The organism is Vallicoccus soli (assembly GCF_003594885.1).
Lineage (GTDB): Bacteria > Actinomycetota > Actinomycetes > Motilibacterales > Motilibacteraceae > Vallicoccus > Vallicoccus soli.
Genome location: NZ_QZEZ01000003.1, coordinates 285,386 through 342,862, shown reverse-complemented (window position 1 = coordinate 342,862; position 57,477 = coordinate 285,386). Strand labels below are relative to the sequence as shown.

Below are 57,477 nucleotides of genomic sequence, written 5' to 3'. Positions count from 1 at the left end.
CGCCGCTCGCCGTCAGCTCGTCGAGCAGGGCCGGGGTGTATCCGCGCACCCGCGAGGGGAGCACGAGGCGCTCCAGGGCCGAGGCCGGCACCTGGGCGCCCTGCAGCTGCTCGACGACGCGCAGCACCCCGTCGGCGCCGCGCAGGTCCGACCCGACGTGCTGCCAGCCCGGGAGGAACCGCGCCAGCGCCGTCGGCGGGACCGGCTCGACCTCCTTGCGCAGCACCGCGAGGGACCTGCGGCGCAGCATCCGCAGCACCTCGGCGTCGCACCACTCGGTGCCCCCCGCACCCCCCGTGCCGCCCGAGCGCCCGGGCCCGTCCGGGCCCTCGAGCAGCGCGAGCGGGCGGAACTCGCCCTCGACGACGCGCCGGGTCGCGGCGAGGCGCGTCAGCGCGCCCTGCACGACGGCCACGCCCAGGCCCAGCCGGCGCGCCACGTCGTCCGCGGTGAACGGCCCGTGGGTGCGCGCGTAGCGGGCCACGAGGTCGCCCAGCGGGTCGCGCACGGGCTCGAGGAACACCTCGGGCACCCCGACCGGCAGGGGCGAGCCCAGCGCGTCGCGCAGTCGGCCGGCGTCCTCGACGGCCGCGAACCGCTCCTCGCCGGCGACGCGCACCCGCACCGCCCGGCGGGCCCGCTCGAGGTCCTCGAGCCAGCCGGCCGCCGAGGCGGGCTCGTCCACGCGCTGCGCGGCCTCCTCGGGGGTCAGCGGCCCGAGCAGGCGCAGGAGGTCGGCGACGCCCTCGACGCCGCGGGCCCGCCGGTCGGGGGCGAGGCGCTGCAGCTCGGACTCGGTGCGCACGAGCGCGTCGGCGTCGAGCAGCTCGCGCAGCTCCGCCTGCCCGAGCAGCTCGGCGAGGAGCGTGGCGTCGAGCGAGAGCGCCTGGGCGCGCCGCTCCGCGAGGGGGGAGTCGCCCTCGTACATGAAGGCCGCGACGTAGCCGAAGAGCAGCGAGCGGGCGAACGGTGACGGCGACGGCGTCTCCACCTCGACCAGGCGCACCCGCCGCGCCTCCACGTCCCGCATGAGCTCGACGAGGCCCGGCACGTCGAAGACGTCCTGCAGGCACTCGCGCATCGCCTCGAGCACCACCGGGAACGAGCCGTAGCCGCTCGCCACGGACAGCAGCTGGGCCGAGCGCTGGCGCTGCTGCCACAGCGGCGTGCGCCGGGTCGGGTCGCGCCGCGGCAGCAGCAGCGCGCGCGCCGCGCACTCGCGGAAGCGGGAGGCGAAGAGCGCGCTGCCCCCGACCTCGGCCGTCACGGCGGCCTCGACGTCGTCGGGCCCGAGGACCGCGAGGTCGCCCGGCGGCTCGTCGTCGGTGTCGGGCAGGCGCAGCACGATGCCGTCGTCGGAGTGCATCGCCTGCACGTCCATGCCGAACCGCTCGCGCAGGCGGGCCCCCACGGCCAGCGCCCAGGGGGCGTGCACCTGGGCGCCGAACGGCGAGTGGATCGCGACGCGCCAGTCGCCGAGCTCGTCGCGGAACCGCTCGACGACGATGGTCCGGTCGTCGGGCACGTGCCCCGTCGCCTCGCGCTGCTCCTCGAGGTACGCCACGAGGTTGTCCGCCGCCCAGGCGTCCAGGCCGGCGGCCCGCACCCGCTCCAGGGCCGCGTCGTGGTCGAGGCGCCCGAGCTCGCGCACGAAGCCGCCGAGGGCGCGTCCCAGCTCCAGCGGGCGGCCCAGCGCGTCGCCGTGCCAGAACGGCAGCTTGCCGGGCTGGCCGGGGGCGGGGGAGACGAGGACCCGGTCGTGCGTGATCTCCTCGATCCGCCACGACGTCGACCCCAGCGTGAACACGTCGCCGGCGCGGGACTCGTACACCATCTCCTCGTCGAGCTCGCCGACCCGCGAGGCCCGCTCGCCCACGAGGAACACGCCGAAGAGCCCGCGGTCGGGGATCGTGCCGCCGCTGGTGACGGCGAGGCGCTGCGCGCCGGGGCGCCCGCTGAGGGTGCCGGTGACGCGGTCCCACACCAGGCGCGGGCGCAGCTCGGCGAACTCGTCGGAGGGGTAGCGGCCCGCGAGCATGTCCAGCACGCTCTCCAGCGCGGACTGCGGCAGCGCGGCGAAGCTCGCGGCGCGGCGCACCAGCGCTCCGAGCTCCTCGACGTCCCAGTCCTCCATCGCCACCATGGCGACGACCTGCTGCGCGAGCACGTCGAGCGGGTTGCGGGGGTAGCGCATCGCCTCGATGCGCCCGTCGCGCATCCGCTCGGCCACCACGGCGGTCTGGACGAGGTCGCCGCGGTACTTCGGGAACATCACCCCGCGCGAGACGGCGCCCACCTGGTGCCCGGCCCGGCCCACCCGCTGGAGCCCGCTCGCCACCGACGGCGGCGACTCCACCTGCACCACGAGGTCGACCGCGCCCATGTCGATGCCGAGCTCGAGCGAGCTCGTGGCGACGACGGCGGGCAGGCGCCCGCCCTTGAGCGCGTCCTCGATCTGCGCCCGCTGCTCCTTGGACACCGAGCCGTGGTGGGCCCGCGCGACCTCGACCCAGCCGCCGTCGTCGCGGGCCCCGCGGCTCGCCCCCGCCTGGGCCATGACCTGCGCCGGCGCCCCCGGGTCGGGCAGCGCCTCGCCGTACGCCCGCTCGGTCGCGATCTCGTTGAGGCGGGTGGTGAGCCGCTCGGCGAGCCGGCGGGAGTTGGCGAAGACGATCGTCGAGCGGTGGGCGTCGACGAGGTCGACGATGCGCTCCTCGACGTGCGGCCAGATCGACTGCCGCTGCTCGTCGCCCGCGGCCGACCCGCTCACCTCGCCGCCCGGCTGCCCCAGCTCGCGCATGTCCTCGACGGGCACGACGACCTCGAGCTCGACCGTCTTCTGCGCCGGCGGCTGCACCACCCGCACGTCGTGCGCCCCGCCGAGGAACCGCGCCACCTCCTCGACCGGGCGGACCGTCGCGGACAGCCCGATGCGCTGGGCGCGCCGCTCGAGCAGCGCGTCGAGCCGCTCCAGGCTCAGCGCCAGGTGCGCCCCCCGCTTGGTGGGGGCCACCGCGTGCACCTCGTCGACGATGACGGTCTCGACCCCGCGCAGCGACTCGCGCGCCTGCGACGTGAGCAGGAGGAAGAGCGACTCGGGCGTGGTGATGAGGATGTCGGGCGGGCGGGTGCCGAAGCGGCGCCGCTCGTCGGCCGGGGTGTCGCCGGAGCGCGTGCCCACGAGCACCTCCGGCTCGGGCAGGCCGAGGCGCACCGCCGCGTGCCGGATGCCGACGAGGGGCGCGCGCAGGTTCCGCTCCACGTCGACGGCGAGGGCCTTGAGCGGCGACACGTAGAGCACGCGGCAGCGCCGCCGCGGGTCCTCCGGCAGCGGCGAGGAGGCGAGCCGGTCGAGCGACCAGAGGAACGCCGCCAGCGTCTTGCCGGACCCCGTGGGCGCCACGACGAGCGCGTCGTCGCCGTCGGCGACCGCCTCCCACGCCCCGAGCTGGGCCGCCGTGGCGCCGGCGAACGCCCCCTCGAACCAGGCGCGGGTGGCGGGGGAGAAGCGCTCGAGGACGGCGGTACCGGGCACGGGGCCATCCTGGACCCGACCACCGACAGGACGCGCGCGGGAGCCGGGGCGGGCCGTGGCACGCTGGTCGGGTGCGCCTCACCGTCTTCTGGGAGCGGATGCGCGAGCACTTCGGCCCGCTCACCGACCCCTTCGCCCGCGACCACGTCCTCGCCGCCCTCGGCCAGCGCACCGTCGAGCAGGCCCTCGCCGACGGCGAGCCGGCCAAGGACGTGTGGCGGGCGGTGTGCGCGGAGATGGACGTGCCGGCCCGGCTGCGCTGACCCGGGCTCGCCCCGCTCCGCCGACCCCGGCTCCGCCGACCGGGGCCGCGGGGCGGCCGCGCGCCCCTAGGCTCGCCCCGGGACCGGCGGAGGGAGCGGCAGCGGTGGTCGAGGCGGGACGGGACGCGGACGAGCGCCGGGGGCGCATCGTCGAGGTGCTGACGGGGTGCTTCAGCGAGCTCATGGCGGGCTCGCCGCTGGCCTTCCGCACGAAGTTCCGCAAGATGGCGGCCGACCCCTTCGCCTTCTACCGGGGCAGCGCCTGCCTGTTCTACGAGGACGTGGCCGGGCTCGACGACCCGTGGCTCGACGAGCGCACCTCGCGGGTGTGGGTCCAGGGCGACCTGCACGCGGAGAACTTCGGCACGTACATGGACGGGCAGGGCGTCCTCATCTTCGACGTCAACGACTTCGACGAGGCGTACCTCGGGCCGTTCACCTGGGACCTGCGGCGGCTCGCGGCGAGCCTGGGGCTGCTGGGGTGGTCCAAGGCGCTGCCCGACGACGTCATCGCCGAGCTCGTCCGGACCTACGCGCGGGCGTACGTCGACCAGGTGCGCTGGTTCGTCGAGAGCGACCGCGACCACGAGTGGGCGCTGCGCCTGGACACCGCCCGCGGCCCCCTGCTCGACGTCCTGCAGCGCGCCCGCCTGTCGACCCGCGACGACCTGCTCTCTCGGACCACGTACGTCGACGGGCACGAGCGCCGCTTCCGCGAGGGCGCCGGGGTGCGCCGGCTCGACGAGGACGAGCGCGCCGAGGTGGTGGCCGCCTTCGAGGCGTACGTGGGCACGGTGCCGGCCCAGCAGGGCGGGGTGCCGGCCAGCGTCAGCTTCGCCGTGAAGGACGTGGTGGGGCGCAGCGGCTTCGGCATCGGCAGCGCGGGCCTGCCGGCGTACAACGTGCTCGTGGAGGGCCGCAGCCAGGCCCTGGAGAACGACGTCGTGCTCTCGATGAAGCAGGGGGCCACCTCGGCGCTGTCCCGGCACGTCGAGGACGAGCGGGTCCGCGGCTACTTCCGGCACAACGGGCACCGCACCGCCGTGTCGCAGCGCGCCCTCCAGGCGCACGCCGACCCGTGGCTCGGCTGGACCGAGGTGCGCGGGACGGGCTTCGTGGTGAGCGAGCTGTCGCCGTACGTCGAGGACCTCGACTGGGGCGACCTCGCCGACCCCGAGCAGCTGCTGCCGGTCGTCGAGCAGCTCGGGCGGGCCACGGCGAAGGTCCACAGCGTGTCCGACGAGGACTCCGACCAGTCGCTGGTGCCGTTCCAGACCGAGGACGCCATCGCCGCGGCGGTGGGGGACCGGGGCGAGGACCTCGCGGAGGACCTGGTGGGGTTCGGGCTGGACTACTCGCGGCGCGTGCGGCGCGACCACGGGCTGTTCGTGGAGGCGTTCCGCAACGACGAGATCGCCGGTGTCACCGCCCACGGCTGAGGCCGCCGGCGTCGCGGCCGTCCAGCGCCGGACGGTGCGCGTCCTCGCCGCGTCCCAGGTGCTCGGCGGCGTGGGCGTCGCCAGCGGGATCGCCGCGAACGGCCTGCTGGCCGAGGAGGTGTCCGGCTCCGCGGGGCTGTCGGGCCTGGCGACCACGGGCACCGTGCTGGGCGCCGCCCTGGCCGCGGTGCCGCTGGCCCGCCTGACCGCGGCCTCGGGGCGGCGCGCCGGGCTGGCGGCCGGCTGGCTGGTCGGCGGCGCCGGCGCGGTGGTGCTCCTCGTGGCCGCCGCCGTCGACGGCTTCGCGCTGCTGCTCCTCGGGTGCGTCCTGTTCGGCGCGGCCAGCGCGGCGAACCTGCAGGCGCGGTACGCCGCGACCGACCTCGCCGACGACCGCACCCGCGGGCGGGCGCTCGGCCTCGTCGTGTGGGCCACGACGGTGGGTGCCGTGCTGGGGCCGAACCTCGCCGGGCCGGGGGAGGCGGTCGCCGGGCGGCTGGGCCTGCCCGGGCTCGCCGGTCCCGTCGTGTTCTCCGTCGCCTCGTTCGCCGCCGGCGCGGCCGTGGTGGGGGCGCTGCTGCGGCCCGACCCGCTCGTGCTGGCGCGCCGGGTCGCGGGGGCGCCGGCGGGGCCCGGGCCGCGCCCGCGCCTCGGGGCCTCGCTGGCGGTGGTGCGCGCCTCGCCGGCGGCGACCCTCGCCCTGGCGGGCGTCGCCGTGGCGCACCTCGTCATGGTCGCCGTCATGGCCATGACGCCCGTGCACATGGCCTCCGACGGGCACGGCGCGTCGATCGAGGTGGTGGGCCTGGTCATCAGCGGCCACATCGCCGGCATGTACGCCTTCTCGCCCCTGGTGGGGTGGCTCGTCGACCGCTCGGGGGCGCCGCGGGTGCTGCTGCTCGGCATGCTCGTGCTGCTCGCCGCCACGGCGGTGGCCGCCGCCGGGTCCGGCGGCGGGGCCGGCCGCGGCGCGCACGCCGGTGCGTGGGCGCCGCTGGGGCTCGGGCTCCTGCTGCTCGGCCTGGGCTGGTCGTGCGCGCTCGTGGCGGGCTCGGCGCTGCTGGCGGCCTCGGTGCCGGTGCCCGAGCGCCCGGGGGTGCAGGGCGCCGCGGACCTCGTCATGAACCTGGCGGGGGCGGTGGGCGGGGCGGGGGCCGGGGCGCTGCTGGGGCTCGTCGGCTACCCGGGCCTCAACGCGGTGGCCGCCCTCGCGGTGCTGCCCGTGCTCGCGCTGGGGCTGACCGGCGTGTCGCGGCGGCGGTCGAACACGCGTTCGGGCTAGTCTCGGTGGTGCCGCGGCGACGAGCGCCCGCCGGGCGTCCCGCACGGGTCGTCCACAGGGTGCGCCGCGGCCCCTCGTCCACAGGCCGGGGGCGGTGGCGCGAAGCTGTCGGACGGCGGCCCTAGCGTCCTCGACGTGGCGAAGACGACGACCCGATCCGGGACGGTGCACATGGCAGCAGCAGGAGCGGACCGCGGCAAGGCGCTCGACAGCGCCCTGGCGCAGATCGAGCGGCAGTTCGGCAAGGGCTCGGTGATGCGCCTCGGCGACGAGGGGCGCGCCCCGGTCGAGGTGATCCCGACCGGGTCCATCGCCCTCGACGTGGCGCTGGGCATCGGCGGGCTCCCGCGCGGGCGCGTGGTCGAGATCTACGGCCCGGAGTCCTCCGGCAAGACGACGGTCGCCCTGCACGCGGTGGCCAACGCCCAGCGCGCCGGCGGCATCGCGGCGTTCATCGACGCCGAGCACGCGCTCGACCCGGAGTACGCGAAGAAGCTCGGCGTCGACACCGACGCCCTGCTGGTGTCCCAGCCCGACACCGGTGAGCAGGCGCTGGAGATCGCCGACATGCTCATCCGCTCCGGCGCGATCGACATCATCGTCATCGACTCGGTGGCCGCGCTCGTGCCGCGCGCCGAGATCGAGGGCGAGATGGGCGACAGCCACGTGGGCCTGCAGGCCCGGCTCATGAGCCAGGCCCTGCGCAAGATCACCGGTGCGATGAACCAGACCGGCACCACGGCGATCTTCATCAACCAGCTCCGCGAGAAGATCGGCGTCTTCTTCGGCTCGCCCGAGACGACGACCGGTGGCAAGGCGCTGAAGTTCTACGCCTCGATCCGCATGGACGTGCGCCGCATCGAGACGCTCAAGGACGGCACCGACCCGGTGGGCAACCGCACCCGGATCAAGGTCGTCAAGAACAAGATGTCCCCGCCCTTCAAGCAGGCGGAGTTCGACATCCTCTACGGCGTCGGCATCTCGCGCGAGGGCGGGCTCATCGACATGGGCGTGGAGCACGGCTTCGTGCGCAAGTCCGGCGCTTGGTACACGTACGAGGGCGACCAGCTCGGCCAGGGCAAGGAGAACGCGCGCGCCTTCCTGCGCGACAACCCCGACCTCGCCGACGAGATCGAGAAGAAGATCAAGGAGAAGCTGGGGGTCGGCCCGCGCATCGACGCCCCGGCCGACGACCTGCCGGCGCCGGTCGACTTCTAGCCGGTGGCGCCCCGAGCCCGTCGCGGGGGCCAGGGGCACCGGGGGCACCGGGGCGCCGATGCCCCGGTCCCCGGCACCCCCGCCGACCTGACGCCCGACGCGGACCCCGAGTCCGTTGCGCGGTCGATCTGCCTGCGCCAGCTGACCATGGGCCCGCGCAGCCGCGGGCAGCTCGCCGAGGCGCTCACCCGGCGCGACGTCCCCGAGGACGTGGCCGAGCGGGTGCTCGACCGCCTCACCGAGGTCGGCCTCGTCGACGACGCGGCGTTCGCCGAGGGCTGGGTCCGCTCGCGGCACGGCGTGCGCGGGCTCGGGCGACGGGCGCTGGGGCACGAGCTGCGCCGGCGCGGCGTCGACGACCAGGTGGCCGCCGAGGCCCTCGACGGGCTCGACCCGGACGAGGAGCGCGCGACCGCGCTGCGCCTGGCGCAGCGCAAGCTCGCGGCGACGCGCGGGCTCGACCGCGACGCCCGGGTGCGGCGCACCGCGGGGATGCTGGCCCGCAAGGGCTACCCCGGGGGGCTCGCCGCGGCCGTCGTGCGCGAGGCGCTCGACGCGGAGCACGCCGAGGGACTCCTCGGCGGGAGCGGGGAGGGCGCTGACGACCCGTTCGGGGACGTCGCGCCGGAGGCCCTCGACACGCCCTGAGCGGCGCGCGGCCGGCGCGAGCGCGCAGTCCCGCGCCGGCCGCGCAGTCCTTGACCGGCTCACGGGCCGCGCCTAGCGTGCGGCCAGGACGGCGCGCCGGAGCCCCGCCCGCCCGCGGTGCCCCAGCAGGGGCGGCGGCCCCGAGCCCTGCCACCGGCGCAGCCGGCCCGGGGGAGCGGGAGGAGCGGTGGAGGGGCTGTCCGTCGCCGGGGGCGGTGCGCTGCTGCTGCTCGCCGTCCTCGTCGGGGCACTGCTCGGTGCGCTCGTGGGGGCGGCCCTGCTGCGGCGCAGTGCCCGCCACGGGGCGGCGGAGGTGCTGCGCCGGGCCGAGGACGAGGCCCGTGCCGTGCGCGAGCGGGCCCTCGCGGACGAGCGCCGCGCGGCGTCGGCGGCCGACGAGCTCCGGCTGGCCCGCGAGCTGCTCGCGGGGCAGCGCGCGGAGCTCGAGCGCCGCGAGGAGCGCCTCGCCGGTCGGGAGGAGCGCCTCGGCGCCGAGACCGCCTCGGCCGCACGTGCCGCGGCGCGGGCGGCGCAGGACCTACGGGCCGAGCGCGCCGACCTGCAGGCGCGCCTCGACGCCCTCGACGCGCGCGAGCGGGCGCTGGGGGCCGCCGAGCGCGAGCAGCGTGCGCTGCTCGAGCGCACCGCCGGTCTCACCGCGGCCCAGGCGCGCACCGAGGTGGTCGCGCAGGCCGCCCCCGCGGCGCGGCGCGAAGCCGAGGCCGCGGCCCGGTCCCTGGAGCGGCGGCTGCTCGCCGAGGCGCAGGACCGCGCCCGCGAGGTCGTCGTGCAGGCGGTGCAGCGCGTCGTCCCGGCAGCCGCCGTCCCGGCGGTCACCGCGCAGGTGGTCCTGCCCGCCGAGGAGGTCAAGGGCCGGGTCATCGGCCGCGACGGGCGCAACGTGCGGGCGTTCGAGGCGGCGACGGGCGTCGACGTCGTCATCGACGACACCCCGCGCCGGGTGCTGGTGTCCTGCTTCGACCCGGTGCGGCGCGAGGTGGCCCGGCACGCCCTGGCCGCCCTCGTCGCGGACGGGCGCATCCACCCGCAGCGGATCGAGGAGCAGGTCGAGCGCACCCGCGCCGCGGTCGACGAGGACTGCCGGCGCGCCGCCGACGAGGCGCTGCTCGCCGTCGGGGTGGGCGACCTGCACCCCGAGCTCGTGGGTCTGCTCGCCCGGCTGCACCTGCGCACGTCGTACGGGCAGAACGTGCTCGGGCACCTCGTCGAGACGGCGCGGCTCGCCACGGTGCTCGCCGCCGAGGTCGGGCTGGACCCCGCGCCGGTGGCGCGGGGCGCCTTCCTGCACGACCTCGGCAAGGCGCTGACCGCGACGCCGGGGACGCCCACCGGTCACGCCGCCGCCGGGGCGGAGGCGGCCCGCCGCTGCGGCGAGCACCCCGACGTCGTGCACGCGATCGAGGCGCACCACGGGGAGGTCGAGCCGCGCACCGCCGAGGCGGTGCTCGTGCAGGCCGCGGACGCCCTGAGCGCCGGCCGGCCCGGCGCGCGGCGCGAGGGGCACGAGGTGCACGCCGAGCGGCTGCACCGGCTCGAGGGCATCGCGCTGGCGCACCCGGGCGTCGAGCGCGCCTACGCCGTCCAGGGCGGGCACGAGGTGCGCGTCATGGTGCTGCCCGACGTGGTCGACGACGACGCCGCCCGGGTCCTCGCCCGCGACGTGGCGCGCGAGGTCGAGGACGGGCTCAGCTACCCCGGGCAGGTGCGGGTGGTCGTGGTGCGCGAGTCCCGGGCCACCGCTGTCGCGCGCTGACCCCCTGCCTCGGTCCGCGCCCTCAGCCCTGGCCCGGCCCCGGGCCGAGGCCCACCGTGCTGGGCGCGCGGTCGCCGCCGGGCGCGGGGGCGGGCGCCGCGGCCGAGGGACCGCCGCCGCGGCCACGCCGCTGCCGGCCCTCGACGTACGTCGCGAGCCGGGACAGCAGCGCGTTGATCGTGATGTAGATCGCGGCGAGGACCACCGACATCTGCACCGGGTTGTCGAAGAACTGGATGAGCTGCTGGCCGATCCGCAGCAGCTCCCCGTAGACGATGATGAAGCCGAGCGAGGTGTCCTTGAGCAGCACGACGAGCTGGCTGATGAGGGCCGGCAGCATGGTGCGGAACGCCTGCGGCAGCAGGATCGTGCGCATGACCTGCCCGTCGGACATGCCGATCGCGACGCCGGCCTCGCGCTGGCCCCGCGGCAGGGACAGCACCCCGGCCCGGATGATCTCCGCGATGACCGCGCCGTTGTAGAGCGTGAGGCCGAAGACCAGCGCCCACAGCGAGGGCAGGTTGATGCCGAAGGCGCGCGGGAAGCCGAGGTAGAAGAAGAAGATCAGCAGCAGCAGCGGGACGCCGCGGAAGAACTCCACGACGAGCCGCGACGGCACCCGCAGCAGCGGCGTCGACGACAGCCGCCCCGCGGCGAGCACGGTGCCGAGCACCAGGGCGAGGACGAGCGCGTACCCCGCCGCCTCCAGCGTGCCGAGGATGCCGGTGAGCAGCCGGTCGTAGAGCTGGGGCTCCTGGAAGAACGGCTCGTACAGCTCGGGGTCGAACTGGTCGTTGGCCGCGAGCCGCTGCACCGCGAGCGCCACGAGCACGGCCAGCAGCGCGGTGCCGACGAGGCTGCCGACGAGGATGCGCCGGCGGGTCCGCGGCCCGGCGACGTCGTAGAGGGTGCTGGTGCTCATCGCGCGATCGCCACCCGTCGCTCGACCCAGGAGAAGACCGCGCTCGACACCAGCGCGAGGACGAGGTAGATCACCGCGGTCGTCGCGAGGATCCACAGCACCGCCGAGCCGAAGTCGTTGACGAGGCGGTACGACGCCTGCATCGCCTCGAAGACGCCGAACGCGTACGCGATCGAGGTGTTCTTCAGCAGCGCGATGAAGATGCTGCTCAGCGGGGGGATCACCGCCCGCACGGCTTGCGGCAGGACGACCAGCCCCAGGGTCTGGGAGAACGTCATCCCGAGCGAGCGGGACGCCTCCGCCTGCCCGACCGGCACCGAGTTGATCCCCGAGCGCAGCGCCTCCGCCACGAACGCCCCGGTGTAGACGCTCAGCGCCACCACGGCGAACTGGTAGAAGCTCAGGATGACGTCGACCTCGGGCAGGCCGAAGACGCAGAAGAAGAAGACGAGCGTCAGCGGGGTGTTCCGGACGACCTGGACGTAGGCGGCCCCGGCCCACCGCAGGGGTGGGACGGGGCCGACCCGCATCGCGGCCACGATGGTGCCGAGGACGAGCGCGCCGAGCGCCGACAGCAGCGTCAGCGAGACCGTCGTCCGGAACCCGTCGACGAAGACGTCGAGGTTGTCGAGCACGACGTTCACGGGACGCGTCCTCCTCGGGTGCTAGGGGAGGGTCAGGAGGCGGGGGTCTCGGCCGGGGTGGCCGCGCCGCCGCCGCAGTCGTTCAGCGTCGGGGGCTCGGGGGTCTCCTCGATGACCTCGCCGACGGTCGACTCGAAGATCTCCGCCCAGGTGCCGTCGTCGTACGCCTCCTGCAGCGTCTCGTTGATGAACTCGCAGAAGGCGGTGTCGCCCTGGGGGATGCCGATGCCGTACGGCTCCTCGGTGAACGGGGCGTCGACGAGGTCGAACTCGTCCTCGGCCTGGGAGACGTACCCGGAGAGGATGACGTTGTCCGTCGTGACGGCGTCGACCTGCCCGTTCTGCAGCGCGTCGCGGCAGTCGGTGTAGGCGTCGAAGAGCGTGAGCTCGGCCTCGGGGTAGTTCTCCTGGATGTTGCTCGCGGGCGTCGAGCCGCTGACCGAGCAGACGTTGAGACCCGCGAGGTCCTCGGGGCCCTGGACGCCCTCCGGGTTGCCCTCGGGCACGAGGATGTCCTGGCCGGCGACGTAGTACGGCCCGGCGAAGTCGATGACCTGGTCGCGCTCGTCGTTGATCGTGTAGGTGGCGACGACCATGTCGACGCGGCCCTGCTGCAGGAACGGCTCGCGGTTGGCCGAGACCGACTCGACCCACTCGATGCCGTCCTCGCCGATGCCCAGCTTGCTGGCGATGAGCTTGGCGATCTCGACGTCGAAGCCCTCGGGCTCGCCCTCGAGGTTGGCCAGGCCGAACAGCGGCTGGTCGAACTTGGTGCCCACGGTGATGGAGCCGGCCTCGTTGAGCTCGGCCATCGTCGTGCCGGCCTCGAAGGAGACGTCCTCCTCGGGTGCCGGGGCGGCGGTGCCGCCGTCGCCCTCGTCGTCGCCGCCGCAGGCGGACAGGGCGAGGGCGAGCGCCGCAGCGGCGGCCAGGGCGGGGGTCGTACGTCGGAGCATGGTGCTGCCTCTCGTCGACGGTCAGTGGCTGAGGATCTTGCTGAGGAAGTCCTTCGCCCGGTCGCTGCGGGGGTTGGTGAAGAACTCCTCGGGGGTCGCCTGCTCGACGACCTGGCCCGCGTCCATGAAGACGACGCGGTGCGCCGCGCGGCGCGCGAAGCCCATCTCGTGGGTGACGACGACCATGGTCATGCCGTCGCGGGCCAGGCCCGTCATGACGTCCAGGACCTCGTTGATCATCTCCGGGTCGAGCGCGGAGGTCGGCTCGTCGAAGAGCATGACCTTGGGCTGCATCGCCAGCGCGCGGGCGATGGCGACGCGCTGCTGCTGCCCGCCGGAGAGCTGGGCGGGGTACTTGTCGGCCTGGTTGCCGATGCCGACGCGGTCGAGCAGGGCCCGGGCCCGCTGCTCCGCCTCGGCCTTGGGCACCTTGCGCACCTTGACCGGGCCGAGCGTGACGTTCTCCAGCACGGTCTTGTGCGCGAAGAGGTTGAAGGACTGGAAGACCATCCCCACGTCCGAGCGCAGCCGGGCCAGGTCCTTGCCCTCCGCGGGGAGCGGCTCCCCGTCGAGGGTGATGCGCCCGCCGTCGATCGGCTCGAGCCGGTTGATGGTCCGGCACAGCGTCGACTTGCCCGAGCCGGACGGCCCGATGACGACGACGACCTCGCCCTCGTGGACGGTGAGGTCGATGTCGCGCAGCACGTGCAGGGCGCCGAAGTGCTTGTCCACGCCCTCGAGCACGACGAGCGGGCGCCCCGGGGTCGAGCGGACGGTGCTGCCGGCCGGCGCGCTGTCGGTCATGGCCCGGAACGTACCGGCACCGGCAGGGCCAGTCACGCAGGCACTCGTCACGGTCTCGTCACGGCCGGCTGCCACCCGCGGCACGTACCATCGTCGGTCGTGTCGCGTACGTACGAGGTGCGCACCTACGGGTGCCAGATGAACGTCCACGACTCCGAGCGGCTCGCGGGCCTGCTGGAGGACGCGGGCTACGAGCGCGCGCCCGCGGGCGGCGCGCCCGACGTCGTGGTCTTCAACACCTGCGCGGTGCGCGAGAACGCGGACAACAAGCTCTACGGCAACCTCGGGCACCTCGCCCCGGTCAAGGCCGCGCGGCCCGGCATGCAGATCGCCGTGGGCGGCTGCCTGGCGCAGAAGGACCGCGACACGATCACCCGGCGGGCGCCGTGGGTCGACGTCGTGTTCGGCACGCACAACATCGGGTCGCTGCCCGCGCTGCTCGAGCGGGCGCGGCACAACGAGGAGGCCCAGGTCGAGATCCTCGACGCGCTCGAGGTCTTCCCGTCGACGCTGCCGACCCGCCGCGACTCCGCGTACAGCGCCTGGGTGTCGATCAGCGTCGGCTGCAACAACACCTGCACCTTCTGCATCGTGCCGAGCCTGCGCGGGACCGAGCGCGACCGGCGCCCTGGCGACGTGCTCGCCGAGGTCGAGGCGCTCGTCGCCGACGGCGTCCTCGAGGTCACGCTGCTCGGGCAGAACGTCAACTCCTACGGCGCGGAGTTCGGCGACCGCCTCGCCTTCGGCAAGCTGCTGCGGGCCTGCGGGCAGGTCGAGGGCCTGGAGCGGGTCCGGTTCACCAGCCCGCACCCGCGCGACTTCACCGACGACGTCATCGCGGCGATGGCGGAGACCCCCAACGTCATGCCGCAGCTGCACATGCCGCTGCAGTCCGGCTCGGACCGGGTGCTGCGCGCGATGCGCCGCTCGTACCGGCGCGAGCGCTACCTCGGGATCATCGACCGGGTGCGCGCCGCCATGCCCGACGCGGCGATCACGACCGACGTCATCGTCGGCTTCCCCGGGGAGACCGACGAGGACTTCGAGCAGACCCTCGAGGTCGTCGCCGAGGCCCGCTTCGCGAGCGCCTTCACCTTCCAGTACTCCCCGCGCCCCGGGACCCCCGCCGCCACGCTGCCCGACCAGGTCCCCGCCGACGTGGTCAAGGAGCGGTACGCCCGCCTCGCCGCCCTGCAGGAGGAGGTGTCCTGGGCCGAGGGGCGCGCGCAGGTGGGGCGCACGCTCGAGGTCCTCGTGAGCGAGGGCGACGGGCGCAAGGACGGCGCGACCGCCCGGCGCTCGGGCCGGGCGCGCGACGGCCGCCTGGTGCACTTCGCGCCGGGCGCGACCGACCCGCGCCCGGGCGACGTGGTCGAGGTCGAGGTGACGTACGCCGCGCCGCACCACCTCGTCGCCGACGGCGCGCCGCGCTCGCTGCGGCGGACCCGCGCCGGCGACGCCTGGGCCGCCCGCCGGGGCGCGCCGGCCCGGCGCGCGGTCGGCCTCGGCATGCCCTCCGTCGGGGTGCCCGCCCCGCTGCCCGCGGTGACGGCGTGCGGCTGAGGGCGGGCGCGTGAGCGGGCCGGAGCGGCCGCACCGCCCGGTGCCGCTGCCGCACGTGCCCGAGCGCCTGGCGCCGACCGGGCCGGACCCGGCGACGCTGGCCGAGGACCGCCGCGCCGCGGCCGAGTCGTTCGCGCGGACCCTGCTCGAGGCGGCGTCGCGGGGCGGCGACGCGCAGGTCGACCGCCTCGTCCGCCTGGCCGACGAGGTGGGCCTGGCCGACCTCGACGCCGCGTGGCGCCACGCCGAGTCCGGGACGGTCGCCGGCGGCCTGCGCGTCCTCTACCTCCTGCAGGCCTGGCTGCGCTCGCGCCCGGACGAGGCGGCGCGCCTGCTCGCCGCCGGGCGCGTGCACGCCGACGTCGCGACCACGGTGCTCGGCCTGCCCGCGCACGCGTCCCCGGACGACGTGTGCCGGCTCGCCGACGACCTCGTCCGCGGCGCCCTGGCCCGCGACCTCACCGCGGCGCTGCACCGCGGGGCGGCCCTGTGCCGGGTCGTCGCGGCGGGCCGCGGCGGGTCCTCGGGCCACGACGAGGCGCGCGAGCCGTCCGAGGCCGTCCTGGGCAGCCGGCTGCTGAGCACCGCCGACGACCTCGACGCCGCCGCGCGCGCCGCGGAGCGCTAGGGCCGGCCCCGCGGCGCGGGGAGGCCCCGGACGCGCAAGAGCCCGGACGCACGAGACCCGGACGCGCGAGGGCCCCGGCGCCTCGTCGGCGCCGGGGCCCTGCGATCCCCCTCCGGGACTGCTGCCGGCCTGGGCCCCCTCGCGGGCTCCCCCCCGACCGCGAGGAGGGTGACCCCCCACCCTCCTGCCCCGCGGCCGAGACCCTCGACTTCCCGGGCCGGCACCCCCTCCATCGGCGGCCCGCCCGCCGGCGTTACACGTCCCGCGCGCTCTTCTCGCGCGGACCGGTCCGCGCGCTGCCGGCGCGCCCGCGCACCTAGGCTCGGCGGGTGCTCGTCGCCGCCGCGGTCGTCCCGCACCCGCCGCTGCTCGTCCCCGGCCTGTCCGGGCGCGAGGACGTGCTCGCCGCGGTCCGCGGGGCCGCGCTCGGGGCGGTGGGCCGCCTGCTGGCGGCGGGGCCGGACGTCGTCGCGGTCGTCGGTGCCGGCACCGCCGCGCGACGCCACCCGGCGTCGGCCGCCGGCTCCCTCGCCCCGTACGGCCTCCCGGTGCGCGTGGGCGGCGACGGGCCGCCCGTGCTGCCGCTGAGCCTGACGGTCGGGCGGTGGCTGCTCGGGCGGGCGGGCGCCGACGGGGACCCGCTGCTGGAGGAGCTCGACCCCGCCGGGGCGCCGGGCGCCTGGCGCGCGGCCGGGGAGGCGCTGGCCGCGGCCGCGCCCCGCGTCGCGCTCCTCGCCGCGGGTGACGGGTCGGCGCGCACGACCGAGCGCTCGCCCGGCTGGGTGGACCCCCGGGCCGCGGACTGGGACGCCGCGTGCGCCGCCGCGCTGGGCAGCGGGGACCCGGCGGCCCTGGCCGCCCTCGACCCCGCCCTCGGGCACGAGCTGCTCGCCGCGGGGGTGCCGGCCTGGCACGCGCTGGCCGGGGCCGCGGCAGGGGGGCGCTGGCGCGCGGACCTCGGGCTGCACGCGGCGCCCCTCGGGGTCAGCTACCTCGTCGCCTCGTGGGCGCAGGGGTGAGCGCCGCCCGGACGGACGCGGGGGGCCCGCCGGTCGTCGCCGTCGTCGGCGCCACCGCCGCGGGCAAGTCGGACCTCGGGGTGGACCTCGCGCTCGCGCTGGACGGCGACGTGGTGAACGCGGACTCCATGCAGCTCTACCGCGGCATGGACGTCGGCACCGCGAAGCTCACGGCCGCCGAGCGCCGGGGGGTGCCGCACCACCTGCTCGACGTGCTCGACCCGCGGGAGCCGGCCGACGTCGCCGGCTACCAGCGCGCGGCGCGCGCGGTGGTCGCCCGGCTGCACGGGGCCGGGCGCCGGGCCGTCCTCGTCGGCGGCTCCGGGCTCTACGTGCGGGCGGCCCTCGACGACCTGGAGTTCCCGGGCACCGACCCGGCGCTGCGGGCCCGCCTCGAGGGGGAGCTCGAGCGCGAGGGGAGCGGGGCCCTGCACGCGCGGCTCGCCGCGCTCGACCCGGAGGCGGCCGCACGCATCCTGCCGAGCAACGGCCGGCGCGTCGTGCGGGCCCTCGAGGTCGTCGAGCTGACCGGCGGCACCTTCGTCGCGGCGCTGCCGGAGCCCTCGTACGCGCTCCCGGCGGTGCAGCTCGGCCTCCACGTGCCGCGCCCCGTGCTGGACGAGCGCATCGCGCGGCGGGTGGACCGCATGTGGGCGGCCGGCCTGGTCGAGGAGGTGCGCGCGCTGGAGCGCGCGGGGCTGCGGGAGGGGCGCACGGCCTCGCGCGCCCTGGGCTACGCGCAGGTCCTGCGGTTCCTGGCCGGTGGGTGCACCGAGGAGGAGGCACGGGAGGAGACCGTGCGGGCGACGCGCCGCTTCGCGCGCCGCCAGGAGAAGTGGTTCCGGCGCGACCCGCGCGTCGCCTGGCTGCCGCACGACGCCCCCGACCTGCGCGAGCGCGCCCTCGCCCTGGTCGCGGGCTGACCCGACCGCGCGGCGCGGGCCGGCGCTCAGCCGGCGGCGGCCCGCCGCACGGCGTCCTCGACCGGCTCCTCGCCGCCGACGAGCTCCAGCACCTGCCCGGCCGTGCCGGGGGTGTCGGCGAGGGCGACGAGCACCGCCGCCACGTCGGCCCGCGGGACCTCGCCCCGCGGCACCGACCCCTCGAGCAGGACCCGGCCGGTGGCCGGTGCGTCGGTCAGGGCGCCGGGGCGCAGCACCGTCCAGTCCAGGTCGCGGGCGCGCACGTCCTCCTCGGCGGCCAGCTTGGCGCGCAGGTACGCGAGGAAGACCTCCTCGACGCCCTCCGGCTCAGCGCCGTCGCGCACCGACTCGACCCCGACCGACGACACGAGGAGGTAGCGGCGGACGCCGGCGCGCTCGCAGGCGTCCGCGAGCAGCACCGCCGCGCCGCGGTCCACGGTGTCCTTGCGGGCCGCACCGCTGCCGGGCCCGGCGCCCGCGGCGAACACCGCGGCGTCCGCGCCCTCGAGCACCTCGGCGACCTCGGGGACGGAGGCCGCCTCGAGGTCGACGAGCCGGGGGCGCACGCCGAGCGCCGCGAGGTCGTCGAGGTGCTCGGGGGAGCGCACGAGGCCCACGACCTCGTCGCCGCGGGCGACGAGGAGGCGGGCGAGCTGCTGGGCGACCTTGCCGTGGGCACCGGCGACGACGAAGCGCATGGCCCACGGCCTACCCGCGACCCGCCGGGCCTACCGCGCTGTCGGACCCCAGGAGCATGATGCGGCGCACCCGGAGCCACCCGCCCCGACGCGAAGGAGCCCGCGCATGCCCCTCCGACCCGACCGGCCGCTACGCCGCACGCTCGCGGTCCTCGTCCCGCCCGTCCTCGCCGCCGGGCTGCTCGCCGGCACGGGCGCGGCGCCCGCCTCCGGTGCGCCCGGCGCACCGGGCGCACCGGGCGCACCGCGCGCGTCAGCAGCGCCGCAGGTCCCGAAGCAGCCGGTCGCCCGGGGCGCGGGCGGTGCCGTCGCCACGGTCGACCCCGACGCCTCGCGCGTGGCCGTCGAGGTGCTGCGCGCCGGCGGCACCGCCGCCGACGCCGCCGTGGCCGCCGCGGCGACCCTCGGCGTCACCGAGCCCTACAGCGCGGGCATCGGCGGCGGCGGCTACTTCGTGCACTACGACGCCTCGACCGGGCGGGTGCAGACCGTCGACGGGCGCGAGACCGCGCCGCTGGCGATGGGACCCGACGCCTTCGTCCAGGACGGGCAGCCGATCCCCTTCGCCGAGGCGGTGTCCTCCGGGCTCTCGGTGGGCGTGCCCGGCACCCCCGCCACCTGGGCCGAGGCGCTCGACCGGTGGGGCACCCTCAGCCTGGCCGAGGCCCTCGAGGGCGCGACCGAGGTGGCCCGCGAGGGGTTCGTCGTCGACGAGACGTTCCGCCAGCAGACCGCGGACAACGAGGCCCGGTTCCGCGACTTCACCTCCACGACGCGGCTCTTCCTGCCCGGCGGCGAGCTGCCGCGCGTCGGCAGCGTCTTCCGCAACCCCCAGCTCGCGCGCACCTACGACCTCATGGCCCGCCAGGGGGTCGACGTCCTCTACCGCGGGGCGCTGGGCCGCGACGTGGTGCGCACGGTGCAGCGCCCGCCGGTGGCCCCCGGGGTCGAGCGCGAGGTGCGCCCGGGGCTCATGCAGCGCAGCGACCTGGCGGCGTACGACGCCCCGCTGCGCCGGCCCACCGTCGTCGGCTACCGCGGGTACGACGTCTACGGCATGGCGCCGTCCTCGAGCGGCGGCTCGACGGTCGGGGAGGCGCTCAACATCCTCGAGCGCTCCCCGCTGCGCCGGCTCGACCGCACGCAGGTGCTGCACCGCTACCTCGAGGCGAGCGCGCTGGCCTTCGCCGACCGCGGGGCGTACGTCGGCGACGCCGAGTTCGTCGACGTCCCGCTGCAGCGGCTGCTCTCCGACGACTACGCCGCGACCCGCGCCTGCCTGATCGACCCGCGGCGGGCGCTGCCCAAGCCGGTCCTGCCCGGCGACCCGTACGGCGACGGCGGCTGCGCGACGGCGGAGGCCGCCGGCGGCGACCAGGAGGGCCTGTCGACGACGCACCTCACCGTCGCCGACCGGTGGGGCGACGTGGTGGCGTACACGCTGACCATCGAGCAGACGGGCGGCAGCGGCATCGTCGTCCCCGGGCGCGGGTTCCTGCTCAACAACGAGCTGACCGACTTCAACTTCACCGACACCCAGGCGGCGATCGGCGGCACCGACCCCAACCTGCCCGGGCCCGGCAAGCGCCCGCGCAGCTCGATGTCGCCGACGATCGTCCTGCGCGACGGGGAGCCGGTCCTCGCGGTCGGGTCGCCCGGCGGCTCGACGATCATCACGACCGTGCTGCAGACCCTCGTCAACCGCATCGACCTCGGCATGACGCTGCCGCGGGCCATCGCGGCGCCGCGGGCCAGCCAGCGCAACACCGCGACGGTCAGCGCCGAGCCGGGCTTCCCGACGGGTCGCCTCCAGCGCCTGGGGCACGCGTTCACCGAGACCGCCGAGATCGGTGCCGCCGCCGGCGTGGAGATCCGCCGCGACGGCACCTTCGTCGCGGCCGCCGAGCCGGTCCGCCGCGGCGGCGGCAGCGCCATGGTGGTGCGGCCCCGGCGCTGAGCGCGCCGGTGCGCCCGGCTCCTGCGCCGGGCGCACCGGGGTCCGGGGCGGAGGCCGAGCGGGTCGCGGCGCCCTGCGTCCCTGCCGAGGTGGCCGGGTCCCTGCCGTGATCGTGCGCGGATGGTGCAGCGGTGCCGGTGCCGTCCTCAGCCGGCGGCCCGTGCTCCTCCAGGGGCGCCGCCGTCCGCGCAGGACCACGGCGGGGCGCGGCGCCCGGCCGCCGTAGCATCGCCGGCATGCGCGGCATCCCCTTCGCCAAGGGCCACGGCACGGAGAACGACTTCGTCGTCGTGCCCGACCCGGACGGAGAGCTCGACCTGGGCGCCCGGCTCGTCACGGCCCTGTGCGACCGGCGCGCGGGGGTGGGCGGCGACGGCGTCCTGCGGGTGGTGCGCACCGTGCACGTGCCCGAGGTCGCCGACCAGGCGGGCGCCGCCGAGTGGTGCATGGACTACCGCAACGCCGACGGGTCGGTCGCGCAGATGTGCGGCAACGGGGTGCGGGTGTTCGCCCGCTACCTCGTCGACGCCGGCCTGGCCGGCCCCGGCGACCTCGCGGTCGCCACCCGCGGCGGCACGAAGCGGGTGCGCTTCGAGGACGACGGCACCGTGACGGTCGACATGGGGGCCGCCGAGCTGCCGGAGCGCCTGGCCCGGGTCGAGGTGAGCGCGGCGGGCCGGCGCTGGCCGGCGCTCGGCGTCCTCATGCCCAACCCGCACGCGGTCGCGCAGGTCGAGGACCTCGCGCACGCGGGGGCGCTGCGCGAGGCGCCGGTCGTGGGCCCCGAGGGGAGCTACCCCGAGGGGGTCAACGTCGAGTTCGTCGTCGACCGCGGCCCGGCGCACGTCGCGCTGCGGGTGCACGAGCGCGGGGTGGGGGAGACCCGCTCCTGCGGCACCGGCGCCGCGGCGGTCCTCGTCGCGGCGCGCCGGCGCGCCGGGCTCGGTCCGCAGGACGACGAGCGGCGCTCGTGGCGCATCGACGTGCCGGGCGGGCGGCTGCAGGGCACCGAGCGGGCCGACGGGCACGTCGACCTGCGCGGGCCGGCGGTCCTCGTCGCGCGCGGTGAGCTCGACCCGGAGTGGGTCGCCGCGCACCGGTGACCGGTCGGGAACCGGGATGACCCGGGCGGTCGCGACGTGCGACGCTGAGCGGGATGGGTCGGCGCCCTCCCTGCGTTGACCACCGACGTATGAGGACTCACTCCATGGCCCGACCTGCCCGCAGCGAGACGTCCCCCGCGGGGACCCCGGAGCAGCGCGTCGCCGCGCTGGCCTCGCTGCCCGACCCGGTCCACGTCGACGACGACCTGCTCGCCGCCGACGGGACCCTGCTCGGCGTCGACGACGACGCCGACCCGCGCTCGGACGCCTACGACGGCGAGCAGCGCGACCTGTCCGACCGCCACGCGCTGCGCCGCGTGGCCGGCCTCTCGACCGAGCTCCAGGACGTCACCGAGGTCGAGTACCGCCAGCTCCGCCTGGAGCGCGTGGTGCTCATCGGGGTGTGGACCGAGGGCACGGCCGAGGACGCCGAGAACTCCCTCGCCGAGCTCGCCGCGCTGGCCGAGACCGCCGGCTCGCAGGTGCTCGAGGGCCTCGTGCAGCGGCGCGACAAGCCGGACCCGTCGACGTACGTCGGCTCCGGCAAGGCCCGCGAGCTGCGCGACGTCGTCGTGGCGACCGGCGCCGACACCGTCGTCTGCGACGGCGAGCTGACCCCCGGGCAGCTCATCGCCCTCGAGGACGTCGTCAAGGTCAAGGTCATCGACCGGACCGCGCTCATCCTCGACATCTTCGCCCAGCACGCGAAGAGCCGGGAGGGCAAGGCGCAGGTGGCCCTGGCGCAGATGCAGTACATGCTGCCGAGGCTCCGCGGCTGGGGCGAGTCGATGTCCCGCCAGGCCGGTGGTCGCGTCGCCGGCGGTGGCGGCATCGGCACCCGTGGTCCCGGTGAGACGAAGATCGAGACCGACCGGCGCCGCATCCGGGCCAAGATGGCCAAGATGCGCCGGGAGATCGCGGGCATGGGCGCGGCGCGCGAGACGATGCGCGCCGAGCGCCGGCGCAACGCGGTGCCGTCCGTGGCGATCGCGGGCTACACCAACGCCGGCAAGTCGAGCCTGCTCAACCGGCTCACCGGCGCGGGCGTGCTCGTGGAGGACGCCCTGTTCGCCACGCTCGACCCGACGGTGCGCCGCGCGCAGACCCCCGAGGGGCGGCCGTACACGCTGACCGACACGGTCGGCTTCGTCCGGCACCTGCCCCACCAGCTCGTCGAGGCGTTCCGCTCGACGCTGGAGGAGGTGGCGCAGGCCGACCTCGTCCTGCACGTGGTCGACGGCTCGCACCCGGACCCGGAGTCCCAGCTCACCGCGGTCCGCCAGGTCCTCGGCGAGATCGGCGCCGGCGACGTGCGCGAGGTCGTCGTGGTCAACAAGGCGGACGCCGCCGACCCGCTGGTGCTCGCGCGGCTGCAGCGCAACGAGCCGACCGCGGTGGTCGTCTCGGCGCGCACCGGGCAGGGCGTCGACGCCCTGCAGGAGCTGCTCGAGCGCGAGCTGCCGCACCCCGAGGTCGCCGTCGAGGTCCTCGTGCCCTACGACCGCGGCGACCTGGTGCACCGGGTGCACGCCCACGGCGAGGTGCTCGAGGAGCTGCACGAGGGCGAGGGGACCCGCCTGCGGGCCCGCGTCGCCCCCGGCCTCGCCGCCGAGCTGCAGGGCTTCGCCAGCGCCTGAGCGCCCCGACCCGGCCGCACGCGGCAGCGCACGAGGGCCCCGCACCGCACGGTGCGGGGCCCTCGGCGCGCCTACTGCTCGAGCGGGGCCTCCTGGGCGCGCCCGCCGAGGTGCTCGGCGAGGAACGCCTCGCAGGCGGCGTAGAACCGCTCGCGGTTCTCCGGCTTGGCCAGGCCGTGGCCCTCGTCCTCGAAGAGCAGGTACGTGTGGGGCAGCCCCTTCTCCTGCAGCGCCGCCACGATCTGCTCGGCCTCGGCCTGCTTGACCCGCGGGTCGTTCGCCCCCTGCGCGACGAGCACCGGGATGCGGATGTCGCCCGCGCGGGAGAGCGGCGAGCGCTCCCAGAGCATGTCCTTCTCCGTGGCGGGGTCGCCGACCCGTCGGTGCATGTGGGCGATCATCGGCTTCCAGTACTCGGGCAGGCTGTCGAGCAGCGTGAGCAGGTTCGACGGCCCGACGAGGTCGACGGCGCAGCGGAAGACGTCGGGGGTGAAGGCGGCCCCAGCGAGGGCGGCGTAGCCGCCGTACGACCCGCCGTAGATGCCGACCCGCTCGCGGTCGACCCAGCCCCGGGCGACCGCGTGCTCGACGGCGTCGACGAGGTCGTCGTGCATGGCCCGGCCCCACTGCTTGTCGCCGGCGTTGAGGAACGCCTTGCCGTAGCCGGTGGACCCGCGGAAGTTGACCTGCAGGCAGACGTAGCCGCGGTTGGCGAGCCACTGCGCGTCGGGGTCGTAGCCCCAGAAGTCGCGTGCCCACGGCCCGCCGTGGACGTTGAGCACCGCGGGGAGCCCCGCGGGGTCGACGCCGGGCGGGAAGGTGGCGTACCCGTGGATCTCCAGCCCGTCCCGGGCGGTGAAGGAGAAGGGCTCCATCGGGGCGAGCACCTGCTCGGCGAGCTCGGCGCGGTGGGTGAAGAGGAAGCGCGCCTCGCCGGTCGAGCGGTCGTAGAGGTGGTACGCCACCGGCCCGTCGCTCGGGGCGACCGACACCAGCCAGAGCCGGTCGCCGCGCTCGCGCCGGCCCACCGAGACGTCGCCGTCGCCGAGCGCCTCCACCCGCTCGAGGTCCGGGCGCAGCGACTCGTCGAGCAGCACGACGTCCTGCCGGTCGCGCTCGAAGGTGACGGCCTGCGGCTCCAGGGTCTCCCGGGTGCAGCCAGACCCCCGACACGTCGTACGCCGGGTCCTCGGCGAGGACGGTCTGCTCGCCCGTGGCGAGGTCGTGCCGGACCAGGCGCGAGGCGTTCGCGTCGAGGCTGGACAGCAGCAGCAGGCCCGACCCGTCCCGCGTGAAGCCGATGACGTCCGTCGTCCCGGCGTCGTCGGCGGGGATGGTCAGCCAGGGCGTCCAGCCGTCGGCGTCCTTGAGGTGCACGACGACCGAGCCGTCCGGCAGCATCGCGGACCCGCCGCGCAGCTGCAGGTCGCTGTCGACGAGCCAGCCGAGGAACCCGGGGTTCTCCGCGACGAGCTCGAGCTGCCCCGTGCGCAGGTCGAGCGCGTGCACGTCGTGCAGCTGCTGGTCGCGGTCGTTGAGCCCGACGAGCATCCGGTGCGGGTTCCAGCGGTTGTGCCCCAGCAGCTGCGTCTGGACGCCGCTGGCGGGCGTCACCAGGCGGGACTCGCCGGTCTGCAGGTCGAGCAGGTACAGCCGCCAGCTCTCGTCGCCGGCCGTGTCCTGCACGTAGACCACCGAGCGGTCGTCGTGGCAGAACGCGTACGTGCGCACGCCGCGGTCGGTGTCGCGGGTCAGGGGCCGCGCCGGGGCGCTGCCGTCGACCGGCTCGACCCACACGTTGAGCACCCCGTCCAGCGGGGCGACGTAGCCGAGCAGCGTGCCGTCCGGCGACACCGAGGGCGCGACGCGGTCGGGGTTGCCGAAGAGGACCGAGCGGGGGATCAGCGGGGGGAGGGCCACGCGCCCGACCCTAGCCGCGGGGACCGGCGATCCGCCGATCGCGCCCCGCGGGGGCGCCGCGCGGAGCATGCTGCGGGGTGCGGCCCGCCCTGCCTCCCCGGGCCGCGGGAGGTGGCCCGTGCCCACGTTCGCCGGCGTCGACCACGTGAGCCTGACCGTGACCGACCTCGAGCGCAGCGTCCGCTTCTACGCCGAGGTGCTCGACTTCGTGCAGGTCATCGACGCGGGGTACGGGCGCGTGTGCATGCACCCGCGCACCGGCTTCGTCCTCGGGCTGGTGCGCCACGAGGGGGCGCAGGGCACGCCCTTCACCGAGCTGGCCACGGGCCTGGACCACCTCGGTCTGGTCGCCGCGTCCCGCGACGAGCTCGTGGCGTGGGAGGAGCGCCTGCGCGGGGCGGGGGTGCCGTACACCCCGGTGCGGGACATGCCGCTGGGGCACCACCTCGCGTTCCGCGACCCCGACGGGATCGCCCTCGAGCTGTACGCGCCCAACGACGTCATGGCGGCCGCGCTGCGGGAGCTGCGCAGCAGGGAGGTCGCGCCGGAGGAGCTCCTCGCCATGGCGCGCCAGGTGCTCGGTGCGCCGCCGGCCTGAGCCCGCGGGGCGGCGGCTCACCACCCCTCGCGCAGCACCTCGTCGAGCCGGTCCACGAACGCGTCCGCGCTCTTCCTGCTCAGGCACAGCGGGGGCTTGGCCTTGAGGACGTTGCCGCGGTCCCCGGCGGGCTGGCAGACCACGCCGAGCTCGAGGAGCCGCTCGCAGACCGCGTACGCCTCCTCGCTCGCCGGCTCGAGGGTGGCGCGGTCCCGCACGAGCTCGACGCCCTGGTAGAGCCCGGTGCCGTGCACGGCCCCCACCAGCGGGTGCCGCCGCGCCAGGTCCTCGAGCCGCGCGCGCAGGTGCGCGCCGACGTCCCGGGCGGCGTCCTGCAGCCGCTCCTCCTCGAGGACGTCGAGGACGGTGAGCCCGACGACGCAGCTCACCGTGCTGCCGCCGGCGGAGGAGAAGAAGCTGCCCTCGCGCGCCAGGGCCTCGGCGACCTCCCGGCGCGTGAGGACCGCCCCGAGCGGGTGGCCATCGCCCATCGCCTTGGCGACCGTGATGACGTCCGGCACGACGCCGTGCTGCTCGAACGCCCAGAACCAGCGGCCGGTGCGGCCGTACCCGACCTGCACCTCGTCGGCCACGCACAGCCCCCCGTGGCGCCGGACCGCGTCGTACACCGCGGGCAGGTAGCCCTCGGGCAGCACCAGCCCGCCGGCGTTGCCGAGCAGCGGCTCGCACACGAACGCGCCCGGGGGCCGCCCGGCGGCGGCGAGGCCGTCGAGGACCTGCACGGCGTCGCGCGCGTACGCCGCCCCGCTGCCCGGCCCGCGGTGGCGCCCCCGGTAGGCGTTCGGCGCGTCGAGCAGGTGGACCCACGGCGGTCGGGTGGCGGCGGCGTGCGGGTTGTCGAGCGCGGAGGTGGACACGGCGTCCGAGGCGACCGTCCAGCCGTGGTACGCCTCGCGCAGCGCCGCGACGTCCTCGCGCCCGGTCCACGCCCGCGCCAGGCGCAGCGCCAGGTCGACGGCCTCGCTGCCGGAGTTGACGAGCAGGACGGTGTCGAGCGGGTCGGGGGCCAGGGCGGCCAGGCGCTCGCAGAGCTCGGTCACGGCCGCGACGTGGAAGCGCGAGTTGGTGTTGAGCAGCCGCCACTGCCGGGCGACCGCCGCGGCGACCCGGGGGTGCCCGTGCCCCAGGAGCGTGACGTTGTTGACCACGTCGACGTACGCCCGCCCGCGCACGTCGACGAGGTGCTCGCGCCAGCCGCGCTCGACCTGCGGCGGCTCGGCGTAGTAGCTCTCCTGGGCGCTCGTGAAGGCCGCGCGCCGCCGCCCCAGGAGCCCCGGGTCCGGCTTCGGGGCGGCGACGTCGAGCCCGAGCAGCGGCGACGGGTCGGGCGACAGCGCCGCCCAGGCGCCGGCGCGGGAGCCGGTGGTGAGCGCGGGCGGCTCGGGGCCGAGGACCACCTGGACCGCGAGGTCCGTGGTCCCCGCGCCCTCGAGCCGTACGCGCCAGGGGACCCCCGGGGGCGCCGCACCCACGGGCAGGGGCCGGCGCGAGCGGACACGGGCGTGCAGGGCGTACGTCGCCGGCTCGTCCCGGGCGCCGGGCACGGTGCGGGTCAGTCGGTGCTCCCCCCAGCGCAGGACGACCGCGGGTGCACCGGCCGCCAGCGCCTCCTCGACGAGGTCGTCCTCGACGCGCTCCTGCAGCCAGCGGCCCTCGTCGAGCAGCGCGGACGTGGGGGACAGGTCGAGCACCCGCGTCCCGGCGGGCAGGTCGACGAGCGGCGCGGCGCGCCGGACCTCCTCGTGCGCGGCGGCGAGGGGCGCGGGCAGCGGCCGCCCGAGGGCGCGGCGCACGGCCAGGCCCATGAGCGCCGGCGGCACGGACAGGGCGCGGCGCAGGATCGCCCACTCCTGCTCGCGGGCCTCCGCGGCGTACGCGTTCCCCGGGTCGACCGCCACCTGGTGCTCGCCGCTGGCGACGAGCACCGCCCCGCGCAGCACGACGAGCGGCCACAGCGCGTCGAGCTCGGCGTCGTCGAGCCGCACGTGCCCGGCGAAGCCGCGGACCACGGGCAGGACCGCGAACGGGTCGTCGGCGTGCCGCAGCGCGCCGGTGCAGGCGACCGCGAGGTCGGCGACCCGCCAGCCGAGGCCCAGGTCGCCGAAGTCGATGACGCCGTCCGGGACGAGCCGGCCGTCGCGCCCCTGCGTGCCCACGACGTTGTCGTCGGTGGCGTCGCCGTGCACGGCCTGCACGGGCAGGGACGCGACCAGCGGCGCCAGGGCGGCGGCGGCGCCCGCGGCCGCCTCGGCCACGGTCCTGCGGCGCGCGGCCGGGACGTCGCCGCGGAGCTGCTCGACGACGGCGGCGCCCTGGCGCAGGTCCCACTCCTGGACGCGGTCGAGACCCGGGTGGCCCACGGCGGCCAGCGCGGCGGAGAGCCGGCCGACGACGTCGCCGAGGCCGTGCAGCACCACGGGGGCGAGGTGCGCGCGCTCGCCCAGCGGCTCGCCGTCCACCCACGTCAGCACGCGCACCACGAGCCCGTCGCCCACAGCGTGGCGCAGGGTGCCGTCGAGGGCGGGCACGGGCTCCGGCAGCCGTACGCCGGTGCCGGCGCCGGCCAGGTGGTGGAGCACCGCGTCCTGCGCCGCGAGGACCGGCTCGGGCGAGGTGGGCCCGCTCAGCTTGAGCAGGAGCCGGCCGCGGTCGGTGTCGAGGCGCAGGTTCCGGTCCTGCTGGCTGCCGAGCTCGCGCCACCTCCGCACGTCGAGCCCCCAGCGCTCGCGCGCCAGCCCGAGCAGCAGCGCGGCGTCGAGCGGCGGCCGCGCCCCCGCGGGCCGCACGACCCCGGCCCCGGCGCCTGTCCCGAGCCCTGCCTCGCGCACCTCGCACCTCCCCGCGGCGGCCGCGGGCGGGCCACCGGGTGCGCAGCATGGCACCGGGGACCGACAGCCGGGGAGGGGTCCGTACGGGCGGGCGGGGCTGTGGACGGCGGGCCGGGCGGGGCCGCGCCGCGGGCTAGCCTCGTCGGGTGCCCGCGCCCTCCGTCACCGACCTGCTCGCGTCCGCCGTCGAGGCGGTCGGGGGTGCCGAGCGGCCGGGGCAGGTGCGCATGGCCGAGGCGGTGCACGGGGCCATGTCCTCCGGGGAGCACCTGCTCGTGCAGGCGGGCACGGGCACCGGCAAGTCGCTGGCCTACCTCGTCCCGGCCCTGCTGCACGGGGACACGGTCGTGGTGGCGACCGCGACGATCGCGCTGCAGGGGCAGATCGTCGACCGCGACCTGCCCCGGCTCGTCGACGCCGTCGCGCCGGTGCTGGGCCGGCGCCCGACCTTCGCGATGCTCAAGGGCCGGCGCAACTACGTCTGCCGCAACAAGGTGGCCGGCGGCATGCCGGTCGACGACGAGGACGCCCTCTTCGCGCCGGCCCCGAGCACTCCGCTCGGGCGCGACGTCCTGCGGGTGCGGGAGTGGGCCGAGCAGACGCGCACCGGTGACCGCGACGAACTGGTCCCCGGCGTCGGCGAGCGCGCCTGGTCGCAGGTCAGCGTCTCCGCCTCGGAGTGCCTGGGGGCCCAGCGCTGCCCCTTCGGCGAGGAGTGCTTCGCCGAGCTGGCCCGGGCCGAGGCGGCCGACGCCGACGTCGTGGTGACCAACCACGCCATGCTCGCCATCGACGCGATCGGCGACGGCAGCGTCCTGCCCGAGCACGACGTGGTCGTGGTGGACGAGGCGCACGAGCTCGTCGACCGGGTCACCGGCGTGGCCACCGACGAGCTCACGCCGGCGCTCGTCGAGCGGGCGGCCTCGCGCGCCCGCAAGGTCGTGGGCGCCGACGGCACCGAGGCGCTGGAGAGCGCGGCAGGTGCCCTCGCCGCCGCGCTCGACCCGCTCCCGGAGGGCCGGCTGCCCGGGCTGCCCGACGCGCTGGGCCAGGTGCTCGTGCTCCTCCGTGACGGCGCCCGGGCGGCGCAGTCGGCGGTCGCGAAGGAGAAGCGCGCCGAGGACGGTGCCCGCTCGGTGGCGTCGTCCGCGCTGCAGGAGGTCCACGACACGGCCGAGCGGCTGCTGGGGGAGAGCGCGTACGACGTCGCGTGGCTCGCCAGGGAGCCGCGCCGCGGCGCCGTCCTGCGGGTGGCGCCGCTGCACGTGGGCGGCCTGCTGCGCAGCACGCTCTTCGAGGACGCCACGGTCGTGCTGACCTCGGCGACGCTGGAGCTCGGCGGCAGCTTCGACCTCGTGGCCCGGCAGGTCGGGCTCGGCGCGCAGGGCGAGGGCGAGGCGGCCCGGTGGCAGGGCCTCGACGTCGGCAGCCCCTTCGACTACGCCCGCCAGGGCATCCTCTACGTCGCCCGGCACCTGCCCCCGCCGGGGCGTGGCGGCATCGACGACCGCGCGCTCGACGAGCTGGCCGACCTCCTCGCGGCCGCGGGCGGGCGCGCCCTGGCGCTGTTCTCCAGCATGCGCGGCGCGGTCGCGGCCGCGGAGCTCCTGCGCGAGCGGGTCGACCTGCCGATCCTGTGCCAGGGCGAGGACTCGACCGCGGAGCTGGTCCGGCGCTTCGCGGCCGACGCGCGCACCTGCCTGTTCGGCACCCTCTCCCTGTGGCAGGGGGTCGACGTCCCTGGCTCGGCGCTGCAGCTCGTGGTCATCGACCGCATCCCGTTCCCCCGCCCCGACGACCCGGTGATGTCGGCGCGGTCCGCGGCGGTCGATGAGCGCGGCGGCAACGGCTTCATGAGCGTCTCGGCGGCGCACGCCGCGCTGCTGCTGGCGCAGGGCGCGGGCCGGCTGGTCCGCCAGGGGGACGACCGCGGCGTCGTCGCGGTGCTCGACGCCCGCCTCGCCACGGCCCGCTACGGGCGGTTCCTGCGCGACTCGATGCCCCCGTTCTGGTTCACCAGCGACCGGGAGGCGGTCCTCGGCGCGCTGCGGCGCATCGACGCCTCGGCCCCGCCGCCGCGGCCGGTGGCCCCCCGGCCGGTCCGGGCGCGACCGGCGGCGAAGGTGCCGGCGCCCCCGGCCGAGCGGGTCGCCGTGGTCCTCGGCAAGGCGTGGACCGAGTCCGACGACGCCCTGCTGCGCAGCGGGGTCGAGGCGGAGCGCCCGCTGGGCCAGCTCGCGCTGCGCCACGAGTGCAGCGAGGAGCAGCTCGTCGCGCGGATCGAGTCCCTCGGACTGCGGCACCGCGAGGTGGACGAGCCGACGCTCCTGGGCTGAGGTTCAGCGCACGACGACGGCGACCCGCTGCGCGGAGTTGTTCGCCATGCCCTGCACGTTCCACGCCTGCTGCAGGGGCTGCACCGCGCCGGAGGCGTCGCGCGCCCGGCAGCGCAGGTGGTGGGTGCCGGGGGCGGCGTCCCAGGCGACGACCCAGGCCCGCCACGCCCAGCGGTCGCCGGCCGGGCCGAGCTCGGCCTCCTGCCAGGTGGCGCCGTCGTCGGTGCTCACGTCCACCCCGACGACCTCGCCCTGCCCGCTCCAGGCCCGACCGGCGAGCAGCACCTCGCCGGCGTCGACGAAGCGGGTGCGCGACATGAAGTCGGGCACGCCGGGCGGCACCATGAGCGCGCGCGGGCGGATGCGGGTGACCGGCTCGCCGCGCTCGGCGGGGTCCTCCTTGATCCGGTACGCCGTCGCCTGCTGGTAGCCCTCGAACGGCCGGTCCACGAGCTCGACCGAGCGCAGCCACTTCACGTGCGCCATGCCGTACCAGCCGGGCACCACGAGCCGCACCGGCGCGCCGTGCTGCGGCGGCAGGTCGACGTCGTTGACCGCCCACACGAGCATCACCTCCTCGCGCAGCGCCTCGGCGAGCGGGAGGCTGCGGGCGTACGTCTGCTCGACGCCGCGCTCGAGCCCGCGATCGGCGCCGGTGAAGACGACCTCGACGGCGCCGTCGAGCACGCCGGCCTCCTCCAGGAGCGGGGCGAGGGGCGTCCCGGTCCACCGCATCGTGCCGACGGCCTCGTTGAGCCACGGCTGGCTGACCGGGCGCGGCTCGAGGGCGGCCCGCCCGTTGCCGGCGCACTCGAGGGTGACCGCGCGCGTGACGGCCGAGCGGGAGCGCAGCGCGGGCAGGTCCACCTCGAACGGGCGCTCGACGCGGCCGCCCACGGTGAGCCGCCACGTCACCGGGTCGACGTACGGGATGTCGTAGTGCGTGAGCAGGTAGTGCAGCCCGAGGGGCGTGATCTCGTAGCGCAGCGCCTCCAGCGGCAGGCCGGAGTTGCGGGCGGCGAGCTGCAGCTCGGCGAGGCTGACGCCCTCGCCGGGCGCGGCCACGCGCGCCGCGGGGCTGGGGGACTGCGTCGTCGCGGTCATGCCCCGATCCTGCCGCGCCCGGCGGCGCCGGCGCGAGGGGGCGCCGGTCACGGGTGGGCGGCGACCTCGCGCAGGGCGGCGAGGGTGGCGGCGACGGCCGGCACCCGGACGAGCCCCTCGGTGGTGACGGCGACGACCTGCCGCTCGGCGGGCGGGTCGAGGGGCCGTACGACCACGCGGTGGTGCCGCGCCGTGCGCTGCACCAGGGCGGGGACGAGCGCGACGCCGAGCCCCGCCTCCACGAGGCCGAGCATGGCGACGTAGTCGTCGGTGGCGAAGGCGACCTCGGGCGCGAACCCCGCCGCGGCCGCGGCCTGCAGCAGGTGACCGCGGCAGCGCGGGCAGCCGGCGATCCACGTCTCGCCGGCGAGCGCGGCGAGGTCGACCGCGGCCGCGCCGGCGAGCGGGTGCTCCTCGGGCAGGGCGACGAGGAGCGGGTCGGCGAGCAGCGGCACGGCGACGAGCCCCGCCAGGTCGTCCTCGCCGCGGCCGAGGTCCGCGCCGGGGTAGCTGAAGGCGAGGGCGACGTCGTACGTCCCCTCGCGCAGGTCGGCCAGGGAGCCGGGCGGCTCGGCCTCGGCGAAGCTCACCCGCAGGCCGGGGTGCCGGTCGCGCAGCAGCCGCAGCGCCCGGGGGAGCAGCGTGGCGCTGGAGGACGGGAACGCGACGAGGCGGACCCGGCCGGCGCGGAGCCCGGCGACGGCGGCGACCTCCTCCTCCGCGGCGGCGAGCGTGGCGAGGACGGTGCTCGCGTGGCGGGCGAGCACCTCGCCGGCCTGGGTGAGCCGGGTACGGCGCCCCGACCGCTCGACCAGCGCCGTGCCCGCCTCGCGCTCGAGGCGGCGCACCCGCTGGCTGACGGCGGGCTGGGACAGGCCGAGGGCCGCGGCGGCGCCGGTGAAGGAGCCGGTGTCGCCGATGGCCTTGACGAGGCGCAGCGCGGAGGCGTCCATAACGCGATCCTATGGAACCGCCAACGAGCTGGTGGTTGTGCGCAGGCATCGCGCCCGCCACGCTGGCACCATGACCGCCCCCGCCCTGGACGCGCCGCTGGCGCAGGACCTGTTCGACGTCGACCCCGGCTACCTCGACGCCGCGACGATGGGGGTGCCCCCGCGCCCGGCGGCGGCGGCGCTGCGCGAGGCGGTCGACGCCTGGGTCGTGGGGCGGGCGTCGGCGGCGGGCTACGACCCGTTCGTGCAGCGCTCGCGCGCGGAGTACGCGGCGCTCGTCGGGGTCGACGCGTCGCAGGTCGCGGTGGGCAGCACGACGTCGGCGTTCGCGGGCGTCGTGGCGGGCTCGCTGCCGGACGGGGCCGAGGTCGTCTGCGTCGACGGCGACTTCACCTCGATGGTCTTCCCGTTCCTCGTGCAGGCGGGGCGCGGCGTCACCGTGCGGCACGTCCCGCTGGAGGGCCTGGCCGACGCGCTGGACGAGCGCACGCACCTCGTCGCCTTCAGCCTCGTGCAGTCGGCGTGCGGGCGCGTCGCGGACCTCGAGGCGGTGCTGGAGGCGGCGGCCCGCACGGGGACGCGCACCTTCGTCGACGTGACGCAGGCGGCGGGGTGGATGCCGTTCGACGCCTCGCGCGTGGACTGGTCGGTGTGCAGCGGCTACAAGTGGCTGTGCATGCCCCGGGGCACGGCGTTCCTCACCGCGCGGCCGGGCCGGCTCGACGAGCTGGTCCCGTCGCAGGCCGGGTGGTACGCGGGTGAGGACGTCTGGGCGTCGACCTACGGCCCCGGCATGCGCCTGGCCTCCTCAGCGCGCCGCTTCGACCTGTCACCGGCGTGGCTGGCGTGGGTCGGTGGTGCCGAGGCGCTCGCCGTGCTGCGGGGGCTCGGGCCGGAGCGGGTGGGCGCGCATGACGTCGCGCTGGCGAACGCGCTGCGCGAGGACCTGGGGCTGGCGCCGTCGGGCTCGGCGGTGCTGTCGCTGCCCGTGGACGGCGGCGAGCGCAGGCTGGCGGAGGCGGGGGTGCGCGCCGCGAGCCGTGCCGGGCGGGTCCGCATCGCCTTCCACCTGTGGAACACGCTTGCCGACGTGGAGGCGGCGTCGCGCGCGCTGAGGGGGTAGGAACGGGGTCATGCCCGAGGACCGGCTCTCGACGTACCGCAGCAAGCGCGACGCCGCGCGCACTCCTGAGCCGGTGCCGGAGGGGCCGCTCCCCACGGGCGGTGACGATACGTTCGTCGTGCAGGAGCACCACGCCCGGGCGCTGCACTGGGACTTCCGGCTCGAGCGGGGCGGGGTGCTCGTGTCGTGGGCGGTGCCGAAGGGCCTGCCCGACGACCCGCGGCGCAACCACCTGGCGGTGCACACCGAGGACCACCCGCTGGAGTACGCCTCGTTCAGCGGCGACATCCCCGCCGGCGAGTACGGCGGCGGGTCGGTGCTGCTGTGGGACCGGGGGACGTACGAGACGCTGAAGTGGCGCGACGACGAGGTGCAGGTGGTGCTGCACGGCGCGCGCGTGCAGGGGCGCTTCACGCTGTTCCGCACCGGCGGCGACCAGTGGATGGTGCACCGGATGGACGCTCCGCCGCGGCCGGGCTGGGAGCCCGCGCCGGAGCTCGTACGCCCCATGCTCGCCACCGCCGGGCCGCTGCCCCCGGCCCGCGAGGAGGACCGCTGGGCGTACGAGATGAAGTGGGACGGCGTGCGGGCCGTCGTGTACGTCGACGGCGGCCGTGCGCGCGTGCTCACCCGCAACGACCGCGAGGTCGGGGCGACGTACCCCGAGGTCGCGCAGATGGCCGAGGCGCTCGGCGCGCTCACGGTGGTGCTCGACGGGGAGCTCGTCGCGTTCCACGAGGGGCGGCCGGACTTCGGGCACCTGCAGCAGCGCATGCACGTGCAGCGCCCCTCGCGGGCGCTCGTCGCGGCGGTCCCGGTCTCCTACTTGGTCTTCGACGTGCTGTGGCACGAGGGTCGCTCGCTGCTCGCCGAGCCGTACGCGGTGCGCCGCTCCCTGCTCGAGTCGCTCGACCTGCGCGGCCCCCGCTGGGACACCCCGCCGGTCTTCCTCGGCGCCGGGAGCGAGGCGCTCGCGGCGTCCGGGGCGGCCGGGCTCGAGGGGGTCGTCGCCAAGCGGGTCGACGCCCCGTACGCCCCCGGCGCCCGCTCCCGCGCCTGGGTCAAGGTGAAGCACCAGCGCACGCAGGAGGTCGTGGTCGGCGGCTGGAAGCCGGGGGAGGGGCGCCGCTCCGGGGGCATCGGCTCGCTGCTCCTCGGCATCCCCGGCCCCGACGGGCTCGAGTACGTCGGTCACGTCGGCACCGGCTTCAGCGGCGCGGTCCTGGACGACCTGCTGCGCCGGCTGCGCCCGCACGTGCGCCGCACCTCGCCGTTCCACGCCGAGCTGCCCGCCAAGGACCGCCGCGACGCGGTCTGGGTGACGCCGCGGCTCGTCGGCGAGGTCGTGTACGGCGAGTGGACCCGCGACGGCCGCCTGCGGCACCCGGTGTGGCGGGGGCTGCGCGAGGACAAGGCGCCCGGGGACGTGGTGCGCGAGCCGCTCTGAGCCGTCGTAGGCCGAACGGGTGGTCGTCCCCAGGTTCGCGGGAAGCGGGCCCGGAGGTCCGATTCGTGTAGGTACCGTCCTGCGTCGTGCCTCGACGTTCCGTGAGCCGAATTCTGCTGAGCGCCTTTGGGTTGCTGGTGCTGTCAGGCTGCGCCGACGGGTCGGCAAGCGCTCCGATCGTCCTGCCGCAGCCAACCGCCTCCGTCGGCGTTCCCGGCACGCCGGCAGCCCTCGCCACGGGAGAATCGAAGGTCGCTGCGCCGGGAGGCGGCGGAGCGTCGTCGGTGCTGTCTGCTGACGACAGGAAAGTAGCGGAGCGCGCGGTCGAGAGGTGGTGGGCGATTGTCAACTCTGCTTCAAGTGGAGATGCCACGACTTCGGAACTGCGAAGTGTGTCCGCGCGGGGCTGCGCGTACTGTTCCGAGTTCGAGCACAAGATTGATGCCCTGCTCGCCTCGGGATCGCGCTCAGTTGGCGCAGCTTACAAGGTTCGGGAGCTGGTCACGGACAACGCTACTAACGAGGTCGCCGCGGTCAGTGTCGTTGTTGAGCCACAAGATGTAAGACTGGTCGACACCAACGGCCAGGTGGTGCGAACGATCAAGGGTGAAGGCAGCATTGAGTACGTCTTCTCCGTCGCCAGGAGCGGCGATTCTTGGCTCATCCAGGATGTACTGAACCTAGGCCCAGTGCGGTGAGATCTTCGCTGGTCGGGCCCATCCTTTTTGCTGCCATGTTGAGCACTGCCGCTCCCGCGGTGGCCATGCCAGGATGTGGCGACCTCTATAACGAATGCAGTGGAGGTCCGACTGTCGGCGGAGATCGCTATCGGTATGCTTGGGATGGCGAGACGTTGTCGCGCAGTCCAGACTTGCAAAGGGCGATCACAACGAACGCACGAAACGGCTTCATGTTCGAGACCGTCTTCGCCCCCGCTTGCAGCTCGATGACTCTGCCCGATGAGGATGGCAACATCGAGAGCGACCTCTGCGTGGGTGCAGGTATCAATCCGACGTGTCCCGCGGATGAGTTCGCCATGTTCGCGTATCGGCGCCTCGTTGGACCGCCACCCGCGGTCATAGACAATCCAGACCTCGCCGGATGGCAGGGGCTGGGTATTGTCTGCTTCGGCCCGTCCGAGACCTGGGACCTCGCCGACCTGACCGGGATCGCCCGTGAGTACCTCGAGGATCGCGTGACGCAGCCCGACGCCCGTGTCGAGCCCGCCGCGGGCGCACTGGTCAACCTGCCGGTCATCGTCCACACGGACGAGGCCGCGGAGGTGGGGTTCGACGTGACGCAGCCCTTCCCGGGGCGCTTGTCCGCGGTGCCCTCCTACGCGTGGTCCTTCAGCGACGGGACCGTGCTCGAGGGCGCAGGGCGGCCGTACGACGGCACGTCGCCCACGCAGCACCCGGAGCACTACCTCGCGCACACCTACGGCAGCGCCGGCGCGCAGGAGGTCGTGCTGGAGATGACGTGGACCGCGACCTTCGAGGTGGCCGGCTTCACGATCCCGCTCGAGGACATCGTGTTCACCGACGCCGCGGCGGTGCAGGTCCGGTCGGCTCGATCCGTGCTCGTCGACGGGCGCTGACCGGACCTGCCGCCGGGCGTCAGACCCGGCGCAGCACGGCCGTGACGCGCCCCAGCACCGTCGCCTCGTCGCCGAGGATGGGCTCGTACGCCGTGTTGTGCGGCAGCAGCCAGACGTGCCCGTCGCGGCGCTTGTAGGTCTTCACCGTGGCCTCGCCGTCGATCATGGCGGCCACGATGTCGCCGTTGTCGGCGACCGGCTGCTGGCGCACGACGACCCAGTCGCCGTCGCAGATCGCCGCGTCGACCATGGAGTCGCCGCGCACCTCGAGCAGGAACAGCGCGCCCTCGCCGACGAGCTGCTTGGGCAGCGGGAAGACGTCCTCGACGGCCTGCTCGGCCAGGATCGGGCCGCCGGCGGCGATGCGCCCGACGAGCGGCACGTACGAGGGGGAGGGGCGCTGGTCGCCCGAACCCGTCTCGTCGACCGCGGGGACCGCCGGGTCGAGCTGCTCCGGGGACACCACCTCGATGGCTCGCGGGCGGTTCGGGTCGCGGCGCAGGAACCCCTTGCGCTGCAACGTCGTCAGTTGGTGGCTCACCGACGAGGGGGAGGTCAGCCCGACCGCCTCGCCGATCTCCCGGACGCTCGGCGGGTAGCCCCGGCGGCGCACGCTGTCGCGGATGACCTCGAGGACCTTGCGCTGGCGCGCGGTCAGACCGTCGGCGGCGGTGGCCCGGTCGGGCATCTCCTGCACGACGTCCCGAGCAGCGCCGCCGGGCGCGTCCTGCCCGTGCGTGTCGGCGCCGGCGTCCTGCGCCGCGCCCGGCTGCTCGTCGCCCGCGCCGCCGCGCCCCGACCGCCGTTCGCCCACGTCGTCCTCCCAGAACTGTCAGACCTGCCCGGCACCGTGCTGCCTACCGGTCGGAAGGTAGCGGCTGCGGCGAGCAGGATCAAACACCTGTTCGAACGTGTCGTCGACAGTCCGACCGGGGAGTGGTACAACTCGTACAGCCGTTCGACGCACACCAGTTCGATCGCAGGAGGTCGGCATGCGCAGCACCCTGGTCGAGGAGACCGCAGCGCGCGAGGTCGCACGTCAGCGGCCGGCGGGTCGGCGGGGCGCCGGTGCGCCGCGCTGCGCGCCGGGGGAGGAGGGTCGCCGCCCCCGCGGCGCGGCGCCGCGACGGCTCGCCCCGGTGCCCGACCGGGCGACGGCCCGCTGGTCGACCGCGGACCTCGGCCCGCTGGTGCGCGGGTCGAGCGCGCTGGCGCCGCAGGCGCGGCCCGAGCCCGGGCTGCGCGTGCTGCCCGCCCCGGTCCTCCCGCGGGAGGAGGGTGCCCGGGAGTGCGCCGAGCTGGGCACGTCGGCGCTGTCGGCGCCGCTGCCGGCGCCCGACCTGCAGCCGGGTCGGCGTACAGCGCAGCCCTCGCCCCGGCGCGGCGCACGCCTGACCCGGCGCGGCCGGCTGGTGGTCACCACGCTGGTCTCGACGCTGGCCCTCGCCGTGGCCGTGACCGTCGCGGCGCTGCTCGCCGGTCCCGCTCCCTCCGCGGTGCCGCAGGGGGTCCCGGCGGCGGTGACCGTCGAGCCGGGCGACACGCTGTGGTCCCTGGCCGAGCGCGTCGCTCCCGACCGCGACCCCCGCGACCTGGTCGCGGAGATGCGTGCGCTCAACGACCTCGACGGTCTGCAGGTCGGCGACCAGGTGCTCGTCCCCGTCGCCGGCTGACGCCCAACGCGGGGGTCGCAGCCCGCCTCCGCCGGACGTGCGTCGTGCCTCGCTGCGCGTGGGCCCTCCGGTCCCGACGGGAAGAGCGGGGGCGAGCGCGGGGGGCGTCGTGCGCAGCACGTCCCGCTCGGGCGACCCCGCCAGTCCTTGTGGACGGTCCTCACCGACGGCCGCCGGTCCCGCCAGCCGTCCCTCTGGGCCGCGACACGCCGCTGCCGCCGCGACGCGCCGAGCGACTCCAGAGCGCCTTCGGTCGCCGACGCAGCCCTCCTCGTGACGGTGTTCCTGCGCACGACCTGGCCGTTCGCTCGCGTACCCCACGGGGGTACGCCCCGATGCGCTGCACGACACGCCCGCGCGAGGCGCAGCCCGCTTGCGTCGTCCGCTCGGCACGGCCTACGGTTCCCACATCTAGTAGTTACACGGCTGTAAGTCGTCCACAGGTTGTGGTCGAAGCCCACAGGTTCTCCCCAGTGCCACCCACAGCACCGTCCCCAGGGGCGGTCGGCGGGGCGGCTCGGGGGCCGGTCCGCGGGCCCGACCGCCCCACCCGGCGACGCAGTCGGCCAGCACCAGGAGGTGGGTCGTCGTGCACTGCCCGTTCTGCCGTCACACCGACAGCCGGGTCGTCGACAGCCGCACCTCCGACGACGGCTGCTCGATCCGCCGCCGGCGCTCCTGCCCCACGTGCGGCCGGCGATTCACGACCGTGGAGACCGCGAGCCTCACCGTGGTGAAGCGCTCCGGGGCTACCGAGCCGTTCAGCCGGGAGAAGGTGCTCGTCGGCGTCCGCAAGGCCTGCCAGGGCCGACCGGTCAGCGAGGACGCCCTCGCCGTGCTGTCCCAGCGCGTCGAGGAGGCGGTACGGGCGACCGGCTCGGCCGAGATCGACGCCCACGACGTCGGCCTGGCCATCCTCGGCCCGCTGCGCGAGCTCGACGAGGTGGCGTACCTGCGCTTCGCGTCGGTCTACCGCTCCTTCGAGTCCCTCGCGGACTTCGAGGCCGAGATCGCCCTGCTGCGTGCCGAGCACGAGCCGACCGGTCGCGAGCCCGAGGCGGCCGGCAGCGGCAGCGGCTGACGGCCCCCGCCCAGACCCTGCACGACCCTGCACGACCCTGCACGCCCGCACGGGCAGCGCACCACCGCACGACCCGCACGACCCGCACGACCCGCACTGCCAGCACCAGCTCGACACCAGCCGCCCACGGGGCGCGCCGACCGCCCCGCGCGGGAGTGCGCGCGCCGCGTGCCGGGTTGTACCAGGAGACGACGGAGGAAGCATGACGGAGACGTCCCACGACCGCCCGGTGGTCCGCCGCGGCAAGGCCGCGAGCGCGACCGGGGGCACCCGCGGCAAGGGCCTGACGATCCAGCGCATCTTCACCACGCCCGGGGTCCACCCCTACGACGAGGTGACGTGGGAGCGCCGCGACGTCGTGCAGACCAACTGGAAGACCGGCGACACGGTCTTCGAGCAGAAGGGCGTGGAGTTCCCCGACTCCTGGTCGGTCAACGCCTCCACGATCGTCACGACCAAGTACTTCCGCGGCGCCGTCGGCACCGAGCAGCGCGAGCGCAGCCTCAAGCAGCTCATCGACCGCGTGGTGCTGACCTACGCGCGCGCCGGCAAGCAGCACGGCTACTTCGCCACCGACGAGGACGCCGAGGTCTTCGAGCACGAGCTCACGTGGGCCCTGCTGCACCAGGTCTTCTCGTTCAACTCGCCGGTCTGGTTCAACGTCGGCACCTCGGCCCCGCAGCAGGTCAGCGCCTGCTTCATCCTCGCGGTCGACGACACCATGGACTCGATCCTGAACTGGTACCGCGAGGAGGGGCTCATCTTCAAGGGCGGCTCCGGCGCCGGCCTCAACCTCTCGCGGATCCGCTCGTCCAAGGAGCTGCTGTCCTCCGGCGGCACCGCCAGCGGCCCCGTCTCCTTCATGCGCGGTGCCGACGCCTCCGCCGGCACCATCAAGTCCGGCGGCGCCACGCGGCGCGCGGCCAAGATGGTTGTGCTCGACGTCGACCACCCCGACGTGGAGGAGTTCGTCGAGACCAAGATGCGCGAGGAGGAGAAGATCCGCGCGCTGCGCGACGCCGGGTTCGACATGGACCTCGGCGGGCGCGACATCACCTCGGTGCAGTACCAGAACGCCAACAACTCGGTCCGCGTCAGCGACGAGTTCATGCGCGCCGTCGAGCAGGACACCGACTTCGGCCTGCGCGCCCGCGGCACCGGCGAGGTCATCGAGACGATCCGCGCCAAGGAGCTGTTCCACAAGATCGCGCACGCGGCCTGGGCCTGCGCCGACCCCGGCATCCAGTACGACGACACCATCAACGACTGGCACACCAACCCCGAGACCGGGCGCATCACCGCGTCCAACCCGTGCTCGGAGTACATGTCGCTGGACAACTCGTCCTGCAACCTGGCCAGCCTCAACCTCATGAAGTTCCTGCGCGACGACGACACGTTCGACGCGCAGACCTTCGCGAAGGTCGTCGAGCTCGTCATCACCGCGATGGACATCTCCATCTGCTTCGCGGACTTCCCGACCGAGTCGATCGGGGACACCACGCGCAAGTACCGCCAGCTCGGCATCGGGTACGCCAACCTGGGCGCGCTGCTCATGGCCACCGGGCACGGCTACGACTCCGAGGGCGGCCGCGCGCTCGCCGCGTCCATCACGAGCCTCATGACGGGCACCGCGTACCGGCGCTCCGCCGAGCTCGCCGGCGTCGTCGGCGCCTACGAGGGCTACGCGCGCAACCAGCAGGCCCACAAGCGGGTCATGCGCAAGCACGCCGCCGCCAACGACGCGGTGCGCACGCTGCACGCCATGGACAAGGACGTGCACGCCCTGGCCACCAAGGCCTGGGAGGACTGCCTGTCCATCGGCGACGCGAACGGCTGGCGCAACGCGCAGGCCAGCGTCCTCGCCCCCACCGGCACCATCGGCTTCATGATGGACTGCGACACGACCGGCATCGAGCCGGACTTCTCGCTGGTCAAGTTCAAGAAGCTCGTCGGCGGCGGCTCCATGCAGATCGTCAACCAGACGATCCCGCGGGCGCTGCGCCGCTTCGGCTACGCCGAGGAGACCGTCGAGGCCATCGTCGAGTACATCGCCGAGCACGGCCACGTCGTGGACGCCCCCGGCCTGCGCCCGGAGCACTACGAGGTGTTCGACTGCGCCATGGGCGAGCGGGCCATCGCCCCCATGGGCCACGTGCGCATGATGGCCGCCTGCCAGCCGTTCCTGTCCGGCGCCATCAGCAAGACCGTCAACATGCCGGAGTCGGCGACGGTCGAGGACATCGAGGACGTCTACTTCCAGTCCTGGAAGCTCGGCCTCAAGGCGCTGGCGATCTACCGCGACAACTGCAAGGTCGGCCAGCCGCTGTCCGACGGCAAGGCCAAGAGCGCGGACAAGGAGGAGACGGTCCAGGCCCCCGAGCCGGTCGTCGAGTACCGCCCCGTCCGCAAGCGCCTGCCGAAGTCGCGCCCGTCGCGCACGACCTCGTTCACCGTCGGCGGCGCCGAGGGCTACATGACGGCCGGGTCCTACCCGGACGACGGCCTCGGTGAGGTCTTCCTCAAGCTCGGCAAGCAGGGCTCCACGCTCGCCGGCGTCATGGACGCCTTCTCGATCGCCGTGTCCATCGGCCTGCAGTACGGCGTGCCGCTCGAGACGTACGTCCAGAAGTTCACGAACCTGCGCTTCGAGCCGGCCGGTCTCACCGACGACCCGGACGTGCGCATGGCGCAGTCGATGATGGACTACATCTTCCGCCGGCTCGCCCTGGACTACCTGCCGTTCGAGACCCGCTCCGCGATGGGGATCCACTCCGCCGAGGAGCGCGCCCGCCAGCTCGACACCGGCTCGTACGAGCCCGTCGAGGACGAGACCGCCGACGTGGAGTCCCTGCAGCAGCAGGCGGCCCCCACCGGTCAGCAGCAGCCCGCTCCGGCGGCTCCGGCCCCGGCGGCGCCGGCGGTCGCGGCGCCCGCGCCGCGCGAGGTGCACTCCTCGGCCGAGCTGTACGAGGCCCAGCAGGGCCGCACCGCCGACGCGCCGCTGTGCTTCAGCTGCGGCATCAAGATGCGCCCGGCCGGCTCCTGCTACGTCTGCGAGGGCTGCGGCAGCACCAGCGGCTGCAGCTGACGCGGGGTCGCGGCGGGAGGTAGCAGGCGAGCAGGCGCGCCGCACGCGAGCGAATACGGCACGACCCGCGGGGGCGGCACCGGAGCACCGGTGCCGCCCCCGCGGCGTACCGCCCGCGGTGCCGCCCGTCGAGGGCGTGCACCCGCCCGAGGGACGGTCCCCGCGTCCCGCAGGGTCCCGGGAGCGTGACCTGGCACACTGCCCGCCGGGGTGCGGCGGGTGCCGTACCGGACGGAGGGCGCGTGGACGGGCAGCGGCCGGCGGGGCGGCGGGTCGACTCCCCCTGGGACGGCGCCGTCCGCTCGTGGGCGCTCGCCAGCGCGCTGCTCGTGCTGCTCATCGTCGGCGGCGTCGTGCTGTGGTTCGCGGTGGACGAGCGCGTCCTCGCGATCCTGCTCGGCTGAGCGCTGGCCCGCGCCGCGGGCCCCCGCCGACCGTCAGCGACCGCCGGCATCGTCGAAGAGCGAGCGCCCGCGCCACAAGTAGACCAGCGCCTCGACGGCGAGGCCGGCTCCGCCGCCCAGCATCACCGAGCCCGGGGCGCCGTCGACCACCGAGGCCCCCAGCACGATGAGCAGGGCGCCCGCGAGCAGCGGCCCCAGGACGCGCAGGGACAGGGCTCGGCGGCGGCGCTCCACGGCCTCGACCCTAGGCGAGGGCCGCCCCGCGCTCACGCCGGCAGCAGGGTGACCCCCGCCTCGACGAGCCGGCGCGCCGCCTCGTCCTCGGCGGGGACGTCGGTGACGACGCCCGCCACCGCGTCGAGCGGCAGCACGGCGAACGGCGACGCGGCGCCGACCTTCTCGCGGCTGGCCAGCACGTACGTGTCCGCGGCGCGCCGGGCGAGCGCCCGCTTCATCGCCGCCTCGTCCGGGTCGCCCGTCGTCAGCCCGCTCTGCGCGTGCACCCCCGTCACGCCCAGCAGGAACACGTCCGCCGTCACGGCCTGCGCGGCCTCGACCGCCGCCGCCCCGCACGCGACCGCCGAGTGCTTGAACAGCCGCCCCCCGAGCACGAGCACGTCGACCCGGGGGTGCTCGACGAGCGCTGCGGCGACGACCGGGCTGTGCGTCACGACGGTGGCCTCGAGGTCCGGCGCCAGGGCCCGCACTACCGCCAGCGCGGTGGTGCCCCCGTCCAGCAGGACGGTACTGCCCGGGGCGACGAGCCGGGCCGCGGCCACGGCGACGCGCTCCTTGCTGCCGGTCGCCACCTGCCGTCGCGCCCGGTGGTCGGCCACGGCGGGGGAGGCGGGCAGCGCGCCCCCGTACACCCGCTGGCACAGCCCGGCCGCCGCGAGGTCGCGCAGGTCGCGGCGCACGCTGTCCTCCGACACCCCGAGCTCCGCGGCCACGTCCTTGGCGACGACGCGCCCGTCGTCGCGCAGCCGGGCGAGGAGCAGGTCGCGGCGCTGCGAGGCGAGCATGCACGGTCCTCCGTACTCGTCGAAGTTCATCAAAGGTCTTGCACGTTGCTGCACAGTGTGGCTCACTCGGAGCCATGACCGCCACCACCGCCGCGCCCGGCGTGCCGGGCCTCGACGTCCCCGACCACCGCGGCCGCACCGGCCTGGACCGCGCCGGCCGCGAGCTCACCGGCCCCGACGTCGTCGTGCGCGACGTCGAGCTGCTCGCCGCGGCCTGGCACGTCCTGCGCCGCACCACGTACGACCGCCGCCGCGCCGACGGCACCGTGGTCCGGGAGGCGCGCGAGACGTACGACCGGGGGGACGGGGCCGCGGTCCTGCTGCACGACGCGGACCGGCGCACCGTCCTGCTCGCGCGGCAGTTCCGCTACCCGGCGCGGGTCAACGGGCACCCCGACGGCCTGCTCCTCGAGGTCGCCGCGGGCCTGCTCGACGCGGACGACCCCGAGACGGCGATCCGGCGCGAGGCCGCGGAGGAGCTCGGCGTCGCCGTCGGACCGCTCGAGCACGTCACGACGATGTGGACGAGCCCGGGGTCGGTCACCGAGCGGCTGCACTGCTACGCGGCGCCGTACACGCCCCGGGACCGCACGGGCGCCGGCGGCGGCCTCGCCGACGAGGGCGAGGACGTCGAGGTGGTCGAGCTCGACGTCGACGCGGCGCTCGCGATGGTCGCCGACGGGCGGATCGCCGACGCCAAGACGATCGTGCTGCTGTAGTGGTCCGTGCTCCGCGGCCCCTTCGCGTCACGTCCAGCCCTGGGCTGACGGCGGGCGCGACCGTCGTCAGGGGCAGGCGCCCGGCGCCGTACCCTCCTGCCGGTGGACGCGCAGGACGGGCCCGGGCCCGAGGACGTCGTCGTCGGCCTCGTGGCCGCCCCCGGGCCGGCCGGGTCCGCCGTCGAGCCCGCGGCGCTGCAGCAGGAGCTGGCCCGGCGCTACCCCGGCACGGGCTGGCACGTGGTCCCCGTCGTCGATGCGCTCGTCGTCCCGCCGGCCACCGACGACGAGCTCGTCGACGCCGCGCGCGACCGGCTGCTCGCCGCCGGCTGGGACCTCGCGGTGTGCCTGACCGACCTCCCGCTGCAGCTCGCGCGGCGCCCGGTCGTCGCGCACGCCAGCCCGGTGCACGGCGTCGCCCTCGTCAGCGTCCCCGCGCTCGGCCCCGTCGGCCTGCGCCGGCGCGGCCTCGCGCTCGCCGTCCAGCTCGTCGAGGAGCTCCTCGGTGGGGGTGCGCCGGACGTGCCGGGCGAGGGCGACCGCGCGCGGGGGCGCCGCCTGCGGCACCGCGCGCGCCAGCTCGCGGCCGACCCGCGCGACGACGGCGGGGAGGCCGAGCTGCGCTTCACCGCGCGCGTGCTCACCGGCAACCTGCGCCTGCTCGCCGGCATGGTGCGGGCCAACCGGCCGTGGCGGCTCGCGTACGGGCTCTCCCGCGCACTCACCGGCGCCCTCGCCGCCGGCGTGTTCGCGCTCGTGACGCCCGACCTGTGGGCGATGGCGGACGCGTTCGGCGCGCTGCGCCACGCGGCGGTCGCGGCCGTCGCGGTGGGGGCCACGGCCGCGACGCTCGTCGTCGGCGCCGGGCTCTGGGAGCGCGCGCCGCACCGCCGCGTGCGCAAGCAGGTCGCCCTGTTCAACCTCGCCACCACCGCCACGGTCCTGCTCGGCGTGCTCACCCTGTACGCCGTCCTGCTCGCCCTCTCGCTCCTCGGCGCCGGCGTGCTCGTGGTCCCCGACCTGCTCGCCGCGGCGCTGGGGCACGGCGCCGGCCCGGGGGACTACCTCGAGGTGGCCTGGCTGACGACCTCGCTGGCCACGGTGGGCGGCGCGCTCGGCGCGGGCCTGGAGAGCGACGCGGCGGTGCGCCAGGCCGCGTACGCGTACCGGGGCAGCGAGGTCGCGCCCGCCGACGCCTGAGCGGCGGGGGCGGACCCGGGCGGGTGCCGTGCGCCCGGGGGGAGGACGGCGCACGGCACCCGGCGGGCGGTGGGCGGCGCGCCCGTCAGGGGCGCGCCACGGTGAGCCGGCGGCGCAGCAGCAGCCCGCCGCCCGCCGCGAGGGCGGCCGCCGCCAGCACCCCGAGCGCGCCGGCGGCCCCGGCGGCCGCCGGCGGCAGCCCCGAGCCGCCGCCGGCGGCAGGGGCGGCCCCGCTCTCGTCGGGGGTGCCGGCCGGGGCGCCCGCAGCGGCCGGTGCCGCGGCGGTGGGCGCCGACGGTGACGGCACCGGCAGCACCTCCAGCGCCCGCCGCGCCTGGCGCCACGCCCGCGGCGTGACGTCCGGTGCGGTACCGGCGGTGCGCCACTCCTCGAGCTGCGGCATCCGGCGGCAGGCCGACGGGTAGCGGTCGCAGTAGGACTGCTGGGTGCCGACGGACTCCGCGGACAGCACGGCCTTGGCGATGGCCCGGGACAGCGTGCGCGCCCCGGCGTTGAAGATGGCGTTGAGCTGGCGCCCGTCGGCCGGGTCGTTGACCTGCAGGGGCTCGGTGATGGAGGTGGCGCCCTGGGCGGTCGAGACGCCGAAGACCGTGTCGCCGTCGCCGAGGGTGTGGATCGGGTCGATGGCGCGGGCCATGCCGTCGTGCGCGTTCCCGGACAGCCGTGCGGCGGCCGCCTTCTCCAGCGGGGCGTTGGTCACCACGACGGCGATCGTCGTGTTGAGCGCCTCGTCGGCCGCGGGGGCCGCGGCGGCCGCCGGCTGCGGGCACTCGGCGGCGCGCGGGGCGCGGTAGCCCTCGAACTCGTCGCCGAGGCCGTACCGGACCCCCCACAGCGAGCAGTCCGCCGGGTCGACCGGGTTGCCGGCGGGGTTCACCACGACGATCGCACCGACGTACACGCCGTCGCCGAGGTACACGCTCGCCGTGCCGAGGCCGCTCTTGAGTCCGCCGCCGCGGGCCCCCGTGCCGCCGCCGACCACGCCCTGGCGCACCGGTCCCGGGCCGGACGCCTGCGCGGCGAGGTAGCCCCACTCGGGCGTCGTGCGGGCCTTGATGTCGCCGCCGCGGGCGAGGTCGTAGATGTCGGCGGCCGGGACGATGGGCGCGACGCCCACCCCGAGGGGCACGCCCTCGCCTCGGTCCTCGAGCCAGCGCACGATCCCGTCGCTGGCGGCGAGGCCGTACATGCTGCTGCCGCCGAGCTGGATGGCGTTGACGCCGGGGTTCGAGTTGAGCGGGCTCAGCAGGTCGGTCTCCTTGGTCGCCGGCGCGCCGCCGCGCTGGTCGACGCCCGCGACGGACATCCGCGGGAAGTGCACGACGGTCGTGCCGGTGAGGTACGGCGCGGTCGTCGACTGGACCTGCCCGACGTGCACCCCGGGCACGTCGGTGACGGCGTTGTGCCGACCGGGACGGCCCGCCACGTCCTCCGCCGCGGGAGGGGTGGAGGCGGTGGCGGGAGCGGCGAGGGGGACGGCGGCGAGGGGCGCGACGAGCAGCGCGGCCGCCGCGAGCGGGCGCACGGGCATGCGGACTCCGATCGGCAGGTGGCGGGCGCGCGCAGGTCGGCGCGCCCCCACCGGAGGAGGGGCGGGAGTGGGTCCGCGGCCGCGGTGTGACGCGGAGGCTACTGGTCCGACCGGCCGCTGGGAACCCCGTCGGCGCTCAGGAGGGCGCGGAGCAGGGGGCGCTCGGCGACCGGGACGTAGCCGACGTAGTAGTCGTGGACGGTCTCGCGGGCCAGGCGGGCCGCGCGGGCTCCGTCGCGCGCCCGGACGGCGGCCAGGACCTCGCGGTGGTGCTGGAGTGAGCGCAGCATGAGCTCGCGCCGGTCGCCGGCCTCGGCGATCTTCGCGGCGATGAGGCCGAGCACGGCGCCCCGCACGACCTCGCTGCAGACCTGCAGGAGCGTGCTGCGGCTGGCTCGCGCCACCGCGTCGTGGAAGGCGACGTCCGCGCGGCTGAACTGCTCGTACCCGAGCTCGACCGCCTCCGCCATCGCCGCGATCGCCGCGTCCATCGCCTCCAGCTGCGCCGGCGTCGCGAGGGACGCGGCGAGCTGGTTCGCCGCGCCCTCCACCAGCATGCGGAAGTGCACGAGGTCGCCGAGCCCGATCTCGTCGACCTGCACGAGCCGCGTCATCGACTTGCGCAGCGACGCGGGGGAGAAGGGCAGGACCTCGGGGCCGTTGGGGTCGCCGGGCCGCGAGCGGACGAAGCCCCCGCTCTCGAGGACCCGTAGCGCCTCGCGGACGGTGGACCGGCTGACGCCGAACTGCTGCATCATCTCGCGCTCGCTCGGCAACCGCTCTCCGGGCAGCAGCCGCCCGCCGAGCACGCGGTCCTCGACCTGCTCGACGATCCGCTCGTACGCCCGCACGGGCCGGACCCGCTCGAAGGGCTCGCTGCCCGCCACGCCCCACGCTCCGTCCTTGACCGCCCCTCGGACCTCTGCGAAGGTACGCCGACAGCCACTGGTCGGACCAGTAGGAGGTCGCGTGAGCCGGGTGACCGCAGGGCCGCCGGCCGCCGCGCGCCCACCCCGCAGCGCTCGGCACCCCGGCGGGTGATGATGCCCCCGTACGACGGCACGACCCCCTGCACCACCGGCGGAAGGACCCCCTCGTGAGGCGACGCACCCCCCGGCTCCTCGCGGCCCTGGCCACGAGCGCCACCCTGCTGGCGACGGCCGCCTGCTCGGCGGGCAGCAGCGCCGACGACCCGGTCGGCGGCCCCAGCGGCGCCCCCGACGGCGGCGGCGAGGGCCTCGTGGTCGGCCTGACCGCGGAGCCGGCCAACCTCGACTTCACCACGACCGATGGCGCCGCCATCCCGGAGGCGCTGCTCGTCAACGTCTACGAGGGCCTGGTGAAGCTCGACCAGGACTCCGGCGAGGTCGTGCCGCTGCTCGCGGAGAGCTGGGAGGTCTCCGAGGACGGGCGGACGTACGACTTCACCCTGCAGGAGGGCGTGACCTTCTCCGACGGCGAGGAGTTCACCGCCGAGGACGCGAAGTTCAGCATCGAGCGGGTGAAGTCCGACGCCTGGACCGTGTCGCTCAAGAGCGGGATGGACGTCGTGGACACCGTCGAGGCGGTCTCCCCGACCGAGCTGCGGGTGACGCTGTCCGAGCCGAGCAACGACTGGCTCTTCCGCATGACCACGCGCATCGGAGCCATGTTCAGCGAGTCCGGGGTGGACGACCTGCAGAGCACCGCCGTGGGCACCGGGCCGTACGAGGTGACCGAGTGGGACAACTCCGGGACCCTCGAGCTCACCGCCCGCGACGACTACTGGGGCGAGGCGCCCGGGGTGGGCCAGGTGACGCTGCAGTACTTCGAGGACGCCACCGCCACGACGAACGCCCTGCTGTCCGGGGGCATCGACGTCGTCGGCACCGTGCAGGCGCCCGAGACGCTCGCGCAGTTCGAGGGCGACGACCGGTTCCAGGTCATCGAGGGCACGACGAACGGCGAGGTCGTGCTCTCCATGAACGGCGCGGCGGGGCCGCTGCAGGACGTGCGCGTGCGCCAGGCGGTGCGGCACGCGATCGACCACCAGGCGCTGCTCGACACCGCCTGGGCCGGGCGCGGCGAGCTCATCGGCAGCATGGTGCCGCCGACCGACCCCTGGTACGAGGACCTCACCGGCGTGGCGCCGTACGACCCCGACCGGGCCCGCCAGCTCCTGCAGGAGGCCGGCGCCCAGGACGTCAGCCTGCGGATGCGCATCGCGAACCTGCCCTACGCGGTGGCCTCGGCGCAGGTCGTGCAGTCCCAGCTCGCCGACGTCGGCATCACCGCGGAGATCGAGCCGCTGGAGTTCCCGGCCCGCTGGCTGGAGGACGTCTTCACCAACGCGGACTACGACCTGTCGATCGTGGCCCACGTCGAGCCCCGCGACATCTCCGCCTTCGGCAACCCCGACTACTACTTCCGCTACGACGACCCGCAGGTGCAGGACCTGCTCGCGCAGGCGGACCGCGGCACGCCGGAGGAGCAGGTGACCGACCTGCAGCAGGCCGCGCGGCGCATCTCCGAGCAGGCGGCCGCGGACTGGCTGTTCCTGCTGCCGAACCTCATCGTCGCGGAGGCCGACGTGCAGGGCCTGCCGGAGAACCGCATCGGGGAATCCTTCGACCTGACGACCCTGTCCCGCGGGTAGGCCGCGTGCTCCTGCAGGTGCTCCGGCGGACCCTCGTCTTCCTCGTCAGCCTCGCGCTCGCCTCGGTCGTCGTCTTCGCCTTCATGGCGGTGCTGCCGGGCGACCCGGCGCGCGTCGCCCTCGGCGTCAACGCGACCGAGGAGGCCGTGCAGGCGACCCGGGAGCGGTTCGGCACGGACCGCCCGCTCGTCGTGCAGTACCTCGACTGGGTCGGCGGCCTGCCCAGCGGGGACTTCGGGCGGTCGTACGTCTCGGGCGCGGGCATCGGCCCGCAGGTGCTCGACCGCCTGCAGGTGACGCTGTGGCTGGTGCTCACCGCGATGGTGCTCGCCCTGCTCGTCGCGCTGCCCCTCGGCGTCGTCGCGGCCGTGCGGCACCGCGACGCCGCCGGTGCCGCGGTCTCGGCGCTGAGCCAGGTCGGGGTGGCCGTGCCGTCGTTCCTCGCGGGGATCCTGCTCGTCACCGTCTTCGCGGTGCGGCTGGGCTGGCTCCCCTCCAGCGGGTGGGTGCCGCCGGCCGAGGACCCGGGGGAGTTCCTGCGGCGCCTCGTGCTGCCCGCGCTGTCGCTGGGCCTGGTGCAGGGCGCGGTCCTCACCCGCTACGTGCGCTCGGCGGTCCTCGACGTGCTCCGCGAGGACTACGTGCGCACCGCGCGGGCCAAGGGGCTCGGGCCGTACGGCGCCCTGGTGCGCCACGGCCTGCGCAACGCCGCGATCCCCGTCGTCACCGTCCTCGGCCTGCAGCTCGCGACGCTGCTCGTCGGCGCGGTCGTCGTCGAGCGCGTCTTCGTCATCCCCGGCCTCGGCAGCCTGCTGCTCGACGGCGTCGGCAACCGCGACCTGCTGCTCGTGCAGGGCGTCGTCATGGTGCTCGTGCTGGCCGTGCTGCTCGTCAACTACGTGGTCGACCTGCTCTACGCCGTGCTGGACCCGAGGCTGCGGAGGGCCGCGTGACCGACGCCCGCCTGGAGCCGCTCGCGCCCACCGGGGACCGGCGCCGGGCGAACGCCTCCCTCGTCGTCGGCGGTGCCCTCGTCGGGCTGGTCGTCGTCGCCGCGCTGGTGTCGTTCGTCTGGACCCCGTACGACCCCACCCGGGTCGACCCCGCCGCCCGCCTGCTCACCCCCGGTGCCGACCACTGGCTGGGCACCGACAAGTTCGGCCGCGACGTCGTCAGCCAGCTCATGGTCGGCGCGCGCACGACGCTCTTCGTCGGCATCGTCGCCGTCGGCGTCGCGGCGGTCGTGGGCACGCCGCTGGGCGTGCTCGCCGGCATGGCGCCGCGCTGGCTCGGGGAGCTGCTCATGCGGCTCAACGACCTGCTGCTGGCCTTCCCGGCGCTGCTGCTCGCCATCATGTTCGGCGCCGTCTTCGGCGCCTCGACGCTCACCGCGATGGTCGCCATCGGCATCGCCACCGTGCCGTCCTTCGCCCGGCTCGCCCGCAGCGGCACGCTGCAGGTGATGAGCACCGAGTACGTGCTCGCCGCCCGCTCGGCCGGGCGCACGCCGCCGGCGGTCGCGGGCCGGCACGTGCTGCCCAACATCGCCGGCCTCGTCATCGTCCAGGCGTCGGTGAGCTTCGCCATCGCCGTGCTCGCCGAGGCCGCCCTGTCGTTCCTCGGCTTCGGCACCCGCCCGCCCACGCCGTCCTGGGGGCGGATGCTGCAGGAGTCGCAGGAGCTGCTGTTCACGGCGCCGCGGCTGGCGCTCTGGCCCGGCCTGGCCATCGCCCTGGCCGTGCTGGGCTTCAACCTGCTCGGCGACGGCCTGCGCGACCACCTCGACCCGCGGCTGCAGGACCGCCGGTGAGCGCGGCGGCCGCGGCGCCCGCAGCGGGTGCCCCCGTGCTCGACGTGCGCGACCTGCACGTCGGCACCTCGCGCCTGCGCCTGGTCAGCGACGTCTCGTTCAGCCTGTCCGCCGGCGAGCGCGTCGGCCTCATCGGCGAGTCGGGCTCGGGCAAGTCCCTCACCGCGTCGGCGGTCATGGGCCTGCTGCCCGAGGGGGTGAGGGCCGAGGGCTCGGTGCGCCTCGCGGGCGTGGACCACGACCTCGTCGGGGCCTCGGAGAAGGCGCTGTCCCGCGTACGGGGCGACAGGGTCGCCATGGTCTTCCAGGAGCCGATGACCGCGCTGAACCCGGTGATGCGCGTCGGCGACCAGGTCGCCGAGGCGATGCTGCTGCACCGCACCGTGCCGGACCGGCGGGCGGCGCGGGCGCGGGCCGTCGAACTGCTCGACCTCGTGCGGCTGCCCGACCCCGGGCGGGCCGCGCGGGCGTACCCGCACCAGCTCTCCGGCGGGCAGCGCCAGCGGGTGGTCCTCGCGATGGCGCTGTCCAACGACCCGTCGGTCCTCCTCTGCGACGAGCCCACGACCGCCCTCGACGTCACCGTGCAGGCGCAGGTGCTCGACCTGGTGCTGCGCGGCGTGGAGCGGCTCGGCTCGGCCCTGCTCTTCATCACGCACGACCTGGCCGTCGTCGCCACGGTGTGCCGGCGCGTCATGGTCATGTACGGCGGGCGCATCGTCGAGACCGGCACGGTGGACGAGGTCTTCACGCGCCCACGGCACCCGTACACGCGCGGCCTGCTCGACTCGTCCGACCTCGAGCGCAGCGACGAGCGCGGCCGGCTGCGCACCATCGCCGGGGCCGTGCCCGCCGCCGGCCGGTTCCCCGACGGCTGCGTCTTCCGCACCCGCTGCCCCCGCGCGCAGGACGACTGCGCCGAGCTGCCCCCCTGGTACGGCGACCGCGCCCGCGGGCACGCCTGCCGCCACCCGGTGGAGGAGCCGCGGTGAGCGGGCAGCCCCTCATCGCGGTCCGCGACCTCGAGCGGACGTACCGGCGCTCGCGGACGTCCCTGCTCTCCCCGCCGCCCGAGGTGCACGCCCTGCGGGGCGTCAGCTTCGACGTCGCCCGCGGCGAGCGCTTCGGCATCGTGGGGGAGTCCGGCTCCGGCAAGTCGACGCTCATCCGCCTGCTCTGCGCCCTGGACACCCCGACCGCCGGCACGGTCGCCTTCGACGGCGAGGTCGTCTCGGGCCTGCCGGAGCGGCGCCTGCGGGGGCTGCGCCGCGACCTGCAGGTCGTCTTCCAGGACCCGATGGGCTCGCTCGACCCGCGCATGCGGGTGCGCGACATCGTCGCCGAGCCGCTCGTGGCCCAGGGCGAGCGCGACCCCCGGGCCCGGGTGGCCGAGCTGCTCGCGGACGTCGGCCTGCCGCCGGACGCGGGGGAGCGCTACCCCCACCAGTTCTCCGGCGGCCAGCGCCAGCGCATCTCGATCGCCCGGGCCCTGTCGACGCGGCCGAAGGTGCTCGTGGCCGACGAGCCGGTGAGCGCCCTCGACGTGTCGGTGCGCGCGCAGATCCTCAACCTGCTCGCCGACCTCGTCGAGGAGCACGCGCTCACCCTCGTCTTCGTCTCGCACGACCTCAGCGTCGTGCGGCACGTCTGCGACACCGTCGCGGTCGTGCACGAGGGCCGCATCGTCGAGCTGGGGCCCACCGAGCAGGTCCACGGCGCCCCGCGGCACCCGTACACCCGGCGGCTCGTGGCCGCCGTGCCCACCCTGCGCAAGGCCCTGGACGGCGTGACCGCGGCGGACCTCGCGCGCGGCGCCACCGCCCCCGGCACCGAGGAGGCCGTCTCGTGAGCAGCCCGTACGACGTCGACGCCGAGGCGGTCGTCGCCTTCACCCGCGAGCTGGTGCGGTGCCGCAGCGTCCACGACCCGCGGGCCGGGACCGCCGAGGGCGAGGCGGCCGCGCTCGTCGCCGAGCGCATGCGCTCGTTCGGCTGGGAGCCGGAGGTCACCGAGGTCGCGCCGGGGCGGCCCAACGTCGTCGCCGTCGTCGAGGGCGGCGGCGGGCCCGGCCCCACCCTCGCCTTCGAGGGGCACACCGACGTCGTGACCGAGGGGGACCTCTCGAGCTGGACCGTCGACCCCTTCGGCGCGGAGGTCCGCGACGGCCGGCTCTACGGGCGCGGCTCGGCCGACATGAAGTCGGGCGTCGCCGCGATGCTCTACGCGGTGCGCGCCCTGCAGGAGGCCGGGCCCTTCCCGGGGCGGGTCGCGGTGTGCGCCCTCGTCGACGAGGAGGGCCTGATGCTCGGCGCGAAGCACTTCGCGCGGACAGCGCTTGCTCGCGAGGTCGACGGGGCGATCGTCTGCGAGCCCGAGGCCGGCGAGGTCTGCGTCGCCGCCAAGGGCGCCGTCCGCCTGCGGGTCGACCTGCACGGGCGCATGGCGCACGGGGCGATGCCGCAGCACGCGCGCAACCCGGTCGTCGCCGTGGGCCGCCTGCTCGCGGCGCTCGCGGACTACCAGCGCGAGCTCGTGGAGGCGTTCGGCGAGCACGAGCACCTCGGGCGGGTGTACCTCACGCCCACCGTCCTCGGGGCCGGGGACGCGGACCAGATCAACGTCATCCCCGCCCGGGCCTCGGTCTGCCTCGACGTGCGGACCCTGCCGGACGTCGACCACGGCGCGCTCGTCGCGCGGGTCCGGGCCCTGGCCGAGGCGGCGGGCACCCCCGACGGCGTACGCGCCGAGGTCACCGTCGTCGACGACCGGCCGGCCGTCGAGGTCGACCCCGCCCACCCGCTCGTCACCGCGCTCGCCGCCGCGCACGAGGCGGTGCTCGGCGAGCCGGCGCGGTACGGCGGGGTGCCGGGGGCGACCGACGGCACGATCCTCACCCGCGACGCTGGGATGCCGACCGTCGTCTACGGCCCCGGCGGCAAGTGGATCGCCCACCAGGCCGACGAGTACGTCGAGGTGGACGAGATCGTCGCCTGCGCCCGGGTCTACGCCGAGGCCGCCGGGCGCTTCCTGCGCGGCGGCCGGCCGTGAGCGTCGGCCCGGTCGAGCCGGAGGTCCGCCCCGGGCCGAGCAACAGCCTCGTCGACGTGCCCGGGCTGCGGGTCGGGCACCGCACCGCGGCCGGCGACGGCTGGCTCACCGGCACGACCGTGGTCCTCGCTCCCGAGGGCGGGGTGGTCGGCGGGGTGGACGTGCGCGGCGGCGGCCCCGGCACCCGCGAGACCGACCTGCTCGACCCGCGCAACGTCGTCGAGCGCGTGCACGCCGTCGTCCTCGGTGGCAGCAGCGCCTTCGGCCTCGGCGCCGCCGACGGGGTCATGGCCCGGCTGGCCGAGGCCGGGACCGGGCTGCGGGTGGGCGCCGACGGCGACGTCGTGGTGCCGATCGTCCCCGCCGCCGTCGTCTTCGACCTGGGCCGGGGCGGGGACCAGGCGCGCCGCGCCGACGCATCCTTCGGCGCGGCCGCGCACGACGCCGCGGGGGACGGGCCCGTGCAGCAGGGGTGCGTCGGCGCCGGGACGGGCGCCCTGGCCGGGCGGTTCAAGGGCGGTGTCGGCTCCGCGAGCGCGGTCCTGCCGGGCGGGGCGACGGTCGCCGCCCTCGTCGTCGTCAACGCGCTCGGATCCCCGGCCGACCCGCGGACCGGCGGGCTCTGGGGCGCGCGGCACCTGCTCCCCGGCGAGCTGGCGTGGCTGGGGACCCCCGACCCCTCCGACGCCGCGGCGGTCACGGCACCGGAGCGGGCGCAGCGCCGGGGCGACCTGCACACGACCATCGGCGTCGTCGCCACCGACCTCGCGCTCACCAAGGCGCAGTGCGCCAAGCTCGCCGGCATCGGGCACGACGGGCTCGCGCGGGCGCTGCGCCCGGTGCACACGATGTTCGACGGCGACACGCTCTTCGGCCTGTCCACGGCGGCGCGGCCCGCGCCCGACGCGCAGGCCCTGCACGGCCTGCTGACCGTGGCGGCCGACTGCGTCACCCGCGCCGTCGTGCACGCCGTGCTGGCCGCCACGACCACGCGCACGCCCGCGGGGGAGTGGCCGTCGTACCTCGACCTCGTCCCGTCCGCCCGCCGAGGAGGCCGACCGTGACCCGCCGGACCGCGCAGGGCGTCGCCCTGCCCTTCCCCGAGGGCCTGCCCGTCGGCGACGCGTGGGTCGCCGCAGGGACCCGGGAGGTGCGCTTCCCGTACGACGGCTCGCCCGTCGCCCCCGCGCCCGTCGGCGACGCGGCGCTGGCCGAGCGCGCGGTGGCCGCCGCCGCGGCCTGCCGGGGCGCCGTGGCCGCGCTGCCGTCGCACGTGCGGCGCGCCGTCCTGCTCGGCGCCCGCGACGCCCTCGCGGCGCGGCGCGACGACCTCGAGCAGCTGCTCGTCCTCGAGACCGGCAAGCCCCTCGTGGACTGCCGGGTCGAGGTGGACCGCGCGCTCGTGACCCTCGCCGCGTCCGCCGAGGAGGTCGCCCGGCTGCACGGGGAGACCGTGCCGCTCGACCTGCTGCCGTCCGGCGAGGGCCTCATCGGCTTCTGGGTGCGCAAGCCGGTCGGGGTCGTCGTCGGGATCGCGGGCTTCAACTACCCCCTGCTCCTCGCGGCCCACAAGGTGGGGCCCGCCGTCGCCGCCGGGTGCCCCGTCGTCGTCAAGCCCGCGCCGCAGACGCCGCTGGCGACCCTCTGGCTCGTGCACGCGCTGCGCGAGGCGGCGGAGGCGGCCGGCGCGCCCGCGGCCGCGGTGCAGCTCGTCACGGGCGACGCCTCCGTGGGCAGCGCGCTCACGACCGACCCGCGGGTGGCGGCGGTGTCCTTCACCGGCTCGGCCGCGGTCGGGCACCGCATCGCGCGCGACGCGGCCCCGCGCAAGGTCCTCCTCGAGCTCGGTTCCAACGCCGCGCTCGTCGTCGCGGCCGACGCCGACCTCGACGCGGCCGCTGCGGCCGTCCTGCGCGGCGGCTTCTACGCCTCCGGCCAGGCGTGCATCTCCGTGCAGCGGGTCCTCGTCGAGGAGAGCGTCGCCGGGGCGTTCCTGGACCGGCTCGCCGCGGGCGTGGCGGACGTGCGGGTCGGGGACCCCCGCGACCCCGCCACCCGCGTCTCGGCGCTCATCGACGCCGGCTCCCGCGAGCGCGTCGCCTCCTGGGTGCGCGAGGCGGTCGCGGCCGGCGCGCGCGTGCTCGCCGGCGGGCCCGACGACGACCCGCTGGGGCCGACCGTGCTCGCCGACGTCCCCGACGGCGTGGCCGCGTGGGACGAGGAGGTCTTCGGCCCGGTCGTGTGCGTGCGGGCGGTGCCGTCGCTCGACGCCGCGTACGACGCCGTCAACGCCTCCCGCTACGGC

The 57,477-nt window shown here is 76.2% G+C and carries 48 protein-coding genes (2 of these 48 only partly in view); 33 read left to right on the top strand and 15 right to left on the bottom strand.

Annotation, left to right across the window (positions count from 1 at the left end; all coding sequences use genetic code 11):
- Positions 1–3,535: the 5' portion of an ATP-dependent helicase gene (locus D5H78_RS09705; RefSeq protein WP_119950235.1), read on the bottom strand. 1,277 nt of this gene lie to the left of the window's left edge; the window shows 3,535 of its 4,812 coding nt (coding positions 1–3,535); the start codon lies at positions 3,533–3,535; its stop codon lies beyond the left edge, outside the window.
- A gap of 71 nt (positions 3,536–3,606) precedes the next feature.
- Between D5H78_RS09705 and D5H78_RS09700 the strand changes: the two genes are divergently transcribed.
- The 6 genes from D5H78_RS09700 (at position 3,607) to rny (ending at position 10,159) form a co-directional block, all read left to right on the top strand.
- Complete coding sequence (locus tag D5H78_RS09700) at positions 3,607–3,798, top strand: DUF3046 domain-containing protein (protein WP_119950234.1); 192 nt, start codon at positions 3,607–3,609, stop codon at positions 3,796–3,798.
- A 104-nt stretch (positions 3,799–3,902) separates the two neighbouring features.
- Positions 3,903–5,237, top strand: a complete 1,335-nt coding sequence (locus D5H78_RS09695; RefSeq protein ID WP_218566438.1) for a DUF2252 domain-containing protein — start codon at positions 3,903–3,905, stop codon at positions 5,235–5,237.
- On the top strand, positions 5,218–6,519 hold the full coding sequence (locus D5H78_RS09690) for an MFS transporter (RefSeq protein WP_119950233.1): 1,302 nt from the start codon (positions 5,218–5,220) through the stop codon (positions 6,517–6,519). Before D5H78_RS09695 ends, D5H78_RS09690 begins: the two co-directional genes overlap by 20 nt.
- A 171-nt stretch (positions 6,520–6,690) precedes the next feature.
- Positions 6,691–7,737 carry a recombinase RecA gene (gene recA / locus D5H78_RS09685; protein WP_119950232.1) on the top strand — a complete coding sequence of 349 codons (1,047 nt, stop codon included), beginning with the start codon at positions 6,691–6,693 and terminating at the stop codon, positions 7,735–7,737.
- Between the two features lie 147 nt (positions 7,738–7,884).
- Positions 7,885–8,385: a regulatory protein RecX gene (locus D5H78_RS09680; RefSeq protein ID WP_119950320.1), complete on the top strand. Its 501-nt coding sequence runs from the start codon at positions 7,885–7,887 to the stop codon at positions 8,383–8,385.
- Between the two features lie 187 nt (positions 8,386–8,572).
- Positions 8,573–10,159 (top strand): ribonuclease Y, encoded by a 1,587-nt coding sequence (gene rny / locus D5H78_RS09675; protein ID WP_119950231.1) that lies wholly within the window; start codon positions 8,573–8,575, stop codon positions 10,157–10,159.
- A gap of 22 nt (positions 10,160–10,181) precedes the next feature.
- Here the strand turns inward: rny and D5H78_RS09670 are convergent, their stop codons facing one another.
- Genes D5H78_RS09670 through D5H78_RS09655 form a run of 4 tightly spaced genes read right to left on the bottom strand, consistent with a single transcriptional unit; the run spans position 10,182 to position 13,485 of the window.
- Complete coding sequence (locus D5H78_RS09670; RefSeq protein ID WP_119950230.1) at positions 10,182–11,081, bottom strand: amino acid ABC transporter permease; 900 nt, start codon at positions 11,079–11,081, stop codon at positions 10,182–10,184.
- Entirely contained in the window at positions 11,078–11,725 is a 648-nt protein-coding gene (locus D5H78_RS09665; RefSeq protein ID WP_119950229.1) for an amino acid ABC transporter permease, read from the bottom strand. Before D5H78_RS09665 ends, D5H78_RS09670 begins: the two co-directional genes overlap by 4 nt.
- 32 nt (positions 11,726–11,757) lie before the next feature.
- Complete coding sequence (locus D5H78_RS09660; RefSeq protein ID WP_119950228.1) at positions 11,758–12,681, bottom strand: glutamate ABC transporter substrate-binding protein; 924 nt, start codon at positions 12,679–12,681, stop codon at positions 11,758–11,760.
- Between the two features lie 21 nt (positions 12,682–12,702).
- The gene (locus D5H78_RS09655) at positions 12,703–13,485 is read right to left on the bottom strand and encodes an amino acid ABC transporter ATP-binding protein (RefSeq protein WP_119950227.1); all 783 of its coding nucleotides are present in this window, start codon (positions 13,483–13,485) and stop codon (positions 12,703–12,705) included.
- A gap of 99 nt (positions 13,486–13,584) precedes the next feature.
- On the opposite strand from D5H78_RS09655, the gene miaB reads away from it, so the two are divergent.
- From miaB to miaA, 4 genes are all read left to right on the top strand, one after another.
- On the top strand, positions 13,585–15,048 hold the full coding sequence (gene miaB, locus D5H78_RS09650; RefSeq protein ID WP_119950226.1) for a tRNA (N6-isopentenyl adenosine(37)-C2)-methylthiotransferase MiaB: 1,464 nt from the start codon (positions 13,585–13,587) through the stop codon (positions 15,046–15,048).
- Positions 15,049–15,058: 10 nt separating this feature from the next.
- Positions 15,059–15,676 carry a hypothetical protein gene (locus D5H78_RS09645; RefSeq protein WP_119950225.1) on the top strand — a complete coding sequence of 206 codons (618 nt, stop codon included), beginning with the start codon at positions 15,059–15,061 and terminating at the stop codon, positions 15,674–15,676.
- A 329-nt stretch (positions 15,677–16,005) separates the two neighbouring features.
- On the top strand, positions 16,006–16,695 hold the full coding sequence (locus D5H78_RS09640; RefSeq protein WP_119950223.1) for a class III extradiol ring-cleavage dioxygenase family protein: 690 nt from the start codon (positions 16,006–16,008) through the stop codon (positions 16,693–16,695).
- Complete coding sequence (gene miaA, locus D5H78_RS09635) at positions 16,692–17,618, top strand: tRNA (adenosine(37)-N6)-dimethylallyltransferase MiaA (protein ID WP_119950319.1); 927 nt, start codon at positions 16,692–16,694, stop codon at positions 17,616–17,618. The genes D5H78_RS09640 and miaA overlap by 4 nt, the downstream gene beginning before the upstream one ends.
- Before the next feature lie 26 nt (positions 17,619–17,644).
- Here miaA and D5H78_RS09630 read toward each other — a convergent pair whose 3' ends face one another.
- Positions 17,645–18,316: an SDR family oxidoreductase gene (locus tag D5H78_RS09630; protein ID WP_119950221.1), complete on the bottom strand. Its 672-nt coding sequence runs from the start codon at positions 18,314–18,316 to the stop codon at positions 17,645–17,647.
- A 106-nt stretch (positions 18,317–18,422) separates the two neighbouring features.
- On the opposite strand from D5H78_RS09630, the gene ggt reads away from it, so the two are divergent.
- The 3 genes from ggt to hflX all read left to right on the top strand — a co-directional run bounded on the left by ggt (position 18,423) and on the right by hflX (position 23,013).
- Entirely contained in the window at positions 18,423–20,273 is a 1,851-nt protein-coding gene (gene ggt, locus D5H78_RS09625; protein ID WP_119950219.1) for a gamma-glutamyltransferase, read from the top strand.
- 236 nt (positions 20,274–20,509) lie between these two features.
- Complete coding sequence (gene dapF, locus D5H78_RS09620; RefSeq protein ID WP_119950217.1) at positions 20,510–21,376, top strand: diaminopimelate epimerase; 867 nt, start codon at positions 20,510–20,512, stop codon at positions 21,374–21,376.
- A 104-nt stretch (positions 21,377–21,480) separates the two neighbouring features.
- Positions 21,481–23,013, top strand: a complete 1,533-nt coding sequence (gene hflX / locus D5H78_RS09615; RefSeq protein ID WP_119950215.1) for a GTPase HflX — start codon at positions 21,481–21,483, stop codon at positions 23,011–23,013.
- Positions 23,014–23,084: 71 nt separating this feature from the next.
- Here the strand turns inward: hflX and D5H78_RS19750 are convergent, their stop codons facing one another.
- A complete protein-coding gene (locus D5H78_RS19750) occupies positions 23,085–24,110 on the bottom strand; it encodes an alpha/beta hydrolase family protein (protein ID WP_218566437.1) in 1,026 nt (341 codons plus the stop codon).
- A 941-nt stretch (positions 24,111–25,051) separates the two neighbouring features.
- On the opposite strand from D5H78_RS19750, the gene D5H78_RS09605 reads away from it, so the two are divergent.
- The gene (locus tag D5H78_RS09605; RefSeq protein ID WP_218566436.1) at positions 25,052–25,531 is read left to right on the top strand and encodes a VOC family protein; all 480 of its coding nucleotides are present in this window, start codon (positions 25,052–25,054) and stop codon (positions 25,529–25,531) included.
- A gap of 17 nt (positions 25,532–25,548) precedes the next feature.
- On the opposite strand, the gene D5H78_RS09600 is transcribed toward D5H78_RS09605, so the two are convergent.
- A complete protein-coding gene (locus D5H78_RS09600; protein WP_165865684.1) occupies positions 25,549–28,380 on the bottom strand; it encodes an aminotransferase class III-fold pyridoxal phosphate-dependent enzyme in 2,832 nt (943 codons plus the stop codon).
- 146 nt (positions 28,381–28,526) lie between these two features.
- Here D5H78_RS09600 and D5H78_RS09595 point away from each other — a divergent pair, with 146 nt between their 5' ends.
- Positions 28,527–30,716 (top strand): ATP-dependent DNA helicase, encoded by a 2,190-nt coding sequence (locus D5H78_RS09595; protein ID WP_281268684.1) that lies wholly within the window; start codon positions 28,527–28,529, stop codon positions 30,714–30,716.
- Between the two features lie 3 nt (positions 30,717–30,719).
- Here D5H78_RS09595 and D5H78_RS09590 read toward each other — a convergent pair whose 3' ends face one another.
- Entirely contained in the window at positions 30,720–31,820 is a 1,101-nt protein-coding gene (locus D5H78_RS09590) for a sulfite oxidase (protein WP_119950210.1), read from the bottom strand.
- Positions 31,821–31,867: 47 nt separating this feature from the next.
- Positions 31,868–32,773 (bottom strand): LysR family transcriptional regulator, encoded by a 906-nt coding sequence (locus D5H78_RS09585; RefSeq protein ID WP_119950208.1) that lies wholly within the window; start codon positions 32,771–32,773, stop codon positions 31,868–31,870.
- 70 nt (positions 32,774–32,843) lie between these two features.
- Between D5H78_RS09585 and D5H78_RS09580 the strand changes: the two genes are divergently transcribed.
- The 4 genes from D5H78_RS09580 (at position 32,844) to D5H78_RS09570 (ending at position 36,940) form a co-directional block, all read left to right on the top strand.
- Positions 32,844–33,896: an aminotransferase class V-fold PLP-dependent enzyme gene (locus D5H78_RS09580; RefSeq protein WP_119950207.1), complete on the top strand. Its 1,053-nt coding sequence runs from the start codon at positions 32,844–32,846 to the stop codon at positions 33,894–33,896.
- 10 nt (positions 33,897–33,906) lie between these two features.
- Positions 33,907–35,343, top strand: a complete 1,437-nt coding sequence (ligD, locus tag D5H78_RS09575) for a non-homologous end-joining DNA ligase (RefSeq protein ID WP_119950205.1) — start codon at positions 33,907–33,909, stop codon at positions 35,341–35,343.
- A 101-nt stretch (positions 35,344–35,444) separates the two neighbouring features.
- Complete coding sequence (locus D5H78_RS19085; protein ID WP_133412032.1) at positions 35,445–36,041, top strand: hypothetical protein; 597 nt, start codon at positions 35,445–35,447, stop codon at positions 36,039–36,041.
- Positions 36,042–36,253: 212 nt separating this feature from the next.
- Positions 36,254–36,940, top strand: a complete 687-nt coding sequence (locus tag D5H78_RS09570) for a hypothetical protein (RefSeq protein WP_119950204.1) — start codon at positions 36,254–36,256, stop codon at positions 36,938–36,940.
- Between the two features lie 19 nt (positions 36,941–36,959).
- On the opposite strand, the gene lexA is transcribed toward D5H78_RS09570, so the two are convergent.
- Positions 36,960–37,628, bottom strand: a complete 669-nt coding sequence (gene lexA, locus D5H78_RS09565) for a transcriptional repressor LexA (protein WP_119950317.1) — start codon at positions 37,626–37,628, stop codon at positions 36,960–36,962.
- Between the two features lie 304 nt (positions 37,629–37,932).
- Here lexA and D5H78_RS09560 point away from each other — a divergent pair, with 304 nt between their 5' ends.
- The 4 genes from D5H78_RS09560 (at position 37,933) to D5H78_RS19310 (ending at position 43,186) form a co-directional block, all read left to right on the top strand.
- Positions 37,933–38,613, top strand: a complete 681-nt coding sequence (locus tag D5H78_RS09560; protein ID WP_119950202.1) for a LysM peptidoglycan-binding domain-containing protein — start codon at positions 37,933–37,935, stop codon at positions 38,611–38,613.
- A gap of 589 nt (positions 38,614–39,202) precedes the next feature.
- On the top strand, positions 39,203–39,694 hold the full coding sequence (nrdR, locus tag D5H78_RS09555) for a transcriptional regulator NrdR (RefSeq protein WP_119950200.1): 492 nt from the start codon (positions 39,203–39,205) through the stop codon (positions 39,692–39,694).
- Positions 39,695–39,896: 202 nt separating this feature from the next.
- Positions 39,897–42,782 (top strand): vitamin B12-dependent ribonucleotide reductase, encoded by a 2,886-nt coding sequence (locus tag D5H78_RS09550; protein ID WP_119950198.1) that lies wholly within the window; start codon positions 39,897–39,899, stop codon positions 42,780–42,782.
- Positions 42,783–43,024: 242 nt separating this feature from the next.
- Positions 43,025–43,186, top strand: a complete 162-nt coding sequence (locus D5H78_RS19310) for a hypothetical protein (protein WP_165865683.1) — start codon at positions 43,025–43,027, stop codon at positions 43,184–43,186.
- 33 nt (positions 43,187–43,219) lie between these two features.
- Here the strand turns inward: D5H78_RS19310 and D5H78_RS09545 are convergent, their stop codons facing one another.
- The gene (locus D5H78_RS09545; RefSeq protein ID WP_119950196.1) at positions 43,220–43,420 is read right to left on the bottom strand and encodes a hypothetical protein; all 201 of its coding nucleotides are present in this window, start codon (positions 43,418–43,420) and stop codon (positions 43,220–43,222) included.
- A gap of 32 nt (positions 43,421–43,452) precedes the next feature.
- Positions 43,453–44,208 (bottom strand): DeoR/GlpR family DNA-binding transcription regulator, encoded by a 756-nt coding sequence (locus D5H78_RS09540; RefSeq protein ID WP_119950195.1) that lies wholly within the window; start codon positions 44,206–44,208, stop codon positions 43,453–43,455.
- A gap of 74 nt (positions 44,209–44,282) precedes the next feature.
- On the opposite strand from D5H78_RS09540, the gene D5H78_RS09535 reads away from it, so the two are divergent.
- A complete protein-coding gene (locus D5H78_RS09535; RefSeq protein ID WP_119950194.1) occupies positions 44,283–44,927 on the top strand; it encodes an NUDIX domain-containing protein in 645 nt (214 codons plus the stop codon).
- A gap of 102 nt (positions 44,928–45,029) precedes the next feature.
- Positions 45,030–46,127, top strand: coding sequence for a hypothetical protein (locus D5H78_RS09530; protein ID WP_218566435.1), 1,098 nt, complete (start codon positions 45,030–45,032; stop codon positions 46,125–46,127).
- An 85-nt stretch (positions 46,128–46,212) separates the two neighbouring features.
- On the opposite strand, the gene D5H78_RS09525 is transcribed toward D5H78_RS09530, so the two are convergent.
- Positions 46,213–47,679, bottom strand: a complete 1,467-nt coding sequence (locus D5H78_RS09525; protein ID WP_119950191.1) for a P1 family peptidase — start codon at positions 47,677–47,679, stop codon at positions 46,213–46,215.
- A gap of 98 nt (positions 47,680–47,777) precedes the next feature.
- A complete protein-coding gene (locus tag D5H78_RS09520) occupies positions 47,778–48,566 on the bottom strand; it encodes a FadR/GntR family transcriptional regulator (RefSeq protein WP_119950190.1) in 789 nt (262 codons plus the stop codon).
- Positions 48,567–48,775: 209 nt separating this feature from the next.
- Between D5H78_RS09520 and D5H78_RS09515 the strand changes: the two genes are divergently transcribed.
- The 8 genes in view from D5H78_RS09515 to D5H78_RS09480 are tightly spaced (at most 11 nt apart) and all read left to right on the top strand, a layout consistent with a single transcriptional unit that may run on beyond the window.
- A complete protein-coding gene (locus D5H78_RS09515) occupies positions 48,776–50,314 on the top strand; it encodes an ABC transporter substrate-binding protein (protein WP_218566434.1) in 1,539 nt (512 codons plus the stop codon).
- A gap of 5 nt (positions 50,315–50,319) precedes the next feature.
- Positions 50,320–51,267: an ABC transporter permease gene (locus tag D5H78_RS09510; protein ID WP_119950189.1), complete on the top strand. Its 948-nt coding sequence runs from the start codon at positions 50,320–50,322 to the stop codon at positions 51,265–51,267.
- Positions 51,268–51,278: 11 nt separating this feature from the next.
- Positions 51,279–52,124 (top strand): ABC transporter permease, encoded by an 846-nt coding sequence (locus D5H78_RS09505; RefSeq protein ID WP_119950315.1) that lies wholly within the window; start codon positions 51,279–51,281, stop codon positions 52,122–52,124.
- Positions 52,121–53,116, top strand: a complete 996-nt coding sequence (locus D5H78_RS09500) for an ABC transporter ATP-binding protein (RefSeq protein WP_218566432.1) — start codon at positions 52,121–52,123, stop codon at positions 53,114–53,116. Before D5H78_RS09505 ends, D5H78_RS09500 begins: the two co-directional genes overlap by 4 nt.
- A complete protein-coding gene (locus D5H78_RS09495; RefSeq protein WP_119950187.1) occupies positions 53,113–53,973 on the top strand; it encodes an ATP-binding cassette domain-containing protein in 861 nt (286 codons plus the stop codon). The genes D5H78_RS09500 and D5H78_RS09495 overlap by 4 nt, the downstream gene beginning before the upstream one ends.
- Complete coding sequence (locus D5H78_RS09490; RefSeq protein ID WP_119950185.1) at positions 53,970–55,172, top strand: M20 family metallopeptidase; 1,203 nt, start codon at positions 53,970–53,972, stop codon at positions 55,170–55,172. The genes D5H78_RS09495 and D5H78_RS09490 overlap by 4 nt, the downstream gene beginning before the upstream one ends.
- Positions 55,169–56,236, top strand: a complete 1,068-nt coding sequence (locus D5H78_RS09485) for a P1 family peptidase (protein ID WP_119950184.1) — start codon at positions 55,169–55,171, stop codon at positions 56,234–56,236. Before D5H78_RS09490 ends, D5H78_RS09485 begins: the two co-directional genes overlap by 4 nt.
- Positions 56,233–57,477, top strand: the 5' portion of a protein-coding gene (locus tag D5H78_RS09480; protein WP_218566431.1) for an aldehyde dehydrogenase family protein. Its footprint extends 216 nt past the window's final position; 1,245 of the gene's 1,461 nt are visible here — the first part of the coding sequence; its start codon is at positions 56,233–56,235; its stop codon lies off the right edge, out of view. The genes D5H78_RS09485 and D5H78_RS09480 overlap by 4 nt, the downstream gene beginning before the upstream one ends.

Excerpts from the sequence above, each read along its gene's own strand:
- recA (WP_119950232.1), top strand. The coding sequence starts at position 6,691 with ATGGCAGCAGCAGGAGCGGACCGCGGCAAGGCGCTCGACAGCGCCCTG.
- D5H78_RS09680 (WP_119950320.1), top strand. The coding sequence starts at position 7,885 with ATGGGCCCGCGCAGCCGCGGGCAGCTCGCCGAGGCGCTCACCCGGCGC.
- D5H78_RS09670 (WP_119950230.1), bottom strand. The coding sequence starts at position 11,081 with ATGAGCACCAGCACCCTCTACGACGTCGCCGGGCCGCGGACCCGCCGG.
- D5H78_RS09660 (WP_119950228.1), bottom strand. The coding sequence starts at position 12,681 with ATGCTCCGACGTACGACCCCCGCCCTGGCCGCCGCTGCGGCGCTCGCC.
- D5H78_RS09655 (WP_119950227.1), bottom strand. The coding sequence starts at position 13,485 with ATGACCGACAGCGCGCCGGCCGGCAGCACCGTCCGCTCGACCCCGGGG.
- D5H78_RS09630 (WP_119950221.1), bottom strand. The coding sequence starts at position 18,316 with ATGCGCTTCGTCGTCGCCGGTGCCCACGGCAAGGTCGCCCAGCAGCTC.
- ggt (WP_119950219.1), top strand. The coding sequence starts at position 18,423 with ATGCCCCTCCGACCCGACCGGCCGCTACGCCGCACGCTCGCGGTCCTC.
- dapF (WP_119950217.1), top strand. The coding sequence starts at position 20,510 with ATGCGCGGCATCCCCTTCGCCAAGGGCCACGGCACGGAGAACGACTTC.
- hflX (WP_119950215.1), top strand. The coding sequence starts at position 21,481 with ATGGCCCGACCTGCCCGCAGCGAGACGTCCCCCGCGGGGACCCCGGAG.
- D5H78_RS09590 (WP_119950210.1), bottom strand. The coding sequence starts at position 31,820 with ATGACCGCGACGACGCAGTCCCCCAGCCCCGCGGCGCGCGTGGCCGCG.
- D5H78_RS09585 (WP_119950208.1), bottom strand. The coding sequence starts at position 32,773 with ATGGACGCCTCCGCGCTGCGCCTCGTCAAGGCCATCGGCGACACCGGC.
- D5H78_RS09580 (WP_119950207.1), top strand. The coding sequence starts at position 32,844 with ATGACCGCCCCCGCCCTGGACGCGCCGCTGGCGCAGGACCTGTTCGAC.
- ligD (WP_119950205.1), top strand. The coding sequence starts at position 33,907 with ATGCCCGAGGACCGGCTCTCGACGTACCGCAGCAAGCGCGACGCCGCG.
- D5H78_RS09570 (WP_119950204.1), top strand. The coding sequence starts at position 36,254 with ATGTTCGAGACCGTCTTCGCCCCCGCTTGCAGCTCGATGACTCTGCCC.
- lexA (WP_119950317.1), bottom strand. The coding sequence starts at position 37,628 with ATGCCCGACCGGGCCACCGCCGCCGACGGTCTGACCGCGCGCCAGCGC.
- D5H78_RS09560 (WP_119950202.1), top strand. The coding sequence starts at position 37,933 with ATGCGCAGCACCCTGGTCGAGGAGACCGCAGCGCGCGAGGTCGCACGT.
- D5H78_RS09550 (WP_119950198.1), top strand. The coding sequence starts at position 39,897 with ATGACGGAGACGTCCCACGACCGCCCGGTGGTCCGCCGCGGCAAGGCC.
- D5H78_RS09540 (WP_119950195.1), bottom strand. The coding sequence starts at position 44,208 with ATGCTCGCCTCGCAGCGCCGCGACCTGCTCCTCGCCCGGCTGCGCGAC.
- D5H78_RS09535 (WP_119950194.1), top strand. The coding sequence starts at position 44,283 with ATGACCGCCACCACCGCCGCGCCCGGCGTGCCGGGCCTCGACGTCCCC.
- D5H78_RS09525 (WP_119950191.1), bottom strand. The coding sequence starts at position 47,679 with ATGCCCGTGCGCCCGCTCGCGGCGGCCGCGCTGCTCGTCGCGCCCCTC.